The 54,986-nt window shown below is 70.3% G+C and carries 53 protein-coding genes and 3 pseudogenes (2 of these 56 cut by a window edge); 30 read left to right on the top strand and 26 right to left on the bottom strand.

Annotation, left to right across the window (positions count from 1 at the left end; translation table 11 throughout):
- Positions 1–153: the 3' portion of a family 2B encapsulin nanocompartment shell protein gene (locus ACWCWD_RS10240; RefSeq protein WP_450771694.1), read on the top strand. It extends 1,254 nt beyond the left edge of the window; 153 of the gene's 1,407 nt are visible here — the last part of the coding sequence; its start codon lies beyond the left edge, outside the window; its stop codon occupies positions 151–153.
- A 217-nt stretch (positions 154–370) separates the two neighbouring features.
- The gene (locus ACWCWD_RS10245; RefSeq protein WP_450771929.1) at positions 371–1,423 is read left to right on the top strand and encodes a family 2 encapsulin nanocompartment cargo protein polyprenyl transferase; all 1,053 of its coding nucleotides are present in this window, start codon (positions 371–373) and stop codon (positions 1,421–1,423) included.
- A 79-nt stretch (positions 1,424–1,502) separates the two neighbouring features.
- On the opposite strand, the gene ACWCWD_RS10250 is transcribed toward ACWCWD_RS10245, so the two are convergent.
- The gene (locus ACWCWD_RS10250; protein WP_450771696.1) at positions 1,503–2,732 is read right to left on the bottom strand and encodes an NAD(P)-dependent malic enzyme; all 1,230 of its coding nucleotides are present in this window, start codon (positions 2,730–2,732) and stop codon (positions 1,503–1,505) included.
- Positions 2,733–3,286: 554 nt separating this feature from the next.
- Here ACWCWD_RS10250 and ACWCWD_RS10255 point away from each other — a divergent pair.
- From ACWCWD_RS10255 to ACWCWD_RS10265, 3 genes are read left to right on the top strand one after another with little or no spacing between them, the layout of a single operon-like run.
- Positions 3,287–4,228 carry an ABC transporter substrate-binding protein gene (locus tag ACWCWD_RS10255; protein ID WP_450771697.1) on the top strand — a complete coding sequence of 314 codons (942 nt, stop codon included), beginning with the start codon at positions 3,287–3,289 and terminating at the stop codon, positions 4,226–4,228.
- A 29-nt stretch (positions 4,229–4,257) separates the two neighbouring features.
- Positions 4,258–5,199 (top strand): amino acid ABC transporter permease, encoded by a 942-nt coding sequence (locus tag ACWCWD_RS10260; RefSeq protein ID WP_450771698.1) that lies wholly within the window; start codon positions 4,258–4,260, stop codon positions 5,197–5,199.
- Positions 5,196–5,957 carry an amino acid ABC transporter ATP-binding protein gene (locus ACWCWD_RS10265; protein WP_450771699.1) on the top strand — a complete coding sequence of 254 codons (762 nt, stop codon included), beginning with the start codon at positions 5,196–5,198 and terminating at the stop codon, positions 5,955–5,957. Before ACWCWD_RS10260 ends, ACWCWD_RS10265 begins: the two co-directional genes overlap by 4 nt.
- A gap of 60 nt (positions 5,958–6,017) precedes the next feature.
- Here the strand turns inward: ACWCWD_RS10265 and ACWCWD_RS10270 are convergent, their stop codons facing one another.
- From ACWCWD_RS10270 to ACWCWD_RS10280, 3 genes and pseudogenes are all read right to left on the bottom strand, one after another.
- Positions 6,018–6,797, bottom strand: a complete 780-nt coding sequence (locus tag ACWCWD_RS10270; protein WP_450771701.1) for a hypothetical protein — start codon at positions 6,795–6,797, stop codon at positions 6,018–6,020.
- The gene (locus ACWCWD_RS10275) at positions 6,794–7,282 is read right to left on the bottom strand and encodes a SigE family RNA polymerase sigma factor (protein ID WP_450771702.1); all 489 of its coding nucleotides are present in this window, start codon (positions 7,280–7,282) and stop codon (positions 6,794–6,796) included. Before ACWCWD_RS10275 ends, ACWCWD_RS10270 begins: the two co-directional genes overlap by 4 nt.
- A 230-nt stretch (positions 7,283–7,512) precedes the next feature.
- A pseudogene (locus tag ACWCWD_RS10280) lies at positions 7,513–7,914 on the bottom strand (SAM-dependent methyltransferase); the annotation flags it as partial.
- A gap of 59 nt (positions 7,915–7,973) precedes the next feature.
- Between ACWCWD_RS10280 and ACWCWD_RS10285 the strand changes: the two are divergent.
- The 7 genes from ACWCWD_RS10285 (at position 7,974) to ACWCWD_RS10315 (ending at position 16,098) form a co-directional block, all read left to right on the top strand.
- Positions 7,974–9,548 (top strand): recombinase family protein, encoded by a 1,575-nt coding sequence (locus ACWCWD_RS10285; protein WP_450771703.1) that lies wholly within the window; start codon positions 7,974–7,976, stop codon positions 9,546–9,548.
- A gap of 920 nt (positions 9,549–10,468) precedes the next feature.
- Positions 10,469–10,576, top strand: a complete 108-nt coding sequence (locus ACWCWD_RS10290; RefSeq protein ID WP_450771705.1) for a hypothetical protein — start codon at positions 10,469–10,471, stop codon at positions 10,574–10,576.
- 2,380 nt (positions 10,577–12,956) lie between these two features.
- Positions 12,957–13,892 (top strand): major capsid protein, encoded by a 936-nt coding sequence (locus ACWCWD_RS10295; protein WP_450771707.1) that lies wholly within the window; start codon positions 12,957–12,959, stop codon positions 13,890–13,892.
- A 162-nt stretch (positions 13,893–14,054) separates the two neighbouring features.
- On the top strand, positions 14,055–14,246 hold the full coding sequence (locus ACWCWD_RS10300; protein ID WP_450771708.1) for a hypothetical protein: 192 nt from the start codon (positions 14,055–14,057) through the stop codon (positions 14,244–14,246).
- Positions 14,230–14,757 (top strand): DUF6879 family protein, encoded by a 528-nt coding sequence (locus ACWCWD_RS10305; protein WP_450771709.1) that lies wholly within the window; start codon positions 14,230–14,232, stop codon positions 14,755–14,757. The genes ACWCWD_RS10300 and ACWCWD_RS10305 overlap by 17 nt, the downstream gene beginning before the upstream one ends.
- Complete coding sequence (locus ACWCWD_RS10310; RefSeq protein ID WP_450771710.1) at positions 14,754–15,587, top strand: helix-turn-helix domain-containing protein; 834 nt, start codon at positions 14,754–14,756, stop codon at positions 15,585–15,587. The genes ACWCWD_RS10305 and ACWCWD_RS10310 overlap by 4 nt, the downstream gene beginning before the upstream one ends.
- 277 nt (positions 15,588–15,864) lie before the next feature.
- Positions 15,865–16,098, top strand: a complete 234-nt coding sequence (locus tag ACWCWD_RS10315) for a hypothetical protein (protein WP_450771711.1) — start codon at positions 15,865–15,867, stop codon at positions 16,096–16,098.
- A gap of 225 nt (positions 16,099–16,323) precedes the next feature.
- Here the strand turns inward: ACWCWD_RS10315 and ACWCWD_RS10320 are convergent.
- A pseudogene (locus tag ACWCWD_RS10320) lies at positions 16,324–16,713 on the bottom strand (class I SAM-dependent methyltransferase); the annotation flags it as partial.
- Between the two features lie 96 nt (positions 16,714–16,809).
- Between ACWCWD_RS10320 and ACWCWD_RS10325 the strand changes: the two are divergent.
- On the top strand, positions 16,810–17,439 hold the full coding sequence (locus ACWCWD_RS10325) for a CGNR zinc finger domain-containing protein (protein ID WP_450771712.1): 630 nt from the start codon (positions 16,810–16,812) through the stop codon (positions 17,437–17,439).
- On the opposite strand, the gene sodX is transcribed toward ACWCWD_RS10325, so the two are convergent.
- Positions 17,343–17,780, bottom strand: a complete 438-nt coding sequence (gene sodX, locus ACWCWD_RS10330) for a nickel-type superoxide dismutase maturation protease (protein WP_450771714.1) — start codon at positions 17,778–17,780, stop codon at positions 17,343–17,345. The genes ACWCWD_RS10325 and sodX overlap by 97 nt on opposite strands.
- A 188-nt stretch (positions 17,781–17,968) precedes the next feature.
- Between sodX and sodN the strand changes: the two genes are divergently transcribed.
- Entirely contained in the window at positions 17,969–18,364 is a 396-nt protein-coding gene (sodN, locus tag ACWCWD_RS10335; RefSeq protein WP_266708992.1) for a superoxide dismutase, Ni, read from the top strand.
- 124 nt (positions 18,365–18,488) lie between these two features.
- On the opposite strand, the gene ACWCWD_RS10340 is transcribed toward sodN, so the two are convergent.
- Positions 18,489–19,295, bottom strand: a complete 807-nt coding sequence (locus tag ACWCWD_RS10340) for a hypothetical protein (protein ID WP_450771716.1) — start codon at positions 19,293–19,295, stop codon at positions 18,489–18,491.
- 399 nt (positions 19,296–19,694) lie between these two features.
- Between ACWCWD_RS10340 and ACWCWD_RS10345 the strand changes: the two genes are divergently transcribed.
- Complete coding sequence (locus ACWCWD_RS10345) at positions 19,695–19,955, top strand: hypothetical protein (RefSeq protein ID WP_450771717.1); 261 nt, start codon at positions 19,695–19,697, stop codon at positions 19,953–19,955.
- Between the two features lie 266 nt (positions 19,956–20,221).
- Here ACWCWD_RS10345 and ACWCWD_RS10350 read toward each other — a convergent pair whose 3' ends face one another.
- The 4 genes from ACWCWD_RS10350 to ACWCWD_RS10365 form a co-directional block, all read right to left on the bottom strand.
- Positions 20,222–20,569 (bottom strand): DUF952 domain-containing protein, encoded by a 348-nt coding sequence (locus tag ACWCWD_RS10350; protein WP_450771719.1) that lies wholly within the window; start codon positions 20,567–20,569, stop codon positions 20,222–20,224.
- A gap of 36 nt (positions 20,570–20,605) precedes the next feature.
- Positions 20,606–21,601, bottom strand: coding sequence for an NAD-dependent epimerase/dehydratase family protein (locus ACWCWD_RS10355; RefSeq protein WP_450771720.1), 996 nt, complete (start codon positions 21,599–21,601; stop codon positions 20,606–20,608).
- 154 nt (positions 21,602–21,755) lie between these two features.
- The gene (locus tag ACWCWD_RS10360) at positions 21,756–22,208 is read right to left on the bottom strand and encodes a DUF6304 family protein (protein ID WP_450771722.1); all 453 of its coding nucleotides are present in this window, start codon (positions 22,206–22,208) and stop codon (positions 21,756–21,758) included.
- 65 nt (positions 22,209–22,273) lie between these two features.
- On the bottom strand, positions 22,274–23,239 hold the full coding sequence (locus ACWCWD_RS10365) for a zinc-binding dehydrogenase (RefSeq protein WP_450771723.1): 966 nt from the start codon (positions 23,237–23,239) through the stop codon (positions 22,274–22,276).
- Between the two features lie 148 nt (positions 23,240–23,387).
- Here ACWCWD_RS10365 and ACWCWD_RS10370 point away from each other — a divergent pair, with 148 nt between their 5' ends.
- Both ACWCWD_RS10370 and ACWCWD_RS10375 read left to right on the top strand, forming a co-directional pair.
- Complete coding sequence (locus ACWCWD_RS10370) at positions 23,388–23,597, top strand: helix-turn-helix domain-containing protein (RefSeq protein WP_450771724.1); 210 nt, start codon at positions 23,388–23,390, stop codon at positions 23,595–23,597.
- Positions 23,597–24,184, top strand: a complete 588-nt coding sequence (locus tag ACWCWD_RS10375) for a Clp protease N-terminal domain-containing protein (protein ID WP_450771726.1) — start codon at positions 23,597–23,599, stop codon at positions 24,182–24,184. Before ACWCWD_RS10370 ends, ACWCWD_RS10375 begins: the two co-directional genes overlap by 1 nt.
- A 158-nt stretch (positions 24,185–24,342) precedes the next feature.
- Here ACWCWD_RS10375 and ACWCWD_RS10380 read toward each other — a convergent pair whose 3' ends face one another.
- Both ACWCWD_RS10380 and ACWCWD_RS10385 read right to left on the bottom strand, forming a co-directional pair.
- A complete protein-coding gene (locus ACWCWD_RS10380; protein WP_450771728.1) occupies positions 24,343–25,470 on the bottom strand; it encodes a helix-turn-helix transcriptional regulator in 1,128 nt (375 codons plus the stop codon).
- A gap of 1 nt (position 25,471) precedes the next feature.
- Positions 25,472–26,329 (bottom strand): DUF4097 family beta strand repeat-containing protein, encoded by an 858-nt coding sequence (locus ACWCWD_RS10385; protein ID WP_450771729.1) that lies wholly within the window; start codon positions 26,327–26,329, stop codon positions 25,472–25,474.
- A gap of 163 nt (positions 26,330–26,492) precedes the next feature.
- On the opposite strand from ACWCWD_RS10385, the gene ACWCWD_RS10390 reads away from it, so the two are divergent.
- Positions 26,493–27,338, top strand: coding sequence for a hypothetical protein (locus tag ACWCWD_RS10390; protein ID WP_450771731.1), 846 nt, complete (start codon positions 26,493–26,495; stop codon positions 27,336–27,338).
- A 48-nt stretch (positions 27,339–27,386) separates the two neighbouring features.
- On the opposite strand, the gene ACWCWD_RS10395 is transcribed toward ACWCWD_RS10390, so the two are convergent.
- From ACWCWD_RS10395 to ACWCWD_RS10415, 5 genes are all read right to left on the bottom strand, one after another.
- On the bottom strand, positions 27,387–27,569 hold the full coding sequence (locus ACWCWD_RS10395) for a DUF6104 family protein (RefSeq protein ID WP_019075209.1): 183 nt from the start codon (positions 27,567–27,569) through the stop codon (positions 27,387–27,389).
- 136 nt (positions 27,570–27,705) lie between these two features.
- Positions 27,706–31,518 carry a multifunctional oxoglutarate decarboxylase/oxoglutarate dehydrogenase thiamine pyrophosphate-binding subunit/dihydrolipoyllysine-residue succinyltransferase subunit gene (locus tag ACWCWD_RS10400; protein ID WP_450771732.1) on the bottom strand — a complete coding sequence of 1,271 codons (3,813 nt, stop codon included), beginning with the start codon at positions 31,516–31,518 and terminating at the stop codon, positions 27,706–27,708.
- 258 nt (positions 31,519–31,776) lie between these two features.
- Positions 31,777–32,853 carry a HAMP domain-containing sensor histidine kinase gene (locus ACWCWD_RS10405; RefSeq protein WP_450771733.1) on the bottom strand — a complete coding sequence of 359 codons (1,077 nt, stop codon included), beginning with the start codon at positions 32,851–32,853 and terminating at the stop codon, positions 31,777–31,779.
- On the bottom strand, positions 32,850–33,587 hold the full coding sequence (locus tag ACWCWD_RS10410; RefSeq protein WP_450771734.1) for a response regulator transcription factor: 738 nt from the start codon (positions 33,585–33,587) through the stop codon (positions 32,850–32,852). Before ACWCWD_RS10410 ends, ACWCWD_RS10405 begins: the two co-directional genes overlap by 4 nt.
- Before the next feature lie 228 nt (positions 33,588–33,815).
- On the bottom strand, positions 33,816–34,517 hold the full coding sequence (locus ACWCWD_RS10415) for a spermidine synthase (protein WP_450771735.1): 702 nt from the start codon (positions 34,515–34,517) through the stop codon (positions 33,816–33,818).
- Between the two features lie 578 nt (positions 34,518–35,095).
- On the opposite strand from ACWCWD_RS10415, the gene ACWCWD_RS10420 reads away from it, so the two are divergent.
- From ACWCWD_RS10420 to ACWCWD_RS10435, 4 genes are all read left to right on the top strand, one after another.
- Positions 35,096–36,433 (top strand): MFS transporter, encoded by a 1,338-nt coding sequence (locus ACWCWD_RS10420; protein WP_450771737.1) that lies wholly within the window; start codon positions 35,096–35,098, stop codon positions 36,431–36,433.
- A gap of 169 nt (positions 36,434–36,602) precedes the next feature.
- Positions 36,603–37,286, top strand: coding sequence for a FadR/GntR family transcriptional regulator (locus ACWCWD_RS10425; protein ID WP_450771738.1), 684 nt, complete (start codon positions 36,603–36,605; stop codon positions 37,284–37,286).
- A gap of 72 nt (positions 37,287–37,358) precedes the next feature.
- Positions 37,359–38,015 (top strand): hypothetical protein, encoded by a 657-nt coding sequence (locus ACWCWD_RS10430; RefSeq protein ID WP_450771740.1) that lies wholly within the window; start codon positions 37,359–37,361, stop codon positions 38,013–38,015.
- 29 nt (positions 38,016–38,044) lie between these two features.
- On the top strand, positions 38,045–38,632 hold the full coding sequence (locus tag ACWCWD_RS10435) for a nucleotidyltransferase domain-containing protein (protein WP_450771742.1): 588 nt from the start codon (positions 38,045–38,047) through the stop codon (positions 38,630–38,632).
- Positions 38,633–38,654: 22 nt separating this feature from the next.
- On the opposite strand, the gene ACWCWD_RS10440 is transcribed toward ACWCWD_RS10435, so the two are convergent.
- The 4 genes and pseudogenes from ACWCWD_RS10440 to ACWCWD_RS10455 form a co-directional block, all read right to left on the bottom strand.
- Positions 38,655–38,960 (bottom strand): SCO5918 family protein, encoded by a 306-nt coding sequence (locus tag ACWCWD_RS10440; RefSeq protein WP_450771743.1) that lies wholly within the window; start codon positions 38,958–38,960, stop codon positions 38,655–38,657.
- Positions 38,961–39,048: 88 nt separating this feature from the next.
- Positions 39,049–39,219 (bottom strand): annotated as a pseudogene (locus ACWCWD_RS10445) (CBS domain-containing protein); the annotation flags it as partial.
- A gap of 272 nt (positions 39,220–39,491) precedes the next feature.
- Entirely contained in the window at positions 39,492–39,701 is a 210-nt protein-coding gene (locus tag ACWCWD_RS10450; protein ID WP_450771744.1) for a cold-shock protein, read from the bottom strand.
- 313 nt (positions 39,702–40,014) lie between these two features.
- A complete protein-coding gene (locus tag ACWCWD_RS10455) occupies positions 40,015–40,545 on the bottom strand; it encodes a hypothetical protein (protein WP_450771746.1) in 531 nt (176 codons plus the stop codon).
- A 229-nt stretch (positions 40,546–40,774) separates the two neighbouring features.
- Here ACWCWD_RS10455 and lon point away from each other — a divergent pair, with 229 nt between their 5' ends.
- Positions 40,775–43,189, top strand: coding sequence for an endopeptidase La (lon, locus tag ACWCWD_RS10460; protein ID WP_450771748.1), 2,415 nt, complete (start codon positions 40,775–40,777; stop codon positions 43,187–43,189).
- A gap of 173 nt (positions 43,190–43,362) precedes the next feature.
- Here the strand turns inward: lon and ACWCWD_RS10465 are convergent, their stop codons facing one another.
- The gene (locus ACWCWD_RS10465; RefSeq protein WP_450771931.1) at positions 43,363–44,043 is read right to left on the bottom strand and encodes a polysaccharide deacetylase family protein; all 681 of its coding nucleotides are present in this window, start codon (positions 44,041–44,043) and stop codon (positions 43,363–43,365) included.
- Between the two features lie 272 nt (positions 44,044–44,315).
- The gene (locus ACWCWD_RS10470; RefSeq protein WP_450771749.1) at positions 44,316–45,152 is read right to left on the bottom strand and encodes a lysozyme; all 837 of its coding nucleotides are present in this window, start codon (positions 45,150–45,152) and stop codon (positions 44,316–44,318) included.
- A 235-nt stretch (positions 45,153–45,387) separates the two neighbouring features.
- On the opposite strand from ACWCWD_RS10470, the gene ACWCWD_RS10475 reads away from it, so the two are divergent.
- Positions 45,388–45,885 carry a MarR family winged helix-turn-helix transcriptional regulator gene (locus ACWCWD_RS10475; protein WP_450771751.1) on the top strand — a complete coding sequence of 166 codons (498 nt, stop codon included), beginning with the start codon at positions 45,388–45,390 and terminating at the stop codon, positions 45,883–45,885.
- Positions 45,886–45,971: 86 nt separating this feature from the next.
- Here the strand turns inward: ACWCWD_RS10475 and ACWCWD_RS10480 are convergent, their stop codons facing one another.
- On the bottom strand, positions 45,972–46,757 hold the full coding sequence (locus tag ACWCWD_RS10480; RefSeq protein WP_450771752.1) for a hypothetical protein: 786 nt from the start codon (positions 46,755–46,757) through the stop codon (positions 45,972–45,974).
- Positions 46,758–47,121: 364 nt separating this feature from the next.
- Between ACWCWD_RS10480 and ACWCWD_RS10485 the strand changes: the two genes are divergently transcribed.
- The 6 genes from ACWCWD_RS10485 (at position 47,122) to ACWCWD_RS10510 (ending at position 54,170) form a co-directional block, all read left to right on the top strand.
- Positions 47,122–50,133 carry a nitrate- and nitrite sensing domain-containing protein gene (locus ACWCWD_RS10485; RefSeq protein WP_450771932.1) on the top strand — a complete coding sequence of 1,004 codons (3,012 nt, stop codon included), beginning with the start codon at positions 47,122–47,124 and terminating at the stop codon, positions 50,131–50,133.
- Positions 50,130–50,609, top strand: coding sequence for a roadblock/LC7 domain-containing protein (locus ACWCWD_RS10490; RefSeq protein WP_450771754.1), 480 nt, complete (start codon positions 50,130–50,132; stop codon positions 50,607–50,609). Before ACWCWD_RS10485 ends, ACWCWD_RS10490 begins: the two co-directional genes overlap by 4 nt.
- Positions 50,606–51,019, top strand: a complete 414-nt coding sequence (locus ACWCWD_RS10495; protein ID WP_450771756.1) for a DUF742 domain-containing protein — start codon at positions 50,606–50,608, stop codon at positions 51,017–51,019. The genes ACWCWD_RS10490 and ACWCWD_RS10495 overlap by 4 nt, the downstream gene beginning before the upstream one ends.
- Positions 51,000–51,710, top strand: coding sequence for a GTP-binding protein (locus ACWCWD_RS10500; protein WP_450771758.1), 711 nt, complete (start codon positions 51,000–51,002; stop codon positions 51,708–51,710). Before ACWCWD_RS10495 ends, ACWCWD_RS10500 begins: the two co-directional genes overlap by 20 nt.
- Before the next feature lie 47 nt (positions 51,711–51,757).
- The gene (locus ACWCWD_RS10505) at positions 51,758–52,993 is read left to right on the top strand and encodes a styrene monooxygenase/indole monooxygenase family protein (RefSeq protein ID WP_450771759.1); all 1,236 of its coding nucleotides are present in this window, start codon (positions 51,758–51,760) and stop codon (positions 52,991–52,993) included.
- A 256-nt stretch (positions 52,994–53,249) separates the two neighbouring features.
- Complete coding sequence (locus tag ACWCWD_RS10510; protein WP_450771761.1) at positions 53,250–54,170, top strand: hypothetical protein; 921 nt, start codon at positions 53,250–53,252, stop codon at positions 54,168–54,170.
- 90 nt (positions 54,171–54,260) lie between these two features.
- Here ACWCWD_RS10510 and ACWCWD_RS10515 read toward each other — a convergent pair whose 3' ends face one another.
- Positions 54,261–54,986: the 3' portion of a helix-turn-helix transcriptional regulator gene (locus ACWCWD_RS10515; protein ID WP_450771763.1), read on the bottom strand. It continues 126 nt past the right edge of the window; 726 of the gene's 852 nt are visible here — the last part of the coding sequence; its start codon lies beyond the right edge, outside the window — the gene reads right to left on this strand; it ends in the stop codon at positions 54,261–54,263.

Genomic DNA, 54,986 nt, shown 5'->3' on the forward strand with positions numbered 1-54,986 from the left:
GACGAGATCGAGCCGAGCCTCTCCGTCCGCTTCATGGGCATCGACGAGCAGGCGATCATCTCCTACCTGGTCACGGCCTACTACTCCGCCGCCGTCCTCGTCCCGGACGCCCTCGGGGTCCTGGAGAACGTGGAGGTCAGCCGCTGGCACTGACGCCCCGCGCGGGGGCCCCGGAGCCGGACACCGACCAAGGGCGGTTGCCGGGGCCCCGGGGCGCGTCTTCACGCCGCCGTCCGCCGCGTGTGTGAAGACGCGCCCTCGCCCGTGCCCGCGCCACCGCACCGCGCGTACGACCCCGCACCCCCGGCCCGGGAAAGAACCGGACCGGGGGTTCACCGGCGACAGAGCGACAGAGGGAGTGACCGTGACCATGACGAGTACGGACGCCGCGACCGAGGGCTTCGAGGCCGCCGCGCTCCTGGAGCGGACCCGGGCCGTCGTCGACCCGCACCTGCGCGCCGCGGTGGCGTCGCTGCCCGGCGGGATGCGCCGGGTGGCGATGTACCACTTCGGCTGGGCCGATGCCGAGGGCAACGAGGCAGGCCCCTCCCAGAGCCCGGCCGGCAAGGCCATCAGACCCGCCCTGGTGCTGGCGGCGGTCCGCGCACTGGGCGGCGACCCGGAACGCGCGGTGCGCGCCGCCGTGGCCGTCGAACTCGTGCACAACTTCACCCTGCTCCACGACGACGTCATCGACGAGGACGCCACCCGGCGCCACCGGCCCACCGCCTGGGCGGTCTTCGGCGTCCCGGACGCCGTCATCACCGGCGACGCCATGCTCGCCCTCGCCCTGCGCCTGCTCGCCGACGACGACCACCCCGCCTCGGGCCCCGCCACCGCGCGGCTCACCGCCTGCGTCATCGAGCTCTGCGCCGGCCAGCAGGCCGACTGCGCCTTCGAGGAGCGCGGCCCCCGGGAGGTCACCCTCGACGAGTGCCTCACCATGGCGATGGCCAAGACCGGTGCCCTGCTCGGCTGCGCCTGCGCGGTCGGCGCCCTCTACGCGGGCGCCTCGGACCGGTCGGTGGGCGCGATGGACGGCTTCGGCCGGGAGTCGGGGCTCTCCTTCCAGCTCATCGACGACCTGATCGGCATCTGGGGCGATCAGGCACGCACCGGCAAACCGGTCGGCGCCGACCTCACCGCCCACAAGAAGTCCCTGCCCGTGGTGGCCGCGCTCACCTCGGGGACCCCGGCGGCCGCCGACCTCGCCGCGCTCTACGAAGGCCCCCTCGGCGCACCGGAGGAGGTGCGCCGGGCCGCCGACGCCGTGGAGCGGGCCGGCGGGCGCGACTGGGCGCAGGCCACGGCGGCCGACCGGATGGCCCGGGCGGTCCACCACCTGTCCCGGGCGGTCCCCGACCTGGCGGCGGCCGGGGACCTGCTCTCCCTCGCGGAGTTCGTCACCCGCCGCAGCCACTGAGCGACCCGGGTACGTACGAAGCCCCGCTCCCCGTCATGCGGGAGAGCGGGGCTTCGTACGTATGCGGTGTCGACGGGCGTCAGCGCCGGGCGACGCCCTCGGCGCGCGCGGCGGCGGCGACCGCGGCCGTCACCGCCGGGGCCACCCGCTCGTCGAACGGCGACGGGATGACGTAGTCCGCGGCCAGCTCGTCGCCGACCACGTCGGCCAGCGCGTTCGCCGCGGCGATCTTCATGCCCTCGGTGATCCGGGAGGCCCGGACCTGGAGCGCGCCGGCGAAGATGCCGGGGAAGGCCAGCACGTTGTTGATCTGGTTCGGGTAGTCCGAACGCCCGGTGGCCACGACCGACGCGTACTTGTGCGCGATGTCCGGGTGGACCTCGGGGTTCGGGTTGGCCATGGCGAAGACGTACGCGCCCGGCGCCATCGAGGCGACGGCCGGCTCGGGGACCGTACCGCCGGAGACACCGATGAAGACGTCCGCGCCGGCCAGCGCGTCCTCCAACGGGCCGGAGATGCCCGCCTTGTTGGTGAGGTCGGCGATCTCCCGCTTGACCTCGCTGAGGTCCTCGCGGTCCCGGCTGACGATGCCCTTGCGGTCGGCGACGGCGATGTCGCCGATGCCCGCCTCCAGCAGGAACTTCGCGATGGCGACACCCGCTGCGCCCGCACCGGAGATGACCCCGCGCAGGTCGCCCAGGGTCCGGCCGGAGAGCTTCGCCGCGTTCCGCAGGGCCGCCAGCGTCACCACGGCGGTGCCGTGCTGGTCGTCGTGGAAGACCGGGATGTCCAGCCGCTCCTGGAGCCTGCGCTCGATCTCGAAGCAGCGGGGCGCCGAGATGTCCTCCAGGTTGACCCCGCCGAAGGAGGGCGCGAGCCGGACCACGGTCTCCACGATCTCGTCCGTGTCGGTGGTGGCGAGCGCGATCGGCACCGCGTCCACACCGCCGAACTGCTTGAAGAGGATGGCCTTGCCCTCCATCACCGGGAGGGACGCCTCGGGGCCGATGTCCCCGAGACCGAGGACGGCGGTGCCGTCCGTGACGACCGCCACGACCTGCGACTTCCAGGTGTAGTCGTGGACGAGCTCCGGGTTCTCCGCGATGGCGCTGCACACCTTGGCGACGCCCGGCGTGTAGGCGAGGGACAGGTCGTCCCTGTCGCGGATCGGCACGGTGGCCTGCACGGCCATCTTCCCGCCGCGGTGGAGCGCGAAGGCCGGATCGAAGGGCTCGTCGGCCGCGTTCGACTCTCCGGCCCGGCTGCCGGCGGTGCTGTGGTTGAGAGGATTGACGATCTCCGCTGCCATGCTGTCTGACCCCTTAAGTCTTCATCGTCTGAGGGTTGCCGCTCCTGGTCGAGGAGGGGTGGGTGGGCACCGCGTACGTCCCCGCGCCGGCGGTTGGACCGCCTCGGCAGGGAGCGTTCGTACGCGCGGACGCGCCGCACACGCGTCCTGGTCCCCGGATGAGGGGTGTAAAGGTCTTTCTTACCGGACCGGGCCCGCCGCGCACGAGTCTCTTTCGACCCGGTGGCGTGCTTCATGGGCGAATGGTGTGACAAGTCCGTACGGCGGACGCGCTCGGCGTCAAATCCGTTGTACGGCACACGAGTCGTCGGGCCGATCCGGCCGTTCCGGAGATTCTCCGGTCTCACGGTGAAATTCCCACAGATGGTCCGGTTCGGCTCGGCGGGCCTCTGGGGATTCGGGGGTCGCCCGTTACCCGATTTTGACATGGCTGGACCCCTGAATGGGCTATTCCGGATGGCAGGATGCCCTAATCGCACGGGGTGTCGGGACTCGAAGATACGTTCATATGCCCTCTTTTTTTGACACTCCCTCACCGCCGGAGGACTCCGACCATGACCGCTCGCACCATTCGCTGTACGCCCGCCATGTCCCGTCTGGCCGCGGTGGGCTCCCTCGCGGTCGCCGGCGCGCTGATCCTGACCGGCTGCGGTGACCAGACCGGCTCCTCGGACAAGGCGGACTCCTCCGCCCCGCTCGTCGACCTGCTGCCCAAGTCGATCCGGGAGAAGGGCGAGATCAAGGTCGGCTCCGACATCGCCTACGCGCCGGTCGAGTTCAAGGGCGAGGACGGCAAGACCATCGGTATCGACCCCGACCTCGCCGACGCGATGGGCAAGCAGCTCGGGGTGAAGTTCGTCTTCCAGAACGGCACCTTCGACACCCTGCTCACGGGCCTGCGTTCCAAGCGCTACGACCTGGCCATGTCGGCGATGACCGACTCCAAGAACCGCCAGGAAGGCATCGACCCCGAGACGAACAAGAAGGTCGGCGAAGGCGTCGACTTCGTCGACTACTTCACCGCCGGCGTCTCCATCTACACCAGGAAGGGCGACGACAAGGGCATCGTCACCTGGGCGGACCTCTGCGGCAAGAAGCTGGTCGTCCAGCGCGGCACCGTCTCCCACGACCTCGCCAAGGCCGAGAACGCCAAGTGCGGCGCCAAGGGCCAGATCTCCATCGAGGCGTTCGACACCGACCTGGAGGCCCAGACCCGGCTGCGTGCCGGTGGCGCCGACGCCGGATCCTCCGACTTCCCGGTCGCCGCCTACGTGGTCAAGACCTCGGGCGGCGGCAAGGACTTCCAGATCGTCGGCGAGCAGGTCGAGGCGGCCCCGTACGGCATCGCCGTCGCCAAGGGCAACGACCAGCTCACCAAGGCCATCCAGTCGGCCCTGGACGCGATCATCAAGGACGGCACGTACCAGAAGGTCATCACCAAGTGGGGCGTGGACGCGGGCGCGGTCACCGAGGCCAAGATCAACGGCGGATCCTGACCGGGTTCCGGCGCTGAAAGGCAACAACAGTGACTGACATCGACAAGACGGAGCCCGCGGACACCCCGCCGGCTCCGGCTGCCGGGCCCGAGCCGATCAGGGCCGTCCCGGTACGCCACTACGGCCGGTACGTCGCCGCGATCGTGGTCCTCGGCCTCCTCGCCTCCCTCGTCTACGCCTTCTCCCAGGGCGACATCAACTGGGGCGCGATACCGGACTACTTCTTCAACGACCAGATCCTCGAAGGCGTCAGGAACACCGTCGTCATCACCCTGCTGGCCATGGTGATCGGCATCGTCCTCGGCGTCGTGCTCGCGGTGATGCGGCTCTCCAAGAACCCGGTGACCTCGTCCGTCGCCTGGGGCTACATCTGGTTCTTCCGCGGCACCCCGGTCTACGTACAGCTGCTCGTCTGGTTCAACCTCGGCCTCGTCTTCAAGTACATCGACCTCGGGCCGATCTACAAGGACGAGTGGTCGTCCTTCATGACCCCGTTCCTCTGCGCGCTGCTCGGCCTCGGGCTCAACGAGGCCGCGTACATGGCGGAGATCTGCCGCGCCGGCCTCCAGTCCGTCGACGAGGGCCAGACCGAGGCGGCGCACGCACTGGGCATGACCCACGGCAGGACGCTGAGCCGGATCGTCGTCCCGCAGGCGATGCGCGTCATCGTGCCGCCCACGGGCAACGAGGTCATCAACATGCTCAAGACCTCCTCGCTCGCCGTCGCCGTCCAGTACGGCGAACTGCTGCGCTCCACCCAGGACGTCTCCCAGACCTCCGGTGCCACCGTGGAGATGCTCTTCCTCGCGGCGGCCTGGTACATGGTGGCGACCTCGGTGCTGAGCATCGGCCAGTACTACCTGGAGCGCCACTTCGCCCGCGGATCGAGCCGCAGCCTCCCGCCCACCCCGTTCCAGAGGGTCAAGGCCAACGTGCTGTCCCTGAGCCGTCCCAAGGGAGGCATCGCATGACCGCCATGGTGAAGGCCGAGGGCGTCCACAAGTCCTACGGCGCCGCGCACGTCCTCAAGGGCATCGACCTGGAGGTCGCCCCCGGGGAGGTCTTCTGCCTGATCGGACCGTCCGGCTCCGGCAAGTCGACCTTCCTGCGGTGCATCAACCACCTCGAGAAGATCAACGCCGGACGGCTCTCCGTCGACGGCGAACTCGTCGGCTACCGCGAGCACGACGGCCGGCTGTACGAGCTCAGGGACCGCGAAGTCGCCCTGCGGCGCCGGGACATCGGCATGGTCTTCCAGCGCTTCAACCTGTTCCCGCACATGACGGCCATCGAGAACGTCATGGAAGCCCCGGTACAGGTGCTGGGCCTGCCCCGCGCCGAGGCCCGCGAACGCGCGGAGCGGCTGCTCGACCGGGTCGGCCTGGCGGACAAGGCCGGCAACTTCCCCTCGCAGCTCTCCGGCGGACAGCAGCAGCGCGTGGCCATCGCCCGCGCCCTGGCCATGGAACCGAAGCTGATGCTCTTCGACGAGCCCACCTCGGCGCTCGACCCGGAGCTGGTCGGTGACGTCCTGGACGTCATGCGGGGACTGGCCGAAGACGGCATGACGATGATCGTCGTCACCCACGAGATGGGCTTCGCACGCGAGGTCGGCGACGCGCTCGTCTTCATGGACGACGGCGTGGTCGTCGAGTCCGGCCACCCGAGAGAAGTGCTGACGAACCCGCAGCACGAGCGGACGCAGGCGTTCCTCTCCAAGGTGCTGTAGGCGGACGCACCTTCGGGGCGGTGGAGACCTTCCGGTCCACCGCCCCGAAGGCGCGCACAGTCACTTCTTCGGCAGCAGCTCCGGACGCTGCATCAGCTCACGGACCTGGTCGCTGTTCAGCGGCGGCGACTTCAGCAGCGGGCCCTGCCCCCCCTCGGCCTCGAACCCGGTGCTGGAACGGAGCATCAGCGCGCTGCCGTCCTTGAGGATCAGCTGCCCGTCGATCTCCGGACCCCACTGGGGCGTCCCCTCCCCGTAGTCCATCGTGTCGCTCCAGGTGGTGAGGACACGCCCGTCCGGCAGCACCTCGCGCACGCAGTCGGCGCGCTTCCGCTCCTTGCCGTTGGCCTTGCACAGGTCCTGCTCGGCGAGCGGCACGCCGCCGCCGCTCTTCGCGGCGATCTCCTTCGCACTCCTGATCTCGAACGAGAGGTAGCCGACCCCGCCGTCCTTGTGAACCGCGTAGTCCCCGTCCAGCGGACCGATGAAGTGCCTCGTGTCCTCGCTCGGCTTCACGTGCTTGATGAGCACCACGAACGAGACCTCCTCCAGCCTGCCGACCCCCGCCGGCAGCAGCGCGGAGACCCGGCCCGCCTTGTCCGTACCGGAAGTGGCGGACGCCGCGACCGAGACCCGTTCCAGCGGGGTGGCGGTGTCCTGGTTCAGCCGGGGGATGCCGACCACCCCGGCCGCCACCACCGCGAGGGCCGCGCACGAGACCGCCGCCCGCCGGCGGAACCGCACCCGGGCCGCGCCCGCGTACACCGCCTCCGTCGACAGCACCGGCCGGCCGGCGTCCGCCGCGGCCCGCTCCAGCAAGTTCTTCACGTCGTCACTCACACCAATTCCTCCGTCATCCCGGCGCGCAGCGCCGCCAATCCCCGAGCCGCGTGGCTCTTGACCGTGTTCTGCCGCATTCCGAGCAGGTCCGCCGTGGCCTCGACGCTCAGGTCCTCCCAGTAGCGGAGAACCAGCACCGTGCGCTGCTTGGCCGTGAGCCGGGCGAGTGCCGCCCGTACCTGGAGGCTGGTGTCGCTGTCCTCCTGGCCCCCCGCGCGGTCGGGCAGTTCGCCGAAGGGCTGCTCCCGCCGCCAGAACCTGCGGCGGGACGCGATGAAGGTGTTGACCAGCGTCTTGCGCGCGTACGCCTCGATGTTGTCGAGCCGCCCGTGCCGCCGGCCGCCGATCACCACCTTCACGAGTGCCGTCTGCACCAGGTCCTCCGCCTCGTGCCGGTCGCCGCACAGCAGATAGGCGCTGCGGAACAGCGCGGTGCGTCGGCCCTCCACGAAGGCGTGCAGCGCGGCATCCTCGTCCGTCCGCATTCCCCGCCCCTCTCCAGGCCCGCGGGCGCGGACCGTCTCACCCCTTCCAGTGCGCCGGACCGCGACGGAGGTTGCGGTCGGACGCGAACGGATCGGAGGAATGTGCGGTGCCGGGGCGCCTTCCGTGCCGGGGCGCTTCCCGGGCTGTCTTCAGTGCCGGGATACGACGGCGGGGGCGGTACGGAACCCTCTCCGCACCGCCCCCGCCGCCCGCCTGCCGCCCCGCCCCGTCACTTCAGCGCCAGCACCACCGCGTCGGAGGGCGAGGCCCAGACCGTCCGCGCCTCGCCGAAGCCGGACGCGCGCAGCGTACGGGCGTGCCAGTCCGCCGAGGGGGCCTCCCCGTCGGCGTGCTCGCCGTAGATCGCGAACCGCTCGGCGGTCGGTCCGGCGAGCGCCGGGTCCTTCGCCGCCTCGCCCCACCACTCGGCCCAGTCGAGCGCGCCCGCCGCTTTGACCCGGTCCATCCCAGCGTGCCGGTGGGCGCGTTCGGCGGCGTTGATACGGGGCGTGGACGCGTCGGTCATGTGGTCGGCGTTCATGAACACCCCGCCCTCCCGCACCACTTCGGCGAGCTGCCCGTAGAGCGCGGTGAGCGGCTCGCGGTGGAACCAGTGGAGCGCGGTGGCCGTCGGGAAGTCCCGTAAAACGCACGTGCGTGCGGGAAGCAGGATCGCGCAAAATGGATCGTATGATCACGAGTGAGTACGACGGGTGCGGAAAGTGCCTGGTGGGGGTACGTCGCCTCTCTCGCTTCAAGGACTCGACCAACAGCCCTGAGAAGCAGGCCGACCACGTGCTGCGTGCTGTCGCGGCCGTGGGCGGCCACGTCATCGCCTGGGCCGACGACTGGGAGATCTCGGGAGCCACAGACCCCATGATGCGCCCGAATCTCGGGCCGTGGCTGCGGGACGAAATGGGGCCGTACAACGGGATCGCCGGCTCTGCGGTCGATCGGATCGGCCGTAACCAGAGGGACGTACTGAACACCGCCTACGCCATCCACGAGTCGGGCCGACTGCTGATCACGCACGGCCACGAGGGACCGTGGGACCTGGACGACCCCGCCGACGAGATGCGCCTCTCCATGGAGTCGTTCGGCGCCCAGATGGAGTTGCGGGCCATCCAGAAGCGAAACCGGGACGAGACCAAGCGTGCGCGCAGTGCGGGACAGCCCAAGCAGAAGAACCGCTACGGGTACCAGTTCGTCCGACTGCACCCGGCTGCCAAGGTCGATCACGTGGAGCTCGACCCGGTGGCCGCACTGATCATCCGGGACGTGGCGGAACGCATCCTCGCCGACGAGACGGGCACTGTCACCGTCCACACCGAGGCTGCCAGGCTCAACCGGGCGGGAGTGCTGTCACCGGCCGACCACCGCTCGGTGATGTACGGGCGGAAGCCCAAAGGCACTCTGTGGAACGCGAAGGCCATCAAGCGCATGCTGATCAGCGAGGCGTCCTTGGGGTACCTCATCCACAACGAACGGCCTGTCATCGGTTCGGACGGTCACGCGGTCCGCATCGCCCCACCTCTGTGGGACCACGCGACTCGGGACGCGCTGATCGCCAAGACGGCAGCCAAGTGGACGGGAGTGCGCGCGCCGAAGGGCATACACCTGCTCTCGGGTCTCACCTTCTGCGGCACCTGTGGACAGCGGCTGTGGGTGGCCTCCCGCCACAATCAGAACAACGCGTACGGCTGCACGGCGAGGGTTCGAGGCATCCCGGCATCGGCCCACTGCAAGCCCGCGCCGACGATGTCCATCCCGGTGTTGAACAAGTTGGTAACCGACTGGTTCCTCGCCGAGTACGGATGGCACGACATCCGCCGCAAGGAGTTTGATCCCGGCACCGGTTACGCGGCGCGTATCGCGGAGATCGAGGCGGACCGCACACGGCTCCGAGGTGACCGCCAGGCGGGGCTGTACGAGTCGGAAGCGGACACCGAGTGGTTCCGGACCGAGTACGCCCGAATGACGCGGGAGATCGCCGAACTGGAGCAACTGCCGGAACGTCCGGCGGGAATGCGGTGGGTACCGATCGGCCGGACGGTGGAACAGGACTGGACCTCCGCCCCCGACGATGTGGGCCGCCGGGAGATTCTGATGGAGTTCGACGTGCGGATCGAGCTGCACCCAAGAGACGCGAAGCACCGTTTCCGGGCGTCCGGACTCGACCCGGAGCAGCAGGCCGCGAATCGTCGAGCTGCGAAGGAACACGCGGAGGAGTCGGCGTTGAGCGAACTTGAGGACGCCAGCGCCTGACGGTTTGTAGCAGTCCATGGAGCCCCGGCAGTCACGTGACTGCCGGGGCTCTTTGCTGCCTGCACATGCACGCAGCGCCCTTCCCGGGCCTGCCCCACCGAGGGCCGCCGGTCAGACCGGCAACAGCGGAGCGAAGAGAGGTTCAATAGAGGTGGAGTGACGGTTCTACCTGGTTTTTTAGAAACACATAGAAAAAGTAGTAAGAAGCCGAACAGTGGCACCGGTCGTCACTGCGCCACCGAGGACCGGACGGCGGGAACCCCTCCGTCCCTACTCCTCTCGGAAGCAGGTAGGCCAGGCAGGACGCACCGGGGTGCGGGAAACCTTCCGTCCCTACTACTTCCGGAAGAGAGACCAGGACTACCCCGCCCCCCGCTCCACCGACCGTGGGGGGACCGAGTGCCTGTCTCTCTCCTTGATGCTCTGCCCGTGCAGCACGCACCCCACCCGGGGCCGCAGTGGTCGTGAGGCAGAGCGCGGGGACCGTACTGCCCACCAGTAACCGGCCCTCGGGTCGCCGAACGGGGCGTGCGGTCCGCACCGCGACCGGCTCCGCGTCGGCGCGGACCAGCACACGCCCGCTGACCCAACGGCTAGAGGTGCGCCGGTTCAAGTCCGGCAGAGTTCCCCGGTTCGAGTCCGAGGGCGGGCACTCAACAACGACGGCCAGGGCGACACCCCAGGAGTACACATGCGCTGTATCGACTGCACCGAGCCTGCACATCGAGGCCGCTGCGAGGCTCACCACGGGGCGTACGAGGGACGCGGCAGAGTCCGTGCCCGGCGTTCCCGGAGCCGGCGACGGGCGGGACCGCAGATACAGTGCGGGACGGCTCCGGCGACGAGTAGCCGAACGCGGTTCGGCCTGGTGCGACTGGTGCACCGATACGTTTTCCGCGTCCGCGGCCGATGTCGACCACGTGAAGCCGCTCGCTCTTGTCGGTGGCGACACCGACGCGAACGTTCAGGTTCTATGCCACGACTGCCACCAGCTGAAACCTGCAACGGAGTTCGGGGCTGCCGCGTGACGGAGCTTGGGCGACCGGATAGGCAACATGCCGCTGCCCCTCACCCGCAGTGCCCTGCTGGGGCGGGAACCGAGCAAGCTCCCGCCCCGGTGCGCCTCATTCCCGGGTGTCGATCTCCCCTCGGTGACGTCTTTTCTCCTGCTCTCGCTGTCGCTGCCACTCCCGCAACAGTTCTTTGCGGTGGGCGGACGATTGCGGCCAGACAGCGCGGACGAAACTATGAACCCCGAACACGACGATGCCGAGGACAACAACGGCCAAGACAGCCCACCACGGGGCCGAGTCCGGCAGGGAAAACATAATCTTGAACCTTCCGACCGTGCATGGTCGGCGAGCCGTCTACGCAGCTAGTACGACGCTCCCCAGCGTGCTGCGGTAGTGCCCGCCCCGGTGGTTACTCACAGGGAAGGCGAAGTTGGGGCCACGTGGCGTGACCCGTGGGGAGATATCGATTGGCGTTGGTATCCAGGCGGGGCAGTTCTGCGGTGGTCTCGGAATGGCTGCGAGGAGCAAGAGGCGGCTACGACGTGCATAGCTCACCCTGTAGGCAAGAAGCTCCGCCAGGGCAGCCAGAAACTCGGCGACGAGGGTCTGTGCGTTCTCGCTACTTGCGTTGCGTAGCGCGTCTACCGTCTGCCGCAGACGATCTTTTGCGGACCTTGCTTCCTCGCCCTCAGACTCTCGGCCTCGCCTTAGCCTGCCCGCGAGTTGCAGCGCAGTGACGTACCCGACAGCCGGGTCGCCCCCGCAGAGGGCGCAATCAGTGTCCGTGAGCGGGTCTTCGCCGCACCTAGGGCAAGAAAACGGGGCGAGTGCGACCTGAGATGTCGGGCCGTAGAGCCTGGCTGCGACGCGCTGTTCAAGCGGGGTGAGGTCAACCCCCACGCTCAGCATGTTTGTGGCTATGACCGATTTGACCCCGACCCCGTATAGGCCGAGACCAGTGCGCTCGGGTGGATCGGTGTCTGTCAACTTGCCATCTCTCTCATAGTTCGATCCTCGGGAATGATCGTATCGCCGAGCGCTGACGCTCTGGCCGGACGCTCACGTGGACTTCATTGCTGCGGAGTTCGATACCTCCGACTCTCGGTGTGGTTGGGGTCCGCATGTTCCGGCAGTCTGCACATCGTGCCTGCCGAGGCTCTGGTTTGGCTCTAGCCCCTATCGATCAGGCTTACGCCCCCCAAATAGATGGTGTGTCACCACTTGGCTACTCTGTGTTAATCAAATTCTGGGGTGCAGGTCTGCGCCCATTGCTGTCCCACGCCGACCGGGGCGTTCACCGCGACGTGAGCCACGCTGCGAGCCCGCTTCCGGCGGCCGTGGCGAGTCCAGCCACCAGCCATCCGGGGATGCGCTGAATCGTTAAGTGCAGCCCACGGATGTGCAGTTCGACATCGGGACCGGGTTCTGTCTTGGGTGCCATGCCCCTATGTCTACGTGCTTCTGTGTGTTGCGTACTACCCCTTGGGGTGTTGCGCCTGGAGCGCAACAGCGTTGCGCGACCGTTGCGCCTGTAGCGCTCCCATCAGCGCATTCATCAACGGGCACCGTCAGAACAACCCCTCTGCCTTGGAGGTACCCCGTGCCGCGTAGACCCCGTCCCCCGTGCTCTGTCCCCGGGTGCCCCGAGCTGGTTACCGGTTCGTGAGCCACGCAGCGAGACCGCTTCCCGTGGCCGTAGCTAGGGCCGCCACCAGCCATCCAGGGACGCGCTGAATCGTCAAGTGCAGCCCACCGCAGCGGAGTTCGAGTGCGGGGCGTGCTTTGTTCGTTGCCATGCGCCTAGAACAGCACGTACCTGCGGGTAGGGAATTGGCTGCCCGTACCCCCGCCATTAGGAGGTGAGCCCCCTATGCCGCGTAAGCCCCGTCCCCCGTGCTCTGTCCCCGGGTGCCCCGAGCTGACCACGGGAGGACGCTGTGCCAAGCATCGGCGCGAGGCCGAGCAACAGCGCGGAACGTCCAACGAACGGGGCTACACCGCACGGTGGCAGCGCATCCGTAAGGCGTACCTGTACCGGCATCCGTGGTGTCTGCTGTGCGGTCGCACGGCCACGGTGGCGGACCACTTCCCGCACTCTCGGCGTGAGCTGGTGGCGCAAGGGGTCGCCGATCCTGACGCGTTCAACAGGCTCCGTCCGCTGTGCACGCAGTGTCACAACCGCGAGACCGCGAAACGCCAACCTGGTGGTTGGGCTGCCGCGAATGCGAAGCCAATTCGGACATAGGGCGCAGCCCGACCAGGGGGTACTCCCCTCTCCTCCCGCTCCAGATCGGCAGGGAGGGGAAAAACTTGCATGGTTAATTAAGCCGTTTTTGCGGAGCGGGATCGAATCCTTGATCCCGCTTTCTGTTCGCTACGAAATGCTGGAGATTTTATGTCGCTTACTCTTGCTGAATCCGCCAAGCTCGCGCAGGATGATTTGCAGCGCGGTGTAATCGAGACGTTCGTCGAAGAGTCGCCCATCCTGGACCGGCTCCCTCTGATACAGGTTGAGGGCAACGCGTACCGATATAATGAGGAGTCCACCCTTCCTGGAGTTTCCTTCCGCGCCGTCAATGAGGCCTATCCCGAGAGCACGGGTACGCTCAATCAGAAGATCGAGACGCTCGCCATTCTTGGTGGTGATGCGGATGTGGATAAATTCATTGCTCGGACTCGCGGAGATCTGAATGATCAGTGTGCCGTTCAGATAACGATGAAGATCAAGGCGGCGTCGGTCCACTTCTCCGACCAGTTCTTCAATGGTGACATAGCGGTGAACCCGAGGGGGTTCGATGGGCTTCGAAAGCGGCTCTTCGGTTCTCAGGTCATCGATGCTGCAGGTCTCGGAGCCGTAGATAGTGGATATGAATTCTTTGACGTGCTGGACAGTCTGACGGCCCGAGTTCGCGGCATTAATGGCGTAAATGGCGCTCTGTATATGAATGCGGATATTCGCGCAAAGGTCGCATCCGGTTTTCGTCGGCTTGGCGGATCCGAACTCCTGACGGCCGAGATGGCTGGCAAGCGCGCTGTGATGTGGAACGGGATTCCCATGCTGGACGCCGGCCAGAAGCTTGACGGTACCGATGTGCTGCCTCTGACTGTGCGCGCTGACGGTAAGCAGACCGGCGACATCTACGCGGTTCGGTTCGGCTCTTCTGAGGCGGACGCGGGCGTCACCGGGCTCACCAACGGTGGTGTGCAGGCCACCGACCTCGGCGAAACCCACGACAAGCCCGTCTATCGCACCCGCATCGACTTCTACTGCGGTACCGCCATGTTCGGTGGCAGGGCTGCCGCTCGCCTGGCCAACGTTCTCAACGGCTGATCCGTCCAGATCCCCGTGCTCGCCCCCTCGTTGGGGGTGAGTGCGGGGACTTTTTGCGTTCGTTGGCCGATTTCCCGTTGAGGAAAGTCCGGGCCCTTGCCGTGGGCTCACCCTCCCGGAATGATCAGCGGGCAGGCCAGTGACCACGGGAAGGGAACGCTCGTGAAGGTGACGATGTTGGCGACGACGTGTGACAAGAGGGACTGCCCCACCATCTACACCACTGACCGGGGCACGGTCCTGGTGCAGGGGGAGACGCCCACCGACCACGGGCTGAGTGTTCCTCCGCACGAGACGTTGGTGGAGATCCCGCTGGACCTGATCGTGAAGGCGTTCGGTGGTCAGCTTGGCTAGGTCTCTCGCGGAGCTGTTCGACACCTTCGAGCGCGAAGCATTCAGGCTGGAAACGCTGGATGACTACAGCCGCTCAGGGAGTACGGGTGCCTATCAGGCATTCGTGAGGGGCGAGGACCAGCCGCACGATTACAACGCTGACTGGCTGGAGGAAGTTCGGGGCTACGTTGGCTCGGGGCGGCGCTTGTACCGGGTTCACGTGTTGACCCGTCCTTTGACCCCTTACCTGAGGTTTGAGCTGGGGTGGGGATACCGCACCAATGCCAAGGCTGGCGAAGAGTTCTTCATCTTGGACGTGACCGACCAGCCGAACCCGCTGCCGGAGTCCGTGGGTGACTTCTGGCTGTTCGACGCCTGCACGCCCGCGTCCATGCGCTATGCAGCGGACGGTTCCTTCCTTCAGGCGGACGTATTGCCGGACGGTCGAGCGGAAGAGTACGTCGGCTACCGGGACATGGCCCTTGGCCAAGCCGTACCGTTCGCGCGTTGGTGGGCGAAGCACGGAGAGTGAACCGCTCGGAGTTGGGGGCAGCGCTGCGGGCTCTGCGACAGGCTTCCGGTCTGGAGGCCAAAGCGGTGGCCCGTGGCGCCGTCATGTCCGCAAGCAAGCTCAGCAAGATCGAGACTGGAAAGCTCAGCCCCCACGCCGACGACGTGGAACGCATTCTTACCGCCATCGGCGTATCGGAGGATGTGAAGTCCGAATACATGGATGTCGCCCGTGCGGCGGCGACTGAGGCGACAGCGTGGAGGTTGATCCAGCGCGCCGGGTTGCACAAGGCACAACGGCAACTCAAGGGCATCGACGCCCAAATGAAGCTTCTACGACTTTTCCAGCCCGCTCTGGTGCCGGGACTGCTCCAGACTCCCGAGTACATGCGAGCCATCCTGTCCCGGCATGACGATCTGAGTGTGGAGGTCGTGAGAGAAACGGTAAGCGCACGGCTGGAACGGCAGGCGGTGTTGTACGAAGAGGACAAGCAAATGTGCTTTGTCATCACCGAACCCGTGCTTCGGTGGCTCATCGTGCCTCCGCTGGTCATGGCCGGACAGCTTGACCGGCTGATCAGCCTGTCCCGAATGCCGCATCTTGACCTGCGGGTGGTGCCCTTGAGCGGTCGGCAGAACGACATACCCAATCATGCGTTCGTCATCCGGGACGACCGGGCGGTGACCGTGGAAACCGTACACGCGGAGATCGTCGTTACAGACCCCCGCGATGTGGCCCTGTACGTGGCGAAGTTCGACGGTTTCGCTGAGGGTGCCCTGAGCGGTGATCCCATGCGAGACCTCCTGGAAGCGGTCCGGGACGACCTGTTGCAGCAACGGGAAACGCTCTAGCGGCAGTCCTTTCGGCGGGCGAGCATCGCACCACAGCACGTCACGCACGGAGGGATGACGGCACGCATGAACACAGAAAATGAGACCGATGCGAGTCGGTGGGAGTACTCGACCTACGCTCCGGCCGGTGAGAGATGCCCCGCGTGCGGAAAACCGATCGGGACGCTTGAGCCGGTCCGCAGGGGTGCGCAGGAAAAGGAGTCGGGGGCGGTAACCGTCGTCTATCGGCACGCCGCCTGCGTCCGCGGCGCGAAGCGGTGAGGCGGACGTGATTCCGATGGAGGAGTACAAGAAGTCCCGTCGAGAAGCTGAACACGCAGCAGCCTTGCTGCGTGCGGCGTTGACGCGAGCGGGGGTGCCGGAAGATCACGTCTCTCATGTGCGTCCCCTTGTCACCTCAACGGGGCGCTCCTATGTGGAGGTGGGGGCCCTCAGGGTGCGCGACGTGACGGCGCTGCTGGAGGTGCTTTCTCTGAGGCGCGCGGTGTCGGACGCGCAGACGGCGAGTTGACGACCTCTGGCGGCCTTGGAGGTGGTCTAGCCGGTAGGTGTGCACCGGTCCGGTGCACGTGGCCCGCGCGGGTAGAACCCGGCGTCGAGCGATGACCGGTAAGCCGGTTCGCCAGTTCGGAACCAGCCCCGTCCTCGCGCCACCTCGGTGGCGTGCGGGCGGGGTTCTCGCATGTCCAGCTGTCTCTGTCCTGGATCGAAGCCATGCGTCTAGAGTGTGTGGTTAGAGGGATTTCCTGGTGAGTACGGCGTCGTACGAGGTACGGGGGAGCGCATCCGTCCACGCGGGGTCCTTGAGGTCCGCGGCGACGAGGGTGACCCGGTCGTCGCCGGCGAAGGTGCCGCGGGCGATGGCGAGGAGCGCGGGGTCGAGATCCGCGCCGGTGCTGGTGGCCTTCGGGAACCGGCGCAGCAGCCGGTCCGTAATACTTCCCGTACCGCAGGCGAGGTCGAGCACGCTCGGCTCGGGGCCGACCACGGCCTCGACCATGTCGAGCATGATCCGGAAGCGTTCCTCGCGGTCCGGCATGTACCACTCCTGCTGGCGGTCCCAGCTCTCCTGCCAGGAACGCCAGTCGGTGCCCGCCGCCGCGCCCGTCACCTCGGTGTCCGTCATGTGAACCCTCACCTCTGATGTAATACTCAAATTGCGAGATCGACCATTACACTGCTGGTTGCAGGGAACTTTAGACCCACGCCGTAAGGACGACAAGTGGAACTGGCCTATTACTCGGACTACGCCGTGCGTCTGGTCAACACCGAGGAGCCGGCCCGCAACAAGGACGCGCTCACCTCGGTCGACGCCGTCCGCGAGCTCTTCGCCGGAAACTCCCAGGCGGCCCGGCGGGCGACCGACGCCGACGTGACCCGCTTCCGCTCCGTACGGGGCCGGCTGCGCGCCGTCTTCGAGGCCGCCGACGGGGGCGACGAGACCCTCGCGGTCGACCTGCTGAACTCCCTGCTGCTGGAGTTCCCCGTCAGCCCGCAGATCTCCGGCCACGACACCCTGGACGGCACCGGGAAGCCGGACTGGCACATGCACCTGGCGGACCATCCGTCCAACGCCACCGCCGGGTACGCCGCCATCGCCGCCATGGGGCTCGCCTTCCACCTGACCACCCACGGGGTGGAGCGGCTGGGCCTCTGCGAGGCGCCCCCGTGCCGCAACGCCTACCTGGACACCTCCACCAACCGGTCGCGGCGGTACTGCTCCGACCGCTGCGCGACCCGCGCCAACGTGGCCGCCTACCGGGCCCGCAAACGCCTGGAGGCCGACCGGTCCGCCGACAACGGCCGCACCGCCGAGGCCGCCCAGCCCAGCACCCCCAGCGGCGACCGCTGATCCTTCCGCAACGGCCGGAACCGCAGATGTGCCCGGGCCAGTACGAGATCCTCCGGGACGGTCCCGTACACCGTGCTGTCCCCGCCCGCGAACGTGTTGTCCGCCAGCACCCACCAGCCGCCCGGCCGGCGCTCGGTGGCCCGCTTCACCACCAGCAGATCCTGCTGGAAGGGGTGGCGCAGAATCACCACGTCCCCCGGACGCACCGGCGCCCCGTACTGCACGAGCAGCCGGTCACCGTGGTACAGCGTCGGCACCATCGAAGGCCCCGTCACCTCCACCACCTGAAACCGCACCCCTGCCGCCCGCCCGTCCCCGGGCCCCTGCGCCGGTTCCGCCATCTCCGCTACCTCCCCGGTCCGTTCGTCCGCCTCCAGTACACCGTCTCGCGCGCCGCTCGTACATTCGGCCTCAGGTGCTCGTCCTCACCCCGGACTTTTGACCTAAGCCCATGGGGGCACTCGCTGAAACAGGTGCTCCACGGAGTAATGTCCCACCTGAGAAGACGATCACGAGGAAGGACAGCTCCATGCTCTCCCGCCTGTTTGCCCCCAAGGTGAAGGTCAGCGCCCACTGCGACCTGCCCTGCGGTGTGTACGACCCGGCCCAGGCCCGCATCGAGGCGGAGTCCGTCAAGGCCGTCCAGGAGAAGTACCAGGCCAACGAGGACGCGGACTTCCGCACCCGCTCGGTCCTGATCAAGGAACAGCGTGCGGAGCTCGCGAAGCACCACGTCTCCGTGCTCTGGAGCGACTACTTCAAGGCCCCGCACTTCGAGAAGTACCCCCAGCTCCACCAGCTGGTCAACGACACCCTGAAGGCGCTCTCCGCCGCCAAGGCGTCGAACGACCCGGCCACGGGCCAGAAGGCCCTGGACCTGATCGCCGAGATCGACAAGATCTTCTGGGAGACCAAGAAGGCCTGATCTCGGGTTGGGCCTTCTGACCCGCGATTTCGCGGGTCACGTTGCCTACCTGACCGCACCCGGTCCGCAGGACGCCGAACATGGCGTCCATGGCGGGCCGGGTGCGGTGTTTTCCGGGTATGGGTCAGCGTGGTTCCGCTGGTCCGGCGCCGACTGTCGTCAGCATCCGCCCGAGCAGGTGCAGGGCTCGGGCGCGGGCCGGTGCTCCGTGCGCGGTGCCCTCCCAGTAGGTATCCGTGGACGTCTCGATCGCGGTGAGAGTTCGCCGATCGTCACGAGCCGCCAGCACCAGGACGAATCGCACGTAGTCGCCGATGTCGGTGCCTGGCGGGTGCTGTTCGACGAAGTCTTGAAGCCGCGAGGTCAGTGCGGGCAGCGTGCGGACCGTCGGAAAGACGACGGCGATACCGGCCAGCGCCAGGCGTACCGCAGGGCACTCGGCCGCCCATCGGGCAAGCAGGTCTGGAGTGCAGGACCGGACGGCCTCGCGGGCCCCGCCCTCGCTGTCGGGATCGGAATGTGGCGGGGTGCCCGGCCAGCACTGGGCGAGGTGGCGATCCGTGACGGTGGCGATGTCGAACAGCAGCTTCACGGTCTGGAAGCGGATTCGGGGCGGAATCCGGTCGTCGACGGACAAGGCCGTGAGCAAGGCGACACCGCCTGCGGTGTACGGCCCGCAGGTGTCCTGATAAAGGATCTCGTTGTAGAACTCGCCGAGGAAGAACCCGTCGCTGTCCCAGTAAGGATCCGCCGAGGGTTTGGACAACATCGCAGCCTGTGGCGGCAGAGGGCCCGGGAGACGGTCGGCGATGACGTCGCGAAATGTCCGGCGGATCGGCGGGCCGAAAACTTGACCGGTCCGCCACGCCTCGCGAAGGACGGCCGCGGATGCTTCGTCCGGCAGATGCTCGGGGACGGCCTGCGTGTTCATGATCGACGCAGTGTATGGCCCTGGCCGGGTCGTGAGCCCTCGCGAGCGGAGATCCGAACCGAGGGAGACGGATGTGCACTAGCCTCGGGCCGAAAGACCGGGGGCAGGACCGGCCGGAGTGCTGGGGTGGGATGGCGTGCAGTCGTGGAAGAGTGCCGAGCAGGGCGACAGTCATCAGCACGAGCCCGAGAACTCGACAGCCGCATCGGTCGTTCCCACGCATGAGGAAGTAGATACCTCCTTCGAGGAGCGGGTTCGCGCTCTGGTGACCTCGCTCGCCGACGGCACGACAGTGACGTCTTCTACCCCCTGGTCATCGGCCTGCGGGAAGCAGCGGAGGAGATCCTGAGCGAAAGCGGGAATCCCTTCGCTCTGGGCACCTCTGATCGGGTCATCCTCATGCACCAGGGCTACCAATTCGACTTCCTGCGCGGCGAAGGCCCTGATCCGGAGGTGTGGACGTACCGCGAGTTCCTCGCGGAACCGTCCCGGATCCATGCCCGGTTCACGGACTGGCTGGAGGCGAACGTCCTTCAGCAGAGGTGGGCGTGGGCCCGCCTGGTTCCCGAATATGAAGCGGAAAAGCGGAAACCCCCGGGTGAGCGCCGCTATTACCACTACCGCCACCACCCCGATGGCAGCGCGACCGATGAGCTGTAGTGACTCGCCTCATCTCGTCATCGGCCGCAGACGAGGGTGTCTCCCATGCCGTGACCTCGTGGAGACGGCGCGAAGGAGCTGCTGAGGAAGGCCCGTACCTTCTGGGCCACCGCCCCTGCGGCAGGCTGAAGTCGGCACGGGCCCGGGCGGCCGTCCCGGGAGCTTCCGTCCGCCCGACGCCCGACGCCCGACGCCCGACGCCCGGCGCCCGGCGCCCGACGCCCGACGCCCGACGCCCGGCGCCCGACGCCCGGCGCCCGCTGACCTCAGCCTGCCGTCCCGCCGAGCTCGTCCCCTGTCCACGCACGCACCTCGACCACCGCGTCCACCGGGAGCGGCCCGTACAGGTGGGGGAACTCCTCGCCGCCCTCGGACATGGCCTCGTGGCGCAGGGGTGCGGTGAGGCGGGCCGGGTCGATGACCAGGACGATCAGCTCCACCTCCTCGGAGCCGTACAGCATGCTGGCCACGGCGGGGAGTTGGTGGGGGTGGGAGAGGTGGATGAAGCCCTCCTGCTGGAGGGTGCGGCCCCGGGTGGACCAGGTGTAGGCGCCGTCGTGCTGGGCCTCTGCCCAGAGGGCGGGCTCGGTGAGGTGGAGGAGGAAAGCGGTCATGGCGCCACGGTAGGCGGTGCCGTGGCCGAGTGGCGCTCAGCCGTTCGCGAGCAGGCGGGCCTCCACTTCCGGCGCCAGGCCGACCGGGGGACGGTCGGGGCGTTGCGGGGCTGTGCCGCCTCGGGCCGACAGCCAGGTCCAGGTGTCGGCGACGGTCTCGCCCACGGGGCGGCAGCGCAGCCCGGCGGCGAGGGCCTTGCTGACGTCGCCCCGGTGGAGGGTGTCGTGCATTTCCCCGGCGGGCAGCCAGATCGGGAGCTCGGTCCAGGGCGCGACGCCTGCCGCGAGGATGGTGTCCGGGTCGGTCCAGCGCAGCTCGGCGTCGGAACCGGTGACCCGGACGCTGGCGTCCAGCAGCTCGCCCAGGGTGGCGTGACCGGACTCGCTGACCGTGTTGTACGGGCCGTGCAGGCCCCGCTCCGCCGCGTCCAGCACCCACGTGGCGAGGTCGCGGGCGTCGATGTACTGGAGCGGGCTGTCGTGGGGGCCCGGCGCCAGGACGGGGCCGCCCCGGGCTATCCGGTTCAGCCACCATGGCAGCCTGCCGATGTTCTCGTACGGGCCGAGGATCAGGCCGGGGCGTGCCAGCAGGGCGCGGTCGCCGAAGGCGTCGAGTGCGGCCAGCTCACCGCCCAGCTTGGCCTGCGGGTACGGGACTTCGCCGGTCTCGTCGGCGGAGGCGCCGGACACCAGCGGGCCGTCCTCCGGCAGTCCGGCCGCGGCCGGATACGGGTGCACCGAGCGGGTGGAGACGTACGTGTAGTGGCCGGCCCGGTCCGCGAGCAGCCGGGCCGCGTCCCGGACCGCCACGGGAGCGCCGGTCCAGGTGTCGACCACCGCGTCCCACGCGCCGCTCTCCAGTACCGCCAGACCGGCCTTCCCCGCCGTCCGGTCACCAGTGAGCGCCACCGTCCCGGGGATGGGCTCCTGGCGGCCACGGTTGAACACGGACACGTCCCAGCCGCGCCCGAGCGCCGCCTCGGCGACGGACCGTCCGACGAACTCCGTGCCGCCCAGAATCAGGATCTTCATGGTTCGACTCTGCCCCGGTCCGCCGGGGAAGGGAACCTGGCCTCGCTGTCGGCAGAGCGGGGAACGAAATCCGGCTCCCGGGAGTTCGGCGCGACCGCGCGGCTGCGCACCCGTGCCCGCGCCCGGACCGGGTGACAGGGCCGTTCAGGTTCCGTCAGAGAGCCGGAGCGTGCAGCAGCCGTATGTCCTCGGGCAGGGCGTCCCGTATCGCGGCCAGGGCCGCCGCGAAGTCGCGCTCGGCGCGCGCCGATTCGTAGAGCGCGCCGTCCAGGTGGAGGGCGAGGTGCACGTCCGGGTCCGAGCGGCGCAGGGAGAACAGGCAGCTCATCGTCGCGGGACGCTCGGCCGCTCCGGGCCCGGCGCTCTCCGCGACGACGCTCACCGGCTGGTCCCACTCCAGGACGCAGTCGGTCAGGGCGCCGCCCGCGAGCGCGAACGAAGCGCCGTCCGGGAGAGGTTCCGCCACCGGGCGGAGGTCGTCGAGGCGTTTGCCTTCGAATTCGACACCCCGGATGCGCAGCTTGATCACTCCGCCGTCCGCGAAGACGGTCGCCGCGTCGGAACCCAAGTGGTCCCGGTACCAGCCTGCCCACGACTCGTTTGTCATGAGCAGGGACTGTAGCCCCTGCTCACGGCGCGATTCCTGCCGCCCTCCCTTATGGGGGACGCAGGTCAGGAGGCGGTCAGTACGATCTTGCCGAACTGCTCGCCCGTAAGCATGCGTTCAAAGCCTTCGCGGGCCCGGTCGAGCGGCAGGACCGCGTCGACGACGGGCCGCACTCCGGTCGTCGCGCAGAAGGAGAGCAGGTCCTCCAACTCGTCCTTGGAGCCCATCGTGGAGCCGACGACCTTGAGTTCCAGGAAGAAGATCCTGGTCAACTCCGCGTGCGACGGCCGGTCTCCGCTGGTCGCGCCGGAGATGACGAGGGTGCCGCCGGGGCGGAGCGACTTCACCGAGTGGGACCAGGTCGCGGCGCCGACCGTCTCGATGACCGCGTCCACGCGCTCGGGCAGCCGGGCGCCGGGCTCGAAGGCGTCGACGGCGCCCAGTTCGACCGCCCGCTTCCGCTTGGCCTCGTCGCGGCTGGTCGCGTAGACCCGGAGACCCGCCGCGCGGCCGAGGACGATCGCGGCGGTGGCGACACCGCCACCCGCACCCTGCACGAGCACGGAATCGCCCGGGCGCACACCGGCGTTGGTGAAGAGCATCCGGTACGCGGTGAGCCAGGCGGTCGGCAGGCAGGCGGCCTCCTCGAAGCTCAGCTCCTTCGGCTTGGGCAGGACGTTCCAGGCGGGTACGGCGACACGCTCGGCGAAGGTGCCCTGGTAGCGCTCGGTCAGGATGGAGCGCGGTTCCTTCGGCCCGACCCCGTGGCCGGTCTGGCCGATCACCGAGTGCACCACGACCTCGTTGCCGTCCTCGTCGATACCGGCCGCGTCGCAGCCGAGGATCATCGGCAGCCGGTCCTCCGTGATGCCCACGCCGCGCAGCGACCAGAGGTCGTGGTGGTTGAGCGAGGCGGCGCGGACCTCGACGGTGGTCCAGCCCGGCCGGGCCTCCGGAGCGGGGCGTTCGCCCAGTTCCAGGCCGTACAGGGGGTTTTCGCGGTCGATGCGGGCTGCGTAGGCGGCGAACATGCCCCGACCCTAGGCCCGCCCGCCGCCCGATCCAACCGGCTGCCGGTGTGACACGCGCCGCGCATCCCGGCCTCTTGCGCGGACCTGCCCCTCGCCTCACGTGTCAACCAGGGTTGACGCGCCCCGCATGTCAACGTACGTTGACATCATGACCGAAGCAACGGACCTGGCCGCACGGGCCGGGGATCGAGATCCGCGCGTCGGACTGCGGGCCGTCGCCGCGCTGCGGCGGCTGCTGGAGCAGCTCGAAGCCGTACAAGTCAGAAGCGCCCGCGCCAAGGGATGGTCGTGGCAGGAGATCGCGGCCGAACTCGGCGTCAGCAGGCAGGCCGTGCACAAGAAGTACGGGAGGCATTGATGTTCGAGCGATTCACCAAGGAGGCCCGGGCCACCGTCGCCGGAGCCGTCACCGTCTCCCAGCGCGCGGGGGAGGACAGCATCACCGAGGAACACCTGCTGCTCTCCCTCCTCGACCAGGAATCGGGCCGGGCCGCGTTCGCGCTCACCGCGCTCGGCGTCACCGACCGCAGAACCTCCCTGGAGGCAGCCCTCGGCGAGGCCCGTCGGCTGGGCGGCCTGACGAAGGCCGACACGGAGGCGCTGGCCGGGCTCGGCATCGACGTCGGCGAGATCGTGGCCCGGATCGAGGAGGAGCACGGCGAGGGGGCGCTGGCCGAGGAGGGCAGGGGCCGTCGTCGCCGGTCCGGCCGCCGGCCGCTCACCGCCGGTGCCAAGGGGGTGCTGGAGGGCTCCCTGCGGATCGCCGTGGGCCGGGGCGACCGCTTCATCGGCGGGGAACACCTGCTGCTGGCGCTCGTCGTCCGGCCCGGGGTGGTGGCGGACGTACTCGCGGACCACGGCGCCTCGTACGCGGCCGTGGAACGCGCGCTCTACGGGGCGGGGCGCGAGGGCGGCGGAGACGCGAAGGCGAAGGCCGCCGGCTGACGCGCCCGCGACGGGCGGACGACGGCGGAGACGTGACGCGAAGGCCGCCGACCGAATACGCCCACGACACGGAAGGAGCCGCCACCCGGGCGGGGGTGGCGGCTCCGACGACGCCGTTACGGGTACGCCCCTCAGGCCTCGCAGGCCCCTCAGCTCCCTCAGGCCCTACGCACGTCCTTGGGGCCTTCCTCGCCCGGCCGGGTGCCCCTCCGCAGCAGCTCGTCGACGTGCTGGACCGCCGTCGCCAGGTGGGCGCGGGCCTCGGCCAGCTGATCGGCCGTGACACCCCGGTCGCGGGCGGCGTCGCGGATGTCGTCGCGGAAACGGTCCAGCAGCCGGTCCAGATCCCGGGCCGGATCGCCCGTGACCGGCACGTCCACCGCCCAGTCGGGCGCGGGGCCCGGCTCCGTACGGGGAGCGGCCGAGGAGCCCGCAGCGGTCCCGTCCGTACGCGACGGCTCGGGGGTCTCGGTCGGCGGCCAGGTGCCGCTCCTGGCGAGACCGGCGAGGTGGCCGGTGATCTCGGCCAGGCCGTCGCGCACCCCGGCGGGCCAGTCGCCCCGCGCGAAGTGCTCCTGCACCTGACGGGCGGCGTTCCGCATCTGCTCGCGGGCCCGCTCGTCCGCCTCCTTCGCCTGGCGCCGCGCCTGCTGGGCCTCCTCGCGGGCGCGCCGCGACTCGTCCTTGGCCCGGCGGGCCTGCTCCTTCCACTCCTGCTTGGCCTGGCGCAGCTCCTCCTTGGCCTTGCGCCAGGCGTCCTTCTCCGTCAGATCGCCGAGGTTCCCCAGCCGGCCGAGGTCGCCCAGATCGCCGATGAAGGACTCCCACTCGCCCCTGGCGCCGCCGGGTTCACCGGAGCCCGAGCCGGAACCCGAGCCCGAGCCGGAACCCGGGCGGTGGCGGGAGGCGGAGACGGCGGCGCGCATGTCGTTGCGCAGCCGGCCGGCCGCGCCCCGGACGTCGTCACGGATCTCGGCGGCCAGCTCGGAGACCGACTCGCGGATCTCCAGCTCCAGATCGGCGAGTTCGCCGGTGCGCCCGGCGAGTTCGGCGCGGCCCGCGTCGGTGATCGAGTAGACCTTCCGGCCGCCCTCCGTGGCGTGGGTGACGAGCCCCTCCGCCTCCAGCTTGGCCAGCCGGGGGTAGACCGTGCCGGCGGACGGGGCGTACAGGCCCTGGAAGCGCTCCTCCAGCAGCCGGATCACCTCGTAACCGTGGCGCGGGGCCTCGTCGAGCAGCTTCAGCAGGTAGAGGCGGAGACGGCCGTGGGCGAAAACGGGGGGCATGTCAGAGCGCCTTTCCGGTCGGCTCGGCAACGTACGGTTCGTCCTCGGACGGCGGGCGGCGCAGCAGCGCGATCGACCCGGACACCGTCGTCGCCCTCAGCTTGCCGGTGCCGGCGCCCAGCGTGCCGGTGATCTTCTTCGCGCCCCACTGGCCACTGACCCGCAGGTCCTCGAAGGCGTTGGAGACGGCGCCGCTCGCGGTGTTCGCCTCGACCCGGGCGTCCGCCGGGTGGGGCAGCCGGATCGCGATCGCGCCGGAGACCGTGGTCAGCCGGATGTCGGCCGGCGCTCCGGCGGCGTCGACGTCCAGCACCATGTCGCCGCTGACGGACTCGGCGCGCACCGAGGTGCCGGCGCCCTCCACCACGGTGAGGTCGCCGGAGACCGACGTGAACCGCAGGTCGCCCGTGACGGACTGCGCCTCCAGACCGCCGGAGACGGTCTCGCCGCGCACCTCCCCGGTGAGCCCGACGAGGGTGGTGTCGCCGGTGACGCCACGTACGTCCGTACGGCCCCGGATGCCCGAGACGAACGCCCCGGCACCGACGACGCCGACCTCCACCGACACGGAGGCGGGGACCGCGAGGGTGACCGCCGCGCTGCGGGAACGCCCGTTGCGGTCGAGCCACTTGAGGAAGCTCTTCCAGGCGAGGTCCTCGTACGTCACGGTCAGCACGCCGTCGTCGAGGGTGACGATCAGCGGCGGGCCGTCGATGGCGGAGACCTCCAGCCGGGCTTCCGGCTCCTCGGATCCGACCACGTTGACGGTGCCGTTGACGATCCGCACCTTGAGCGCGGTCACCTGCTCGGCGAAGGCGAGTTTCAGTGGCTCGGCGACGGTCCACGTCGAGACAGGCATGGGTGTGACCTCCAGAGAGCATGGCACGACGCAACATATCGCGTCTCTCGTTCAACACGATATATCGCGGATGGGTGGAGTCAAGGGCGAGCGGCCGGGCCCAGGTGTCGATCCCAGACTCAAAAGGGGTCATAGGTGAATGAATTGCCCTAGCGTGTGAGGCATGAACGCGACACCCGTGGGGGCGCTGCTGCTGTGCCGGGCCGACCCCGAGACCGTGCGCCCGCTGGCCCACCTCCTGCGCGAGCGGATGCTCATCACCCCGGCCGGTGCGGAGTGGAGCGTGCTGGTGCCGGAGGGACGGGCCTGGCGGGACACGCCCGCCGAACCCGCCGAGCCCGTCGACCGGGTACTGGCGGGCTGGGCGGCGGCCCTCGCGGTCGCCTCCACCTGGCCGGTCGTCGCGCTCTGGTGGGACGACACCCGGGCGGGCTGTACGCTCGCGTCCGGCTTCCGCCGCCCGGTGGGTTACGTCTGGCTGGCGGACGGCACCCCGGCCGGGGAGGACGAAGCGATGGTCACGCTCGCGGCGCGGCTGGACCTCGACCCGGTACTCGACGTACAGGCCCTGCAGACCCTGACCCGCCCCGACCCGCACGCGGACGGGTGCGCGCGGCTGCGGAGACTGCTCGGCCTCCTCACCCGCACCGGGGTGGAACTCCGGCCGGGACTGGAACCGGGCCGGAGTACCGAGGCGCTGCGGCAGGCGGCCGAGGCGCTGCCGGGGACCGGGCGGGTCGAGTGGGCGGGCTGGCGCGATGCCGTACGCGTGGAACTCGACGCCGTGGAGAGCAGCGGCCTCGGCCCCTGGATGCTCGGCCCCCGGGCACGGGCGGTGGCTACCACGCAGGTGGCCGTCGGCGCCCCGCTGGCCCTCTGGGGGGCGTACCGCCGCAGCGGCGGATGGACGGCGGCCGGCGCGCTCCTGCTCGCGCAGGGGGTGCTGGGACTCGCGTACAACGAGGTCAGGGCGGGGACGTTCGTACGGGAGCCGCTGCCGTACCGGTGAGGAGGCCCGCACCGGTGGGAAGACCCGCGTCACGGCGGCCCGGCGTGACTACTCGTCGTCGTCCTCGTCGTCCAGGCGCGCCAGCCAGGTCGCCAGCCGCTCGACCGGCACCTCGAAATCGGGGTTGAGATCGACGAAGGTGCGCAGCTGCTCGGCCAGCCACTCGAAGGTGACCTCCTCCTCGCCGCGCCGCTTCTCCAGTTCCTCGATGCCACGGTCGGTGAAATACACAACGTGCTCCTGATGCGTGCGGATGTTCAGCCCTCCCAGGGTAGGGCGCGGGCGGTCCGGTACGAACAGGGACCGGCCCCCACCGCGATGCCGCGGTGGGGGCCGGTCCCTGTCGTCGTGCGGGTGGCGCTGCCGGTCAGGCCTCGAAGACCTCGGCGACCAGCTGAGCCTGCTCCGCCTGGTGGCGCTTGGCCGAACCGACGGCCGGCGACGAGCTGTGCGACCGCGAGATGCGGCGCAGACGCTCGTTGTGCGGGACGTCGGCACCGACGGCCAGGTCCAGGTGGTCGATCAGGTTGAGCGCGATGAACGGCCACGCACCCTGGTTCGCCGGCTCCTCCTGCGCCCAGAGGTACTTCTCGGCGTTCGGGTACTTGGCGATCTCGGCCTGGAGCTCCGCACCCGGCAGCGGGTACAGGCGCTCCAGACGGATGATTGCGGTCTCCGTGTCGCCGCGCTTCTGGCGCTCGGCGTCGAGGTCGTAGTACAGCTTGCCGGCGCAGAAGACGACCTTGCGGACGTTCTCGGGCGTCACCGACGCGTCACCGATCACCGGGCGGAAGCCGCCGGTGGTGAACTCCTCCGCCTTCGAGGACGCCGCCTTGAGGCGGAGCATCGACTTCGGGGTGAAGACGATCAGCGGCTTGTGGTGCGGGTTGTGCACCTGCCACCGCAGGAGGTGGAAGTAGTTCGACGGCAGGGTCGGCATGGCGACCGTCATGTTGTCCTGGCCGCACATCTGGAGGAAGCGCTCCGGGCGGGCGGACGAGTGGTCCGGGCCCTGGCCCTCGTAACCGTGCGGCAGCAGCAGGGTGACGCCGGACGTCTGGCCCCACTTCTGCTCGGCCGAGGAGATGAACTCGTCCACGACGGTCTGCGCGCCGTTGACGAAGTCACCGAACTGCGCCTCCCACACGACCAGCGACTCCGGGCGGGCCAGCGAGTAGCCGTACTCGAAGCCCATCGCCGCGTACTCGCTGAGCAGCGAGTCGTAGACGTTGTAACGGGCCTGGTCCTCGGTCAGGTAGAGCAGCGGGGTGTAGTCCTCGCCGGTCACCTGGTCGACCAGCACCGCGTGGCGCTGGCCGAACGTGCCGCGGCGGGTGTCCTGGCCGGCGAGCCGGACCGGGGTGCCCTCCATCAGCAGCGAACCGATGGCGAGGGTCTCGCCCATGCCCCAGTCGATGGTGCCGTTCTCCACCGAGGCGGCACGGCGCTGCATCTGCGGCATCAGGCGCGGGTGCACCGTGATGTGCTCCGGGATGTTGACCTGGGACTCGGCGATCCGCTTGACGACCTCGGAGGAGACCGAGGTGTCCACGGCGACCGGGAAGGCCGCCTGCGGCTCGCGGACGTGCGGGGCTGCCGACTGCGAGGTGGCTTCGCGGACCTCCGCGAAGACCTTCTCCAGCTGGCCCTGGAAGTCCTGGAGCGCCTGCTCGGCCTCTTCCAGCGTGATGTCGCCGCGACCGATGAGCGACTCGGTGTAGAGCTTGCGCACCGAGCGCTTCTTGTCGATCAGGGTGTACATCTGCGGGTTGGTGAACTCCGGGTTGTCGCCCTCGTTGTGACCGCGGCGGCGGTAGCAGATGAGGTCGATCACGACGTCCTTGTTGAACGCCTGACGGAACTCGAAGGCGAGGCGCGCGACGCGGACCACGGCCTCCGGGTCGTCACCGTTGACGTGGATGATCGGCGCCTCGATCATGCGCGCCACGTCGGTGGCGTACATCGAGGAGCGCGAGGACTCCGGGGCGGCGGTGAAGCCGACCTGGTTGTTGATCACCACGTGCACGGTGCCACCGGTGCGGTAGCCGCGCAGCTGCGACATGTTGAGCGTCTCGGCGACGACACCCTGGCCGGCGAAGGCCGCGTCACCGTGCAGGGCGACGGGCAGGACCGTGAAGTCCGTGCCGCCCTTGTTGATGATGTCCTGCTTGGCGCGGGCGATGCCCTCCAGGACCGGGTCGACCGCCTCCAGGTGCGAGGGGTTCGCGGCGAGCGAGACCTTGATCTGCTCACCGTCCAGACCGGTGAAGGTGCCCTCGGCGCCCAGGTGGTACTTCACGTCGCCGGAGCCGTGCATCGAACGCGGGTCGAGGTTGCCCTCGAACTCGCGGAAGATCTGCGCGTACGACTTGCCGACGATGTTCGCCAGGACGTTAAGGCGGCCGCGGTGGGCCATGCCGATGACGACCTCGTCGAGGCGGGCCTCGGCGGCGGAGTCGATGACGGCGTCGAGCAGCGGGATGACGGACTCGCCGCCCTCCAGGGAGAACCGCTTCTGGCCGACGTACTTCGTCTGCAGGAAGGTCTCGAAGGCCTCGGCCGCGTTGAGGCGGCGGAGGATGCGCAGCTGCTCCTCGCGCTCGGGCTGCGAGCGCGGACGCTCGACCCGGTCCTGGAGCCACTTGCGCTGCTTCGGGTCCTGGATGTGCATGAACTCGATGCCGGTGGTGCGGCAGTACGACTCACGGAGCACACCGAGGATGTCGCGGAGCTTCATCATCGACTTGCCGGCGAAACCGCCGACCGCGAAGTCGCGCTCCAGGTCCCACAGGGTGAGGCCGTGCTCGGTGATGTCCAGGTCGGGGTGCTTGCGCTGGCGGTACTCCAGCGGGTCGGTGTCGGCCATGACGTGGCCGCGGACCCGGTAGGAGTGGATCAGCTCGAAGACCCGCGCGGCCTTGGTGACGTCGTCGTCGTGCGAGGCGTCGATGTCCTTGAGCCAGCGGACCGGCTCGTAGGGGATGCGCAGCGCCTCGAAGATCTCGTCGTAGAAGCCGTTCTCGCCGAGCAGCAGCTGAGCGAGCACGCGCAGGAACTCGCCGGAGGCGGCACCCTGGATGACCCGGTGGTCGTAGGTCGAGGTCAGCGTCATGACCTTCGAGATACCGAGCTTGTTCAGGGTGTCCTGCGAGGTGCCCTGGAACTCCGCCGGGTAGTCCATCGCGCCGACACCCATGATGAGGCCCTGACCGGGCATCAGGCGCGGCACCGAGTGGACGGTGCCGATGCCGCCGGGGTTGGTCAGCGAGGCGGTGACTCCGGTGAAGTCGTCCATGCCCAGCTTGCCGATGCGGGCGCGGCGGACGATGTCCTCGTACGCCTGCCAGAACTCGAAGAAGTTGAGCGTCTCGGCCTTCTTGATGGCCGCGACCACGAGCTGCCGGTCGCCGTTCGGCTTGACCAGGTCGATGGCCAGACCGAGGTTGACGTGCTCCGGCTTGACCAGGGTCGGCTTGCCGTCCTTCTCCGTGAAGGAGTAGTTCATCGACGGCATGGCCTTGAGGGCCTGCACCATCGCGTACCCGATGAGGTGCGTGAAGGAGATCTTCCCGCCGCGGGCGCGCTTGAGGTGGTTGTTGATGACGATGCGGTTGTCGAAGAGCAGCTTCACCGGCACGGCGCGGACGGACGTGGCCGTCGGCAGCTCCAGCGAGGCGTTCATGTTCTTCGCGACGGCGGCGGAGGGGCCGCGCAGCGTCACGTACTCGGGTCCGCCGGCGGCCTCGGTCGCCGGAGCGGCCTTGGCGGGCGCCTTCGCGGCCGGCGCCTTGGCGGCGGGGGTCGCGGCCGGCGCCGCGGGGGCTGCCGGGGCGGCCGGCGCGACGGGGGCGGCCGGAGCTGCGGCGGCGGGCTTCGCGGGGGCTGCCGGGGCGGCCTGCGCGGGCGCGGCCTGCTCGGCGGCGGGCGCGGCGGCCGGCGTCACCGGGGCGGCAGGGGCCGCCGGGGCTGCGGCTCCGGGCTTGTCCGCCGAGCCGGAACCCGGCTTGTAGTCGGCGAAGAAGTCCCACCAGGCACGGTCGACGGAGTTCGGATCCTGGAGGTACTGCTGGTAGATCTCGTCGACGAGCCATTCATTGGCACCGAAAGCAGCGGCCGGGTTGATTCCCGGGCCTGCTTGGTCGGTCGAGATGGTCGAGTTACTGGGGGACTGAGACGACACGGCGGCAACCGCCCTCTTCCGCTTCACAAGGTGATGGACAGCGGGAATCAAGGCTACGCCTCCCGCGCCGTTCCTTGCAGACCGGGCCGCTCATCGTCGTGCACATCACATCTGAAGGCGGGTTTCGGAGCTCGGAATGGCGGGAAACAAGCGGGGTTCCGCTGCGCTTCGGGTAGTCAGGGACACGGCTGGGGCCCCGCGGGCCGTACCCCTGGTGACGAGGGACCAAGATCACGTCCCTTTCGTTCGAACCATATGTCAACTGCGGGCCGGTGACATCCCCGGAAGGGTGATCTGAATCCGGCATCCATGTGTGGATTCAGCCACTCTGATGCGGCCACCGTGCAGATCCACCGCCCAGTGGGCGATGGCCAGTCCGAGCCCCGTGCCCCCGTCGCTGCCGGGACCGTGCGGGGACGGGTTCTGACCCCGGTTGAACCGCTCGAAGACGCGATGGCGCTCGGCCTCCGGGATACCGGGGCCCTCGTCGATCACTTCGAGTTCCAGGGACTCGGGTTGCGCGCTCGGTCGTGCCAGCACCGTCACCCGGCCGTGCGGCGGACTGTGCTTCACGGCGTTGTCGATGAGATTCGCCACGACCTGGTGCAGCCGCTCGGTGTCCGCGTACGCCGTCATGTCCGCGGGGGACACGTCGAGGTGCAGATGGACGTCCGTACGGGAGTGGTTGCCGGACCCGGAGGAGAGCCGACGGTGCGAGGCCGCGAGGTTCGCCTCCTTCAGTACCCCGGCGAGATAGGGCCACACCTCGAACCGGCCGGCCTTGAGGGGGACGACACCGTTGTCCAGCCGCGACAGGTCGAGCAGCGTCTCCACCAGCCGGCCGAGCCGCTCCGTCTGCTGGAGCGCGGTCCGCATGGTCTCCGGGTCGGCGGCCGACACCCCGTCCACCACGTTCTCCAGCACGGCGCGGAGCGCCGCGATGGGGGTCCGCAGCTCGTGCGAGACATTGGCGACCAGCGCCTTGCGGTGCCGGTCGACTGCCTCCAGATCGTCCGCCATGAGGTTGATCGTCTGTGCGAGGTCGCCCAGCTCGTCGCGGCGCCCGGCCCCGCTGACCCGGCCGGTGTAGTCGCCGTGCGAGATCGACCGGGCCACCGCCCGCATCTCGTCCAGCGGAGCCGTCAGGCCGTGCGCGACGAACTGCGTTATCAGCAGCGTGGCGATCACCGAGAAGACGGTGATGAACTGGAACTCGGTCCTGGTCCGCAGCGCCACCACGAGCAGGCCCGTGGTGATGAACACGGAGACCACGACGAGCGTCCCCAGCTTGGCCTTGATCGAGAACGGACGCAGACCGGGCCCGGAGCGGGTCATGCTGCCGGGGTCTCCAACGCGTAACCGACACCGTGCACCGTACGGATGCGCTCGGCGCCGATCTTCCGGCGGAGCGCCTTGATGTGGCTGTCGACCGTACGAGTGCCCGAGGCGTCCGCCCAGTCCCACACCTCGGCGAGCAGCTGCTCGCGGGAGAGCACCGCACGCGGGGTGTTCGCCAGGCAGACCAGCAGGTCGAACTCGGTCGGCGTCAGATGGACGTCGTCGGCGCGCACCCGGACCCTGCGCTGCGCGTGGTCGATCTCCAGCTCGCCCAGCCGCAGGATGCCGCTGCGCGGCGTCACGGCGGCCAGCGCGGCCCGCTCGACCCGGCGCAGCAGTACGTGCACCCGGGCCGCCAGCTCCCGCATGGAGAACGGCTTGGTCATGTAGTCGTCCGCGCCGACCCCGAGCCCGACCAGCATGTCGGTCTCGTCGTCCCGCGCGGTCAGCATCAGCACCGGAACAGGGCGCTGCGCCTGCACCCGGCGGCAGACCTCCAGGCCGTCGAAGCCCGGGAGCATGATGTCGAGCACCATGAGATCGGGCTGCCACGCCTCGGCCGCGTCCACGGCTGCGGGGCCGTCCAGCGCGGTCTGCACCAGGAAGCCCTCGGCCCGCAGACGCGCGGCGATGGCCTCGATGATCGTGGCGTCGTCTTCGACCACCAGCACCCGGCGCTGCGCTCCGGGGGTGGCCGCGACGCCGTTGTGGTTGGTGTGTGTCTGTTCCATCGCCCCGCCCCTGCCCGCTCCCGCAGAGATCATTCCTCCGGGGGATGCGGTTTCTTCGCTCGTTTTTCTTGCGTGTCTGGTCCGTCTGCCGGGCAGCAGCGTAGAGGCAGCGAGTGCCTTTCGGCTACGCAGGGTGGTGCCCGGACTGGAAGGGATACCCCGCCGGGGGTGGGGGAAAGCGTGCCTTGTCCGGGTATCCCCGCCCGGTCGGATACCCCGGCGGGGTGCTCAGGCCGTCCGAAGTGCGAGATGAACCACGTCGGGCACACCTCGGGCAACGGTCACCTCTTCGGTCCGTACCCCCTCGAATCCGGCACCGCGCAAAGCGTGTTCGAACGATTCGGACGGTTGTGCCGACCAGATGGCGAGAACGCCTCCCGGAGTCAGGCGCTCACGGCAGGCGGCGAGGCCGGAAGGGGAATAGAGGCTTCCGTTGTCCTCGGTCACGGTCCACTCCGGGCCGTTGTCGATGTCCAGACACAATGCGTCATAACGCTCCGTAGTCGTACGGAGATGCTCGACCAGGTCCGTACGGAGAACCGCGGTCCTCGGGTCGGCCAGCGCGGCACCGGAAATCCGGTCCAGCGGGCCGCCCAGGTGCCACTCCACGACGGCCGGCTCCCGCTCGACCACGACGATCCGCCCCCACCGCTCCTGCCCGGCCGCCCGCACCAGCGAGAACCCCACGCCGAGCCCCCCGATGAGCACGGACGGAGCCGGTCGCGCGGGCGGCAGCGCCGAGAGCGCCACGTCGACGAGCAGCCGCTCGGACCGGCCGTCCGAGGTGTCCATCAGGAAGCAGCCGTTGGCGATGATCTCGAAGTGCCCGCCCCGCTCGCGCAGCACCACCTCGCCGAAGGGGCCGTCGCGGCGGTCGAGTGTGACGGGGGCCGGGTCCGCGGGACGGCTGGGGGTGGCGCTGGCGGGCATGCTGCTGCTCTCCGGTCTCCGGTGGTGGCGAACGGGTTCGAGGCCGTCCATCCTGGCCCTGCGGGTGCCCGTTCCGCCAAGGGTTTTGCGGCGGACCGCCCTCCGTGGGCGTCGCCCCGCCTCTCGTCGGCGTCGCCCCGCCTTGGCCTGCGTCGCCCCGCCTTGGCCGGCGTCGCCCCGCCTTGGCAGGCGTCGCCCCGCCTCGTGTCGGGCTGAGGGGGCGGGATCCGGGCGCGATCCTGCGTCGCGGGACTTCGCCCTGGTCGGACGTGATCCGGTTTTTCGCGGACCTGCTCCGGTAACGACAGGGGCTCCGGCGGGACACCGTCCCGGGCCTGTCGGCTCGTACCGGCCCGTCGGCTCGTACCGCTGCTCGCCCCTCGGGGGTGGTCGGTGCCGCGCCGATCCGCCCCCGCCGCGCGCCGGTGGACGCCGTTGCTGCGGTCGTCCGCACCCTGTTACCGTACCCCAACTCCTCAGAGGACCTGAGGAGTGAGGTGTTCGGGCAAGACGTTCACACGAGACGTTCGAGCGAGCGGTTCGAGCGGGACGTCCAAGGGCGAGGGGCAGGAACCGGCATGACGATGACGACGGGCCGCGGCGAACCGCGGCGGCAGAAGTGGGGCGGCGCGCCCCGACCGGACGGTGCGGGGCGTGCGGGGAGCTCGCACGGTGTGCGGAAGGGGCAGCTGGGGTTCCTGACCGGAACCCATGTCGTCAACGACCTCTACCAGGGGGCACTGCCCGCACTCCTGCCGTTCCTGGTCTCCGAACGGCACTACAGCTACTCGGCACTGTCGGGCATCTCGCTCGCCGCCACCGGCCTCTCCAGCGTGGTGCAGCCGCTCTTCGGAGCGCTGGCCGACCGGGCGCCGCGCCCCTGGCTGGTGCCCGCCGGATTCCTGGTGGCCGCCGCGGGAGTGGCCGGTACCGGACTGTTCTCCGGCTACCTCCTCACCTGGATCTGCGCGGCCGTCGCCGGGATCGGCATCGCCGCCTACCACCCGCCCGCCACCAACCAGGCGCGGGCGGCGGGCGGAAGCTCCCAGAAGGCGATGAGCGTCTTCTCGGTGGGCGGCACGCTGGGCGGTTCGCTCGCACCCGGGTTCGTCACGCTGGTGGTCGGGGCCGCCGGCCTGCGGGGCACCTGGCTGCTGGCCGTGCCCGCCCTGGTGATGGCCGCGCTCTGGGTGGCCAAGGGGCCCTGGATGCGGGCCCGCGGCATCCAGGAGGCCACGGTGGTGATCCCCGCCGCCGGTGCGCGTTCCGGTGGCGCCGGGGCCGGGGACGACTGGCACGCGTTCGGCCGGCTGGTCGTGGTCGCGGCCTGCTGGTCCGTCCCCTACGTGACGACGGTCTCCCTGGTCTCCCTCTTCATGATCCGCGAACTGGACAGCTCACGGGGGACGGCCGCGGCCGTCCTGACCTCCTTCACGCTGGCGGGAGCGGTCGGCACCCTGCTGGGCGGGTGGGCCGCCGACCGTTACGGGCGGCTGGCCGCGATCCGCGGCGGCTACACCCTCGCGGTGCCCGCGATGGCCGCGCTGGTGTTCGCCCCCGGGGTGGCGGTCGGAGCGATCGGCGTCGCCGTACTGGGCTTCGCCATGTTCGTCCCCTTCTCCTCACAGGTGACCCTGGCCCAGGACTACCTGCCCACCCGCCCCGGCACCGCCAGCGGCGTCACGCTGGGGCTCACCATGTCGGTCGGCGGTCTCGGCTCGCCGCTGTTCGGCCGGCTGGCCGACGCGCACGGGCTGCGCGTCACCTTCGCCGTGGTCCTCGCGTTCCTCGTGGTCGCCCTGCTCGCCGCACTGCGGCTGCGGGAACGGGCGCCGCAGGAGCCGGTGGCGGGGCCCGTGCCGGGGCCCGGCGCGGAGGCGGCCGGGGGGAAGGAGGGCTCCGAAGCCGTGAGCTAAGTTGTCTGAGTATCCGAGGAGTGGCGGGGCCGGTACGACGGCGCCGTCATTCCGCGTTCGGAACGTTCCGCGCTCGGGACATTCTGCGCTCGGAACGTTCTTCGTTCGGGCATTCGACCCACTTCACCACTTCACCACTTGACCACCTCGGTCCCAGGGAGCGTCCGTCATGGCGGTACGGCCGGTGCAGCGCACCTCGCTCGTCGAAGGCGCGGTCGCCGAACTGCGCCGCCTGCTCGCGGCGGAACACTGGCCGGTGGGTGCCCGGCTGCCCGGCGAGGTCGAACTGAGCCGGCTCCTCGGCGTCGGCCGCTCCACCGGCCGGGAGGCGGTCCGGGCGCTGATCGCCTCCGGACAGCTCCGCTCCCAGCAGGGCTCCGGCACCTACGTGGTCTCCACCGCACCCGTCGAGGAGTTCGAGCGGGGGCTGCGCCGGGCCGCCGTCGCCGACGTGTACGAGGTGCGGATCGCCCTGGAGGTGGAGGCGGGACGGCTCGCCGCGACCCGGCGCACCGACAAGGACGTCGTCCTCCTCGGGGAGCTGCTGGGCGAGCGGGGAGCCGCCGGTTCGGACGCCGAGCTGGTGGAGGCCGACCTGCGGCTGCACCGCGCGGTGGTCACGGCCGCACACAACCCGGTCCTCGCCCAGGTGTACGACTCCTTCCTCGGCGCGCTCCGGGTCGCCGCCCGCGACGCCGTGGCCGACGGCGACGTGCACGACGGCCCGGGCGGCGACGACGCCCGCGCGCACGAGGACCTCGTCGCCGCCGTCGTCGCGGGCGACCCGCAGGCGGCGGAAGAGGCCACCCGCCGCAACCTCGGACGCGCCCTGGAGCGCCTGCGCGGCGCGTGACGGCCGCCGGACGGGGACGCCGGATCCTCGTTCCGGGGGCCCGGCTCACTCGGGTCGGGATACCGTCCTGTCATGTCCCGTTCGGCCGATAACGGCCTCTCCCGGTTCCCCGTCACGGCGGACGACCTCGACCGTGCCGTGCAGCTCGCGGTGGACATCCTCCGCGAGGCCCCGCCGGGCGCGTGGGCAGGGAAGGCGGGTTCGCTGGAGTGGGACTGCTGGGAGACCGTCGAGCACCTCAGCGACGACCTCTTCGCGTACGCCGCGCAACTGGGCCCCCGAACACCGCCCATGAAGGGCGAGGTGCCGTTCCTGTGGGAGAGCCGGCGGCCCGGCGGCCCCGCCAACGCGATCCACGCGGACCGCGAGGCCGGTCCCGACGGCCTGCTCCAGGTGCTGGAGGCCAGCGGCGCACTGCTGGTCGCCATGGTGCGTACAAAACCCCCGCAGGCTCTCGCCCACCACAGCTACGGCGCGTCCGACCCCGAGGGCTTCGCCGCGATGGGGATCGTGGAGACCCTGGTGCACACCCACGACCTGGCCCAGGGACTCGGCCTTCCCTGGAACCCGCCCGCCGACATCTGCTCGCGGGTGCTCGCCCGGCTCTTCCCGGACGCTCCGGCGTCCACGGACCCCTGGCCCACGCTGCTCTGGGCCACCGGACGCGCCGAACTGCCCGGGCGCGCACGGCTGACCACCTGGCGCTGGGACGGCACACCCCGGACCTGACCGGCCCGGAGAAGGGAGCGCGTGCGGTGATGACGGCCGAAGGGGTGTTGTCCGTCCTGGCCCTGTTGCGGCGGGCGGAGACCGACGTCTGGATCGGCGGTGGCTGGGGGATCGACGCGCTGATCGGCGAGCAGACCCGGGACCACCGCGACCTCGACCTGATGCACCGTCGGGACCAGGAGCCCGCCGTGCTGGCCGTACTTGCGGGCGCCGGCTACACGGAGACCCTCGACCAGCGCCCCGTACGGTTCGTCCTCACGTCCTCGGGTGACGGGTCGTCCCCGTCGGGCCGGTCGTCCCCGTCGCACAGGCCGCCGTCCCCGTCGGGCCGGTCGTCTTCTTCGCCGGACCGGTCGTCCTCGCCGGGCCGGGAGCTGGACCTCCACCCGCTGGTCTTCGCCGCCGACGGCTCCGCCGTACAGGCGTCGCCCGAACCGGACCGCCCCTTCCGGTACCCCGCCACCGGTTTCGTGACGGGCACCATCGGGGGCACGCCCGTCCCGTGCCTCTCGGCCGAGCAGCAGGCCTACTTCCACCGGGGGTACGAACCCACTCCGCGCGACCTGCACGACATGGCCCTGCTGCGCCGCGCCTTCGGGATCGCCACACACTTCTGACAGGGCCGGTGTTCGTCCCGGCTCAGGCGGCTGCGGGAGCGCCGAGCAGCTCGGACGCGTGCTGGAGGGCGTCGGTCGCGGGTGTGGCCGCGCGAGGAACGGCGGGGCAGGTGAAGCCGAGCTGGGCCATGGCCCGCAGGACCTCACCGGCGCTGAAGTCCCGGCGGTCCTGCCGGGTGATGACCTGGCCGACCTGCTTCACGGGGTAGGTGCGGCGGCCCACGATCACGCACTCGCCGACGGCCGGCTCCGGCTTGATGCCCTTCATGGCTTCCAGGACTCCGCTCTTGGTGAGCTCGAACGGGAAGCGGGCGATGACGCAGCGCATGATGCCTCACAGAGAGAAGAGAAGGGGTGGTTGCTGTCGTGCTGAGCGGGTCGGTTCAGTGGGCCAAGGCCGGAGCGCCGTCCCGGTCGTCGGCGAGAAGGTCGCGCAACTGGATCCGGTCCGTGTACGAGGTTCCGTCCCGGACGGCGCCGAGCACGGCCAGGGTGACGAGCCCGGTGCGCAGCCCGTCGTTGTCGCAGACGAGCAGGTGATCGACGCGGGCACTGGCCATGACCGACAGCGCGACCTCGACGGTCATGTCGTCGCCGACCTGCGGTTCCCGGGCGTCGTCATCGAAAAGATGGGCGGTGCTGGCGGGACGATTGCGGGAGAAGAGTCTGTCCGTATGTACGGGGCCCAAGAGGAACCTTCCTCGATGCGGCGCCGATCAAGGAATTCCCGCTGCGGGGCGAAATCCGCTGCGGGAATGCCGAGAATGCGCCGAACGGAATGCGAAATCGGATCAGGTCTGCGGTGAATCGACTGTGGAGGTGAAACGGCGGTGCCCCGCGGGGATGGAAAACGGGCGCATCACGGTCGGGCGGGAACGATGTTCTCCGCCGTCGGGCCCTTCCGGGTCGGTGCGATGTCGAAGGTGACCTGCTGTCCCTCGAGCAGCTCGCGGAAGCCCTCGGCGGCGATGTCCGAGAAGTGGGCGAACACGTCCGGGCCGCCGCCCTCCTGCTCGATGAAGCCGAAACCCTTGGCCGCGTTGAACCACTTCACGGTGCCGGACGCCATGTCATATCTCCTTGGGGCATAACGCCGGAAACCGAAGTGCGTGGATGCCGGGTCGCCGCTGGGGTACGTCGTCCGAAAAGGACTGAAAACGCGAAAGGCGCCCTGCTGTCGGAAAAGTCGACGAGGGTGCTCAGAATTCCAGGGCCACGGCAACTGGGTTCGACGATAGCACGCGGCGACGGTGGGCAGGCTGGGTGTCAATTCCGCTCCGGCCGCCCGGCCGGAATACTTCGTGCGCGGTGTGCTCAAAACTATTCCCGCGGGCACAGAAATATCCCCGCGGAGGGCACAGCTCTTCCGGAGGGGCGGGTGGTCACCGCCCGATCACGCGGTCGCGGAACTCCTGGAAGTCGTGCCGGCCGGAGAGTTCCCGCGGAGAGATCAGGTCCCCCGTGGAGCAGTCCACCGCCTTGCAGCCGAGGGCGTCCGCGAGGCGGAGGACGGGTGTCAGCACGTCGTCGCCGGAGCCGCGGATGTGCAGCATGACCGAGTCCACGGGGTCGTCGCCGCCGATGCCCAGTTCGATGGACCAGGTGGGCCCGAGGAGTGTGCCCCAGGTGGGGTCCGAGAAGTCGGTTCCGGGGGCGGCCCGGCTCACGGCTGCCAGTACTTCGGGCGGCCGGCCGAGCGGTGGCGAAACGTAGTCGTCGGGCAGGTCCCGCACCGAGGTGATGCTGTCGGGCAGGCGGAGGAGAAGGACGTCCCAGCTCATGCGGACCTTCCGGACGGGGACGGGAAGTTGGACCGACGCGGTGCTGTTGTGGCGGGGGGCGGCGTCCCGGGCGCCCGCGCCTTCCGCCCGATCGTTGCGGTGCCCGGCCATCGTGACAGGCGCCACTGACATCGGGCCGTCGGCTCCGGGCCGTCGGCTCCGGGTGGGCGGGCCCGGGTGGGCGGGTCCGCGCGGACAGGTCCGGGCGGAGGGTGCGCGAGGCGTGGGTCCGGAACGCGCGGAACCCGCCTCGTGGGCCGGTCACACCCCGATCGCTCAGAGCGAACATCCCTCGGGGAACATTCCTCGGCTCACAAGCATTGAGCGTGCATAGCTCAACTTGACTGCCGAAGGGAAGATCATGGCTACCGACACCAAGGCGTCCACCCCGTTCGACCTGCCTGTGCTGCCGCTCGACGACGAAGTCGTGCTGCCCGGCATGGTGGTTCCGCTCGATCTTTCCGACAGCGAGGCGCGTGCCGCCGTCGAGGCCGCGCAGGCCGCCGCCGCCGAGGGCAAGCCCGAGGTGCTGCTGGTGCCGCGCATCGACGGCAGATACACGGGGACCGGCGTCCTCGGTACGGTCGAGCAGATCGGGCGGCTCTCCGACGGGGACCCCGGGGCGATCGTGCGGGCGCGCTCGCGGGTACGGATCGGCACCGGTACGACCGGTCCCGGGCGGGCCCTCTGGGTCGAGGCGACCCGGATCGACGAGCAGGTGCCCGACCCGCTGCCGGGTGCCGTCGCCGAGCTGGTCAAGGAGTACAAGGCGCTCGCCACCAGCTGGCTGAAGAAGCGGGGGGCCTGGCAGGTCGTCGACCGGGTGCAGCAGATCGACGGTGTCTCCGCGCTCGCCGACAACTCCGGTTACTCCCCCTTCCTGACCACCGCGCAGAAGGTGGAGCTGCTGGAGACGACGGACCCGGTCGCCCGGCTGAAGCTCGCCGTGCAGTGGCTCGGTGAGCACCTCGCCGAGCAGGACGTGGCCGAGTCCATCGCCAAGGACGTCCAGGAGGGCGTCGACAAGCAGCAGCGCGAGTTCCTGCTGCGGCGCCAGCTCGACGCCGTACGCAAGGAGCTGTCGGAGCTCAACGGGGACCCGGGGGACGAGTCCGACGACTACCGCGCCCGCGTCGAGGCCGCCGATCTGCCCGGGCACGTCCGCGAGGCCGCGCTCAAGGAGGTCGAGAAGCTGGAGCGCTCCTCGGACCAGAGCCCCGAAGGGGCCTGGATCCGGACCTGGCTGGACACCGTCCTGGAGCTTCCGTGGAACGAGCGGACCGAGGACGCGTACGACATCCGGGGCGCGCGGGCGACCCTCGACGCCGAGCACGCGGGTCTCGACGACGTGAAGGAGCGCATCACCGAGTACCTCGCGGTCCGCAAGCGCCGGGCCGACCGGGGCCTCGGCGTCGTCGGCGGGCGGCGCGGCGGTGCGGTGCTGGCGCTCGTCGGCCCTCCCGGGGTCGGCAAGACCTCGCTCGGTGAGTCCGTCGCGCACGCCATGGGGCGGAAGTTCGTCCGGGTGGCGCTCGGCGGTGTCCGGGACGAGGCGGAGATCCGGGGCCACCGGCGTACGTACGTCGGGGCGCTGCCGGGACGCATCGTCCGGGCGATCAAGGAGGCCGGTTCGCTGAACCCGGTCGTGCTGCTCGACGAGATCGACAAGGTCGGCTCCGACTTCCGCGGCGACCCGGCCGCCGCCCTGCTCGAAGTGCTGGACCCGGCGCAGAACCACACCTTCCGCGACCACTACCTGGAGGTCGAGCTCGACCTCAGCGACGTGGTCTTCCTCGCCACCGCCAACGTCCTGGAGGCCATCCCGGAGGCGCTGCTCGACCGCATGGAGCTGGTCCGGCTCGACGGGTACACCGAGGACGAGAAGGTCGTCATCGCCCGCGACCACCTGCTCCCGCGCCAGCTGGAGCGGGCCGGTCTGGAGAAGGACGAGGTCGCGCTGGAGGAGTCGGCGCTGCGCAAGCTGGCCGGCGAGTACACCCGTGAGGCGGGCGTACGGAACCTGGAGCGGGCCGTCGCCCGGCTGCTGCGGAAGGTCGCGGCCCAGCACGAACTGGGCGACCGGGAGCTGCCGTTCACGGTCACCGACGCCGATCTGCGCGGGCTGATCGGACGGCCGCACCACGTGCCCGAGTCCGCGCAGGACCCGGCCGAGCGGCGGACGGCCGTGCCCGGTGTGGCGACCGGCCTCGCGGTGACCGGTGCGGGCGGCGACGTGCTCTTCGTCGAAGCCTCGCTGGCCGACCCGGAGACCGGGGCGTCCGGACTGACCCTGACCGGTCAGCTCGGCGACGTGATGAAGGAGTCCGCGCAGATCGCGCTGAGCTTCCTGCGGTCGCACGGCGCGGAGCTGGAGCTGCCGGTCGCCGATCTCAAGGACCGGGGCACCCACATCCACTTCCCGGCGGGCGCGGTCCCGAAGGACGGCCCGAGCGCCGGCATCACCATGACCACGGCGCTGGCCTCGCTGCTCTCCGGGCGGCTGGTCCGTACGGACGTGGCGATGACCGGTGAGGTCTCGCTGACCGGGCGGGTCCTGCCGATCGGCGGCCTGAAGCAGAAGCTGCTGGCGGCGCACCGGGCCGGGATCACCACCGTGGTGATCCCCAAGCGGAACGAGGCCGACCTGGACGACGTCCCGGCCGAGGTCCTGGAGAAGCTGGAGGTGCACCCGGTGACCGACGTCCGCCAGGTGCTGGAGATCGCCCTCGCCCCGGCCACCGCGGGCGCGGAGGAGAAGGTTCCGGCCGCGGCGTGAGCGGCACGGCGTGACGGACGTGCCGTCGCGCGCGCGACCGGTACGGGCGGCCCGTCGCCCCGGAGACCCCGGGGAGGCGGGCCGCTCCCGTGCGCTGCCGGGGTGTGCGTCCCTGGTCGGGGGAGATCGCGCCCCGGGAGCCGGGAGCCGGGAGCCGGGAGCCGGGAGCAGGGTCAGGGGCGGTAGATGGTGCCCGGTTCGGGCTCGGCGGGGGCCATCAGCTCGGGGACGGTCACGAAGGTGTAGCCGCGTTCCCGCAGGGCGTCGATGATGCCCGGCACGGCGGGCACGGACCCCTTGTATATGTCGTGGAGCAGGATGATGCCGTCCCGGCTCGCCTGGTCCAGGATGCGTTTCTCGATCAGCGCCGAGTCGGTGGTCGAGTAGTCCTTGGCGGTCGCGCTCCACAGGATCTGGGAGAGTCCCAGGTCTTTGCTGATCTCCGAGACGGTGTCGTCGGTACGGCCCTGGGGCGGACGCATCAGCCGGGGCTTCTTCCCGGTGATCTCCGCTATGGCGTCCTGGGTCTTCTCCAGCTCGGCCCGTATCTCGTCCGGCTTCTTGTCCGTCAGGATCTCGTGCGACCAGGTGTGGTTGGCCACCTCGTGCCCCTCGTCCGCGATCCGCCGCACGGTGTCGGGGTGCTTGAGGACGTGGTTCTTGCCCAGCAGGAAGAAGGTCGCGTGCACCTTCTTCTCCTTGAGTACGTCCAGCAGGTGCGGGGTGTCCTTGCCGGGTCCCGCGTCGAAGGTCAGCGCGATGCACTTCGCCACGCGGCAGTCCACCGGCCCGGGTTCGCCCTTCGCGTCGGCGGCAGCCTCGTCGCGCGCCGTGGCGGGGGCGGTGGTGGCCATGGAGCAGCCGCCCAGGGTGAGGGCGAGTGCGGCCACCAGAGCGGCGGTCGACCGGGTGCGGGGCTTCGGCGTCCTTCTGAGCACGGTGGATCCATCCATCGGTCGGTACGGCGCGGTACAGCCGTACGTCCGGTACGGCAGCCCGGACTATACACACCGTGTATACAGCTGGTTCATAGTGGGGGCGGTGCCCGGCGGGGGCGCCGAGGCCCCGGCGACGGAGTGCGTCACCGGGGCCACGGGCGGGGAGGTGTGTCGTGCGCGGTGGTGTGTCAGCCGTTCGCCAGGGCCTGTACGCGGTCCAGCGCGCCGTTGAACTTGTCGTGGTCCCCGACCGTCGTACCGGTCGAGGTGTACTGCCAGATCGTGTAGTAGTCCCAGCCGGCGGGGAGTTCGCCCACCGTGGTGTTGTAGCGGGCCACCCAGAGCGGGTTGGTCGCGCCGAAGCCGGCGTTGTTGCCGGTGCACGTCGTCCACCAGCTGGTCGCCGTGTAGATCACCGCGTCCCGCCCGGTGCGCGCCTTGTAGGTGTTCACGAAGTCGCGTATCCAGGAGACCATCGCGGCCGGCGTCTTGCCGTAGCACTGGTCCCCGTACGGGTTCCACTCGATGTCCAGCACGCCCGGGAGCGTCCGGCCGTCCCGGGACCAGCCGCCGCCGTTGTCCGCGAAGTAGTTCGCCTGCACGGCGCCGGAGGTCGTGTCCGGGGTGGCGAAGTGGTACGAACCTCGGATCATCCCGACGTTGTACGAGCCCGTGTACTGCTGCGAGAACGAGGTGTTCGTGTAGTACGTCCCCTCGGTCGCTTTCACGTACGCCCACTTGACGCCGGCGCTCCACAGCGTCGACCAGGCGACGTTGCCCTGGTGGCCGCTGACGTCGACGCCCTCGGTCTGGGTCGCGGTCGTGCCGACCGGCAGGGAGCCCCGGCCGTCGTGGGCGACGACGCCCATGCCGAGCGAGGCCGTGCCCCGGGCCGGGACGGCGGCGGCGGAGCCGGCGGCCGAGGCGCCACCGGGCAGGGTGAACAGGAGCGAGAGCGCGGCGAGCAGGGTGCCGGCCGGGGCGAGCAGACGGGCCGTGCGGGAACGGGATCTGTGCGCGGACATGGGCGTGCCTCCGTGGTTCGGTGAGGGACGGTGGGGGGAACCGCGAACCGGGGTGCGTGCGGGGCCGGGCCCCGGTGGTCCTGCTCTGTCACGAACATGACGAGAATGACGCTACGCGCGTTGACCCGTTCTCCGGAAGGGGGTCCTGGACCCGCCTGTGGTCTACTCCTGCGAAATACTGGCCCAGCTGCGGAAAGGAACCGCGGCGGGCGAAAGTTTCAGAGGTGGAAAGCGCATGAGGGGTGCCGTGGTGGAGGAGAAGGACAGCGGAACCGGGCCCGACACCGCCGCCGGGGTCCCGGCGGATCAGGCTTTCCTCGCCCTGGAACACGAACTGGCCGTGATCCTGCGGCGGGCGCGCGCGACCTCCGGCGAGATGGCCCGCGAGGTCCACCCCGAACTGGAGTCCGCCGCGTACGGACTGCTCGTACGCCTGGAGTCCGCCGGGCAGCAGCGGGCCACCGAGCTCGCGGCCTGGTTCGGGGTCGGCAAGGCCACCATGAGCCGTCAATTGCGCGCCCTGGAGGATCTCGGTCTGGTGAACCGTGAGCCGGACCCCGAGGACGGCCGCGCCTCGCTCGTCCACCTCACCGAGGAGGGGCTCGCCCGGTTCCGGCACGTCCGCGACGCCCGGCGGGCCCGTTACGTCCGCAAGCTCGCCGACTGGGACCGTGCCGAGGTCGCGGAACTCGCCCGGCTGCTCCACCAGTTCAACGCACGCGCCGAGAGCTGACGCCGCCGGACGGCATTCCCCGCCCCCCCCCAGGACTGCCGGACGGCGGGCCTCCGCCCCCGGGGCCCTGCCCCTCCGGGGTGTGTTCAGAACTCGACCAGGACCGCCGTGGCGTCGTCGTGCCGCTTGCCCCGGCCCAGATGGACCCGGCCGGTGTCGGCCCGTTCCCGTTCCCGTACGCGGTCGATCAGGTGCTGGGGGCCCGCCGAGCGCAGCAGCCCCAACGCGGCGTGCCAGTCGCCCTCCTGGAACACCTCGGTCCAGCGGCTCGCCCCGTCCGTCAGGGCGGCCAGCGCGCGTACCTCACCGAGCGGCAGGCCGCCGGTCACCGCGCGCGACGCGACGGCCGGATCGGCGGCCGCGGTGAAGAATCCGCCCTCCTTGTTCCGGGCCAGCGTGTCCGTCAACTCCATGGACGAGAGCGTCCCCGGCGGCAGCCGGTCGAGCCGGTCGTCGATCACCGCGCGTACGCTCCCGTCCGGGGACTCCAGCAGCAGGACCGAATCGGACAGCACCAGGTACTCGATCGCCGCCTCGTCCCAACGGGCCAGGATGACGGTTGCCTGAGGAGTCCTCACGTGAGAAAGGTCACAGGTGATGCGATGGGCGTCCGCGGTGCGCCGGATGGACTCCGAGAGGACCTCCTCCAGAGTCAGATCCGGGCGTGAAGCGGACAGTTCGGCCAGCGCTCCGCCCAGCCGCGACGTGAACCAGGGCACCGAGTGCACACAACCGTCGTCGCCCGGAGGGGGAGTCACTCCGTCCAGCAGGACCAGGCACCCGCCCTGGCCGGACGCGGGGAGGGCGGCCATGACCCAGTCCTCGTTGGGGCGTTCGGGGCTGCCGGGCGTACCGGCGAGTTCGATGCGCATGGCAGCCAGTCTGCACGACGCCTTCACACTGCCTGCACGACAGGCGTGTTGCCGTGTAGCAGCAGGTCAGGCCGGGCCGAGGGGCGGCGCCGGCGGATCCGGCGGGGTGCGGGCGGGCATCCTGCCAAAGCCCGCGCGGAAGGTCCACCCGGCGTCCGACGTATGGAGAGTGGCCGCGCTGGGGAGACTTGTTCGCCCGCTCACGAGTGATGTTCACTCGTTCGAGTGGCGGAGCGGTCGATGCGCGTCCCCCTCCCAAAAGGGCTGGAATGGTCAGAAGCTGGACCAGTGGCAGGGGAGCGCGCGCACGTGACGGTGCGTCACCTCTGCTTCATGGGCGGACGAGTCAAGAATGCGAGCACCGGTGCAGAAGAAGCGGCCGCGGAGCAAGGTCGGCACGCAGGACGTTTCCGGGGCGACCGCTCCGGCGGCGGGCGGCGACAAGCGCAAGGTGCGCGTGCGCAGGCGACTCGTGGCGGGTGTCGCCGTCGTCGGGATCACCGTCATAGCGGCGGGTGCCCCGGCGGCCCTCGGCGCCTCCTCCGACCTCAACGAGTCGCAGAACCTGGTGACCCTGGCCGAGCTCGACCAGCAGGCCATCACGCTCGCCCACTCCCTCGCCGACGAACGCGACGCGATCACCGCGTACATCGCGAGCGGCCGTAAGACGTACGACGGAAACGGCGACGGCGGCGACGCCAAGCCCGGCGCCGACAGCCTCAGCGCCCGGGTCGACCAGCAGATCGACGAGATCCGCGAGGCCGCCCCCGCCACGCTCCGCCGGGACCTCTCCACCGTCCCGTCACTGCGCCGCGACGCGGTCAGCGGCAAGGGCTCGGCCCTCGCCGCCCACCAGGCCTACAGCGAGGTCATCGCCAAGCTCCACGACCTCGCCGCCGAACTCGCCGAGACGACCCCGCCGCGCGCGGCCGCCGCCACCCGCGCGCCGCTCGCCCTCTCCACCGCCGTCGAACAGGCCTCCGCCACCCGGGGACTGCTCCTCGCGGCCCTCGCCGTGCCCAGCCCGGCCCCGGTCCAGGAGTACGACCCCTACACCGGGCTCCCCGTGCAGAGCGACGACGACGAGAAGTCGGCCGACGACCGGGCCCGGGACGAGCTGAGCGCCGCCGCCCAGCAGGCCCGGGTCCGCGAACTCGCCGCCCTCGCCGACTTCGACCAGGCGGCCGGCGCGAGCGCCCGCGACAAGCTCTCCTCCACCGTCACCGGGCCCGAGGTCAACAGCGCCGAGAAGTACCTCGCCGCCCTGACCGACAGCCCCGAACTCTCCGACTCCGAGCAGCAGACCAGCTCGAAGAAGCTCTCCGCCGCCCTCTCCGCGCGCATCGACCGGATGCGCGGCGTCGAGTCGGCGCTCGGCACCGCCCAGGTGCAGCGGCTGGAGAAGCTCCGCGACGACGACGTCACCGGGCTCGAACTCTCCCTCGCCCTGCTCGGCGGCTGCTTCCTGATCGCCGTCGGCGTCTCCACCGCCGTCGCCCGCACCCTCACCCAGCCGCTCGCCGTGCTGCGCATCGGCTCCGCCCGGCTGGCCGCCGAGCCGGAGAGCGCGGAGGCGATCGCCTACCGGGGCCGCAACGACGAGTTCGCCCAGGTGGTCCGCTCGATCAACGCCCTGCACCAGCGGCTGCTCGCCCTGCACCACGAGTTCGCCGGGCAGACCGGCGGACTGCGGGCCGAGCACGCCGAACTGGTCGCCGGACGCGAGGCGCTCACCCTCCAGCGCGCCGAACTCCAGATCCAGGTCGCCGAGCTCACCGCCGAACTCCAGCGGCTGCGCAACACCGTGCACCACACCTTCGTCAACCTCTCGCTGCGCAGCCTCGGGCTCGTCGAGCGCCAGCTGGGCGTGATCGAGAACCTGGAGGAGCGCGAGCAGGACCCGGAGCGGCTGGCCACCCTCTTCAAGCTCGACCACCTCGCCACCGTGATGCGCCGCCACGGCGAGAACATGCTGGTCCTCGCGGGCGCCGACCACGGCCAGGGGCACGCCGGCCCGATCCCGCTGGTCGACGTGGCCCGCGCCGCCGTCAGCGAGATCGAGCGGTACGAACGCGTCACCATCCAGTCCCTGCCGCCGTACGCCCAGATCGCCGGGTTCGCCGCCGACGACCTGAGCCACCTCGTCGCCGAACTCCTGGAGAACGCCACCGCGTTCTCGCCGCCCGACTCGCGCGTCGAGCTCTCCGGCTGGCTGCTGGAGACGGGCGAGGTGATGCTCTCCGTGCAGGACGAGGGCATCGGGATGTCGGCGGCGCGGATGGAGGAGGTCAACCTCCGGCTGGCCGACCCGAACTCCTTCCGCGTCGGGGACCCGGCCGACGACAGCACCGGGCTCGGCCTCCAGGTCTCCTCGCTGCTGGCCGCGCGCCACGGCGTGCAGGTTCGGCTGCAGCCGCAGAAGACCGGCACCGGCGTGACGGCGGTCGTCGTGCTGCCCCAGGCGCTGCTGCCGAAGACCCCGCCGGCCGCCTCGCCGCCGCCGGTGAACGTGCCGGGCGGTGCGCCGACGCTGAACCTCCCGGGTTCCGTCGCCGAGGCGAACTCCAACGCCCTCCAGGGCCGTTCGATCGTCGTCCCCGCCGAGGACCCGCTGATCGCCGCAGCCGAGCAGACCATCCGGGACGCGGGCCCGCAGGCGGCTCCGGCCGCCGCTCCCGAGGTCCACGGGGAGCCGGCCGCCGCCGAGTTCCCGGCTCCGGTGGAGACCCCGGCCCCCGTGGAGTCCCCGGCCCCGGTGGAGACCCTGGCCGAGACCACCATGCAGTTCCGGCTCCCGACCGCGCCGGAGGAGGTCCCCGAACCGGCCCGGGACGCGCCCGGGAACCCGTACGCCATCGGCCCCGACCGGCACGAGCGGTCCGCCGACACGGCGGGTACGCACGCCCCGGCCGCCCACGACCCTTACGAGGCGCCGGAGCCCCGGCCGTTCCCGCTCCCCGGGACCGCGCACGCCCCGTTCCCCCCGGCCCCGCAGGCCCCTCAGGTCCCGCAGACCCCGCAGGCCCCCGAGCCCGACGCGCTTCCCGTGCGGGAGGCCGCGTCCACCGAGTCCGTGCCGGGTCCCCGGCAGCCCGAGCGGGTCACGGACAAGGGGCTGCCCAAGCGCACCCCCCGGGTGGTCAAGCCCGCCGACTCACCCTCCGCGGAGCGCACGGGCAGCCTGGACAAGGAAGCGCTCAGGCGCCGGCTCGGCGGATTCCAGCGCGGAGCGCGTGAAGGCCGCCGGGACGTGGAAGCCGAGATCGCGGAGGGCGTGGAAACCGACGCCCCGACCGCACCGAACGCACGCACCGACCTGGCCGGCCGCCCGGACGGCCAGGAGACGGGGGACACTGTCGAGGAGGCACGCAGTTGACTGCGCCCAGCACGCTCGGGCTGAGCACCGAAGCCCGGAACCTGCACTGGCTGCTGAGCAATCTGGTGGAGGAGGTACCAGGGGTCCACTCGGTCACGGTCGTCTCGTCCGACGGGCTCATGCTGCTCTCCTCCGACCCCGGACACCAGGCCGCTCCGGCCGCGGGGAAGCAGCAGAGTCCCAGGGGCTCCAGCGCCGACCTCGCCACCATCGTGTCCGGCATCGGGTCCCTCACCATGGGGGCCGCGAAGCTGATGGACGGCGGCGGCGTCAAGCAGACGATGGTCGCGATGGAGGAGGGAAGCGTCTTCGTCATGTCGATCAGTGACGGTTCGCTCCTCGGCGTCCACGCCACCCCCGACTGCGACATGGGCGTCATCGCTTACCACATGGCGCTCTTCGTCGGCCGGGCCGGACACGTCCTCACCCCCGAACTCCGCAATGAGCTGCGTAAATCGATGGAGAGTACCCAGTGACGTCCGCCGCCGAACCCGCCCGCAGGCTCCCCGTGCGGGGGTCCGACCGGAAGCCCGCACGGGTCCGTCCGTACTCCCTCACCGGTGGGCGCACCCGCTTCGGGCACGTGCTGCTCGTCGAGACCTTCGTCGCCGCGCTGGAGGCGCCCGAGGAGCGCCGCGAGCTCACCGGCGGAGACCTCGGTACGCGGGTCATGCCGGAGCTCCGGGCGATCGTCGAACTCTGCCGCCGGATGCGTACGGTGGCCGAGATCTCCGCCCTGCTCCAGATGCCGCTCGGTGTGGTCCGGGTACTCCTCAGCGACCTGGCGGACCAGGGAAAGATCCGCGTGTACGGAACCGGCCACGGCGCCGGTCAGCCCGACCGCGCACTGCTCGAAAGGGTGCTCAATGGACTCCGTCGTCTCTGAGCCGAAGCTGTCCGGGCCGACGCTCGCGGACCCCGCGCCCGCCGGTCGGGCGCCCGAGGCGCCGACGCTGTTCACCCCGCGTCAGCCGGGGCCGCAGGACCGGACCGAGGAGTCCGTCCAGGCGTGGCAGCTGGACCATACGCGCGCGCCCACCGCGACCAAGATCGTGGTGGCGGGCGGCTTCGGCGTGGGCAAGACGACCTTCGTGAGCGCGGTCTCCGAGATCACCCCGCTGAAGACCGAGGCGGTGATGACCCGGGCCAGTGAGGAGACCGACGACCTCACCGCGACCCCCGACAAGTCCACCACCACCGTGGCGATGGACTTCGGCCGCCTCACGCTCGACGACGACCTCGTGCTGTACGTCTTCGGCACCCCCGGCCAGCAGCGGTTCTGGTTCATGTGGGACGACCTGGTGCGCGGGGCCATCGGCGCGATCGTCATGGCCGACACCCGCCGTCTCGCCGACTGCTTCCCGGCGCTCGACTACTTCGAGAGCTGCGGGCTGCCGTACATCGTGGCCGTCAACCACTTCGAGGGGTCGGACCGCTACGAAGCGGTGGACGTCCGGGAGGCCCTGAGTGTCCCTCAGCACGTGCCTGTGGTGATCATGGACGCGCGTAACAGGATCACCGTCGTCGAGTCGCTGCTCACCCTCGTGGGCCATGCTCTCGACGCCACCCCTGCCTGAGAACCGCGCCCCCCGATCGACGTACCACGTAAACGGAGAACCGTCCCATGCGGAAGATACTCATAGTCGGAGCCGGCCAGTCCGGACTTCAGCTCGCCCTCGGCCTGCAGTCGCGCGGGTACGAAGTCACCCTCATGTCGAACCGTACGGCCGACGAGATCCGGACCGGCCGGGTCATGTCCACGCAGTGCATGTTCGACACCGCTCTCCAGTACGAGCGCGACTACCAGCTCAACTTCTGGGAGACCCAGGCCCCGAAGATCGAGGGCCTCGGCGTCTCGGTCGCCGGTCCCGACTCCTCGCGGGTCATCGACTGGGTCGGCAAGCTGGACGGCTACGCCCAGTCGGTGGACCAGCGGGTGAAGATGGCCGGCTGGATGGAGACCTTCGCCCAGCGCGGCGGCCAGCTCGTCATCCACGGTGCGGCCGTCTCGGACCTGGACTACTTCTCCCGTACGTACGACCTGGTGATGGTCTCGGCAGGCAAGGGCGAGCTGGTCTCCATGTTCGGCCGGGACGCCTCGCGTTCGCCGTTCGACGCCCCGCAGCGGGCGCTGGCCGTCGCGTACGTGCACGGCATGGGCCCGCGCCCGGAGCACCCGGAGTTCGACGCGGTCCGCTGCAACTTGGTGCCGGGCGTCGGCGAGCTCTTCGTGATGCCGACCCTGACGACCTCGGGGCGCGCGGACATCCTGTTCTGGGAGGGCATCCCGGGCGGCCCGCTCGACGTCTTCCAGGGCATCAAGGACCCCTCGGAGCACCTGGCCAAGACGCTGGAGCTCATGGAGCGGTTCACGCCGTGGGAGTACGCCCGCGCCACCAAGGTCGAGCTGACCGACGCCAACGGCACCCTGTCCGGCCGTTACGCGCCGACCGTGCGCAACCCCATCGGCCGGCTCCCCAGCGGCGGTCTGGTGCTCGGTGTGGCCGACGTGGTCGTCGCCAACGACCCGATCACCGGTCAGGGCTCCAACTCGGCCTCCAAGTGCGCCAACGCGTACCTGGAGTCGATCATCGAGCACGGCGACCGCGCGTTCGACGCGGAGTGGATGCAGGCCACCTTCGACCGCTACTGGGACACCGCCCAGCACGTGGTGAAGTGGACGAACGCCATGCTCGGCGTCCCGCCGGAGCACGTGCTGAACCTGATCGGCGCCGCCGGCCAGATGCCGCCGGTCGCGGACCGCTTCGCCAACGGCTTCAACAACCCGGCGGACTTCGACAACTTCTTCTTCGAGCCGGAGAAGACGAACGCGTACCTGGCTTCGGTCGCGGGCGCCTGACCCCACCCGGAACTCCAGGCCCAAGGCACCGGTCACCGACAACCCGTCGGTGACCGGTGCCTTTTGCGTGTCCGGCTGCGTGTCCGGCTGCGGACGGCCCTGGTCGCAGCGGGGGGAGACCCGATGTTGAACGTGTTCAAATTCCCTGGCAGGATGAGCGGAGACGCAGTCGCCCACCGGGCGTGCCGCGCTTTTCCGGTGTGCCGCGCGCCGCGTTGTCCGGCGTGCCGCCCGCCCGTCACGAGGGGGGCCCTCCATGGGGCAGAAACGTTCGTCCGACGACATGCCGGCGATCTCGCTGCTCGTGATGACCCTGGAGGCGGTGGCCGCCCTCATCCTCTTCGTGGTTCACGGGCAGGGTCAGGAGGCCCCGAGCGCCCAGTCCTACGGCCTGGGGGTGTTCTTCATGCTGCCCTTCCTGGTGCTGGCGGGCTTGTTCGCCGGAGCCGTACTGTCGCAGGCCCTCGTGATCCCCGCCGTGCGGCTGAGTGACGCGCTGGGGCGCAGGTTCGGCGGCCGCGAGGCGTGGTGGTGGGTGCCGGTGGTGCTGGCGACGGTGCTCGCGCCGCTGGGGGCGGCCGCGGCCCTGACCGGATACCTCGGGCCGATCGAGGCGGCGTCGGCGTGGTGCGCGGCGACGGTCCTCCTCGCCGGGGCCGGCCTCGTCACCCGGGTCGCACGCAAGGGACTCTTCGGCCCGATCGCACTGTGGGGCACTCTGGCGGTGCTGAGCGTCGGCGTTCTCGGGCTCATGGCCCTCGACTTCGGCCTGGTCGACACGTACGCCCCGCCGGCCGTCACCCGCGCCTCGATGGTGGGGGAATGGACCGACGGGAAGGGCGGGACCCTGACGCTCTCGGAGGACGGCAGCGCGGAGTCCGTCGCGGTCGAAGACACAGACACAGACCCCGACTCCGACTCCGACCCCGGCTTCGACTCCTGGTTCGACGACGGGACGGCCGAGGGGGCGGAGCAGTGCACCGGCCGGGGCACCTGGGCCTACGACCGCGGCGAAGGGCCGTGGGGGCAGAGGATCGTCGTCACCGTCCCGGAGTGCGGCTGGGACGGCGACGATCCCTGGGAGGTGGGCGGCGACGAGGGCCGGGTCACCGTCTACCAGTACATCGGCGACCCGGACTCCTGGGACCTGTACACGTTGACGAGAGCGCGGAACTGAGGCCGGCCCGCTCGGCGTGCGTCCGCCCACGTCCGCCTGGGCGGCGGGTCCGGTGCCGGAGAGGCGTTTCGACCCTCGGGGCCCGGTGGCTCAGCCCGGTACGTCCATGCGCTGCGTGCCGATCACCGCCAGCAGCCTCAGCGCCTCCTGTGCCGGAGAGCCGGGCTCGGCCGTGTAGAGCACCACGTGCTGGTCCCGGTCGGTGATGTCGAGGACGTCGCAGTCGAGGGTGATGGGACCGATCAGCGGATGGTGGACGGTCTTGCGCAGGGCGGGTTCGGCGTGCACGTCGTGAGTGGCCCACAGCCGGGCGAACTCCGGGCTTCCGGAGAGGAGATCGGCGACGAGGCTGGAGACCTCGGGGTCGCCGGGGTAGCGCGCGGCGGCGGCGCGCAGGCGCTGGGCCGCCGCGCGGGCGAACGCCTCCGCGTCGGCCGGGTCGTGCAACGGCCGGTCCGGGGAGCGCGGAGCGAGGAAGGCCCGGCGCACCAGGTTGCGTTCGCGCCGGGGCAGAGCGGAGTAGTCCCCCAGGAGGGCGACCGCCAGATCGTTCCAGGCGATCACCTCGAACGTCGCGGAGAGCACGATCCCCGCCGTGTCCGGCAGCCGCCGCAGGAGGTCGTGGACGCTCTGCCGCACGTGCCGCGAGGGTCCGTCCGGCGGGCCGGGCGGGGTGCCGGCGAGGTGGTGCAGGTGGTGGCACTCGGCGTCCGACAGACGCAGGGCGCGGGCCAGGCCGTCGATCACCTCGTGCGAGGGGTGCGGGCCGCGGGCCTGCTCCAGCCGGGTGTAGTACTCGGTCGAGATGAACGCCAG

The sequence above is a fragment of the Streptomyces sp. NPDC001493 genome (assembly GCF_053597235.1).

What these genes read in the sequence shown, in the direction of transcription:
- ACWCWD_RS10245 (WP_450771929.1), top strand. Translation starts at nt 371, where the DNA reads ATGACGAGTACGGACGCCGCGACCGAGGGCTTCGAGGCCGCCGCGCTC.
- ACWCWD_RS10250 (WP_450771696.1), bottom strand. Translation starts at nt 2,732, where the DNA reads ATGGCAGCGGAGATCGTCAATCCTCTCAACCACAGCACCGCCGGCAGC.
- ACWCWD_RS10255 (WP_450771697.1), top strand. Translation starts at nt 3,287, where the DNA reads ATGACCGCTCGCACCATTCGCTGTACGCCCGCCATGTCCCGTCTGGCC.
- ACWCWD_RS10265 (WP_450771699.1), top strand. Translation starts at nt 5,196, where the DNA reads ATGACCGCCATGGTGAAGGCCGAGGGCGTCCACAAGTCCTACGGCGCC.
- ACWCWD_RS10275 (WP_450771702.1), bottom strand. Translation starts at nt 7,282, where the DNA reads ATGCGGACGGACGAGGATGCCGCGCTGCACGCCTTCGTGGAGGGCCGA.
- ACWCWD_RS10285 (WP_450771703.1), top strand. Translation starts at nt 7,974, where the DNA reads ATGATCACGAGTGAGTACGACGGGTGCGGAAAGTGCCTGGTGGGGGTA.
- ACWCWD_RS10295 (WP_450771707.1), top strand. Translation starts at nt 12,957, where the DNA reads ATGTCGCTTACTCTTGCTGAATCCGCCAAGCTCGCGCAGGATGATTTG.
- ACWCWD_RS10315 (WP_450771711.1), top strand. Translation starts at nt 15,865, where the DNA reads ATGGAGGAGTACAAGAAGTCCCGTCGAGAAGCTGAACACGCAGCAGCC.
- sodX (WP_450771714.1), bottom strand. Translation starts at nt 17,780, where the DNA reads ATGGCGGAACCGGCGCAGGGGCCCGGGGACGGGCGGGCGGCAGGGGTG.
- sodN (WP_266708992.1), top strand. Translation starts at nt 17,969, where the DNA reads ATGCTCTCCCGCCTGTTTGCCCCCAAGGTGAAGGTCAGCGCCCACTGC.
- ACWCWD_RS10340 (WP_450771716.1), bottom strand. Translation starts at nt 19,295, where the DNA reads ATGAACACGCAGGCCGTCCCCGAGCATCTGCCGGACGAAGCATCCGCG.
- ACWCWD_RS10345 (WP_450771717.1), top strand. Translation starts at nt 19,695, where the DNA reads ATGCACCAGGGCTACCAATTCGACTTCCTGCGCGGCGAAGGCCCTGAT.
- ACWCWD_RS10350 (WP_450771719.1), bottom strand. Translation starts at nt 20,569, where the DNA reads ATGACCGCTTTCCTCCTCCACCTCACCGAGCCCGCCCTCTGGGCAGAG.
- ACWCWD_RS10355 (WP_450771720.1), bottom strand. Translation starts at nt 21,601, where the DNA reads ATGAAGATCCTGATTCTGGGCGGCACGGAGTTCGTCGGACGGTCCGTC.
- ACWCWD_RS10360 (WP_450771722.1), bottom strand. Translation starts at nt 22,208, where the DNA reads ATGACAAACGAGTCGTGGGCAGGCTGGTACCGGGACCACTTGGGTTCC.
- ACWCWD_RS10365 (WP_450771723.1), bottom strand. Translation starts at nt 23,239, where the DNA reads ATGTTCGCCGCCTACGCAGCCCGCATCGACCGCGAAAACCCCCTGTAC.
- ACWCWD_RS10370 (WP_450771724.1), top strand. Translation starts at nt 23,388, where the DNA reads ATGACCGAAGCAACGGACCTGGCCGCACGGGCCGGGGATCGAGATCCG.
- ACWCWD_RS10375 (WP_450771726.1), top strand. Translation starts at nt 23,597, where the DNA reads ATGTTCGAGCGATTCACCAAGGAGGCCCGGGCCACCGTCGCCGGAGCC.
- ACWCWD_RS10380 (WP_450771728.1), bottom strand. Translation starts at nt 25,470, where the DNA reads ATGCCCCCCGTTTTCGCCCACGGCCGTCTCCGCCTCTACCTGCTGAAG.
- ACWCWD_RS10385 (WP_450771729.1), bottom strand. Translation starts at nt 26,329, where the DNA reads ATGCCTGTCTCGACGTGGACCGTCGCCGAGCCACTGAAACTCGCCTTC.
- ACWCWD_RS10390 (WP_450771731.1), top strand. Translation starts at nt 26,493, where the DNA reads ATGAACGCGACACCCGTGGGGGCGCTGCTGCTGTGCCGGGCCGACCCC.
- ACWCWD_RS10405 (WP_450771733.1), bottom strand. Translation starts at nt 32,853, where the DNA reads ATGACCCGCTCCGGGCCCGGTCTGCGTCCGTTCTCGATCAAGGCCAAG.
- ACWCWD_RS10410 (WP_450771734.1), bottom strand. Translation starts at nt 33,587, where the DNA reads ATGGAACAGACACACACCAACCACAACGGCGTCGCGGCCACCCCCGGA.
- ACWCWD_RS10415 (WP_450771735.1), bottom strand. Translation starts at nt 34,517, where the DNA reads ATGCCCGCCAGCGCCACCCCCAGCCGTCCCGCGGACCCGGCCCCCGTC.
- ACWCWD_RS10420 (WP_450771737.1), top strand. Translation starts at nt 35,096, where the DNA reads ATGACGATGACGACGGGCCGCGGCGAACCGCGGCGGCAGAAGTGGGGC.
- ACWCWD_RS10425 (WP_450771738.1), top strand. Translation starts at nt 36,603, where the DNA reads ATGGCGGTACGGCCGGTGCAGCGCACCTCGCTCGTCGAAGGCGCGGTC.
- ACWCWD_RS10430 (WP_450771740.1), top strand. Translation starts at nt 37,359, where the DNA reads ATGTCCCGTTCGGCCGATAACGGCCTCTCCCGGTTCCCCGTCACGGCG.
- ACWCWD_RS10435 (WP_450771742.1), top strand. Translation starts at nt 38,045, where the DNA reads ATGACGGCCGAAGGGGTGTTGTCCGTCCTGGCCCTGTTGCGGCGGGCG.
- ACWCWD_RS10440 (WP_450771743.1), bottom strand. Translation starts at nt 38,960, where the DNA reads ATGCGCTGCGTCATCGCCCGCTTCCCGTTCGAGCTCACCAAGAGCGGA.
- ACWCWD_RS10450 (WP_450771744.1), bottom strand. Translation starts at nt 39,701, where the DNA reads ATGGCGTCCGGCACCGTGAAGTGGTTCAACGCGGCCAAGGGTTTCGGC.
- ACWCWD_RS10455 (WP_450771746.1), bottom strand. Translation starts at nt 40,545, where the DNA reads ATGTCAGTGGCGCCTGTCACGATGGCCGGGCACCGCAACGATCGGGCG.
- lon (WP_450771748.1), top strand. Translation starts at nt 40,775, where the DNA reads ATGGCTACCGACACCAAGGCGTCCACCCCGTTCGACCTGCCTGTGCTG.
- ACWCWD_RS10465 (WP_450771931.1), bottom strand. Translation starts at nt 44,043, where the DNA reads ATGGCCACCACCGCCCCCGCCACGGCGCGCGACGAGGCTGCCGCCGAC.
- ACWCWD_RS10470 (WP_450771749.1), bottom strand. Translation starts at nt 45,152, where the DNA reads ATGTCCGCGCACAGATCCCGTTCCCGCACGGCCCGTCTGCTCGCCCCG.
- ACWCWD_RS10475 (WP_450771751.1), top strand. Translation starts at nt 45,388, where the DNA reads ATGAGGGGTGCCGTGGTGGAGGAGAAGGACAGCGGAACCGGGCCCGAC.
- ACWCWD_RS10480 (WP_450771752.1), bottom strand. Translation starts at nt 46,757, where the DNA reads ATGCGCATCGAACTCGCCGGTACGCCCGGCAGCCCCGAACGCCCCAAC.
- ACWCWD_RS10500 (WP_450771758.1), top strand. Translation starts at nt 51,000, where the DNA reads ATGGACTCCGTCGTCTCTGAGCCGAAGCTGTCCGGGCCGACGCTCGCG.
- ACWCWD_RS10505 (WP_450771759.1), top strand. Translation starts at nt 51,758, where the DNA reads ATGCGGAAGATACTCATAGTCGGAGCCGGCCAGTCCGGACTTCAGCTC.
- ACWCWD_RS10510 (WP_450771761.1), top strand. Translation starts at nt 53,250, where the DNA reads ATGGGGCAGAAACGTTCGTCCGACGACATGCCGGCGATCTCGCTGCTC.